59 protein-coding genes and 2 pseudogenes (1 of these 61 only partly in view) are annotated in these 53214 nt (G+C 72.6%); 29 read left to right on the top strand and 32 right to left on the bottom strand.

Translation table 11 applies throughout. The features are described from left to right. The 3 genes in view from ACGFMK_RS35495 to gntA are tightly spaced (each overlapping or abutting the next) and all read left to right on the top strand, a layout consistent with a single transcriptional unit that may run on beyond the window. A protein-coding gene (locus ACGFMK_RS35495) for a thioesterase II family protein (protein ID WP_392772814.1) crosses the window boundary here: on the top strand, positions 1 to 643 show its 3' portion. It extends 104 nt beyond the left edge of the window; 643 of the gene's 747 nt are visible here — the last part of the coding sequence; its start codon lies beyond the left edge, outside the window; it ends in the stop codon at positions 641 to 643. Continuing rightward, positions 640 to 1377 (top strand): 4'-phosphopantetheinyl transferase family protein, encoded by a 738-nt coding sequence (locus ACGFMK_RS35490; RefSeq protein WP_392772811.1) that lies wholly within the window; start codon positions 640 to 642, stop codon positions 1375 to 1377. Before ACGFMK_RS35495 ends, ACGFMK_RS35490 begins: the two co-directional genes overlap by 4 nt. Further along, positions 1374 to 2078 (top strand): guanitoxin biosynthesis heme-dependent pre-guanitoxin N-hydroxylase GntA, encoded by a 705-nt coding sequence (gene gntA / locus ACGFMK_RS35485; RefSeq protein WP_392772808.1) that lies wholly within the window; start codon positions 1374 to 1376, stop codon positions 2076 to 2078. The genes ACGFMK_RS35490 and gntA overlap by 4 nt, the downstream gene beginning before the upstream one ends. A gap of 336 nt (positions 2079 to 2414) precedes the next feature. Here gntA and ACGFMK_RS35480 read toward each other — a convergent pair whose 3' ends face one another. Further along, complete coding sequence (locus ACGFMK_RS35480) at positions 2415 to 4751, bottom strand: BTAD domain-containing putative transcriptional regulator (RefSeq protein WP_392772805.1); 2337 nt, start codon at positions 4749 to 4751, stop codon at positions 2415 to 2417. Positions 4752 to 4928: 177 nt separating this feature from the next. Beyond that, positions 4929 to 5603: a class I SAM-dependent methyltransferase gene (locus ACGFMK_RS35475; RefSeq protein ID WP_392772803.1), complete on the bottom strand. Its 675-nt coding sequence runs from the start codon at positions 5601 to 5603 to the stop codon at positions 4929 to 4931. A gap of 36 nt (positions 5604 to 5639) precedes the next feature. On the opposite strand from ACGFMK_RS35475, the gene ACGFMK_RS35470 reads away from it, so the two are divergent. Next, entirely contained in the window at positions 5640 to 6074 is a 435-nt protein-coding gene (locus ACGFMK_RS35470) for a MerR family transcriptional regulator (protein ID WP_392772800.1), read from the top strand. A gap of 418 nt (positions 6075 to 6492) precedes the next feature. Next, on the top strand, positions 6493 to 7464 hold the full coding sequence (locus ACGFMK_RS35465; RefSeq protein ID WP_392772798.1) for an anti-sigma factor RsbA family regulatory protein: 972 nt from the start codon (positions 6493 to 6495) through the stop codon (positions 7462 to 7464). A gap of 27 nt (positions 7465 to 7491) precedes the next feature. Here the strand turns inward: ACGFMK_RS35465 and ACGFMK_RS35460 are convergent, their stop codons facing one another. Further along, positions 7492 to 7794: a helix-turn-helix domain-containing protein gene (locus tag ACGFMK_RS35460; RefSeq protein ID WP_392772795.1), complete on the bottom strand. Its 303-nt coding sequence runs from the start codon at positions 7792 to 7794 to the stop codon at positions 7492 to 7494. 428 nt (positions 7795 to 8222) lie between these two features. On the opposite strand from ACGFMK_RS35460, the gene ACGFMK_RS35455 reads away from it, so the two are divergent. The 3 genes from ACGFMK_RS35455 to ACGFMK_RS35445 are packed head-to-tail and all read left to right on the top strand — an operon-like array spanning position 8223 to position 10419. Then, the gene (locus tag ACGFMK_RS35455; protein WP_392772792.1) at positions 8223 to 9281 is read left to right on the top strand and encodes a hydrogenase expression protein HypE; all 1059 of its coding nucleotides are present in this window, start codon (positions 8223 to 8225) and stop codon (positions 9279 to 9281) included. A gap of 5 nt (positions 9282 to 9286) precedes the next feature. Continuing rightward, positions 9287 to 9787, top strand: coding sequence for a NifU family protein (locus ACGFMK_RS35450; protein WP_392772789.1), 501 nt, complete (start codon positions 9287 to 9289; stop codon positions 9785 to 9787). Continuing rightward, positions 9784 to 10419, top strand: a complete 636-nt coding sequence (locus tag ACGFMK_RS35445) for a DUF5947 family protein (protein WP_392772786.1) — start codon at positions 9784 to 9786, stop codon at positions 10417 to 10419. Before ACGFMK_RS35450 ends, ACGFMK_RS35445 begins: the two co-directional genes overlap by 4 nt. On the opposite strand, the gene ACGFMK_RS35440 is transcribed toward ACGFMK_RS35445, so the two are convergent. From ACGFMK_RS35440 to ACGFMK_RS35425, 4 genes are read right to left on the bottom strand one after another with little or no spacing between them, the layout of a single operon-like run. Further along, positions 10406 to 11563: an NAD(P)/FAD-dependent oxidoreductase gene (locus tag ACGFMK_RS35440; RefSeq protein ID WP_392772783.1), complete on the bottom strand. Its 1158-nt coding sequence runs from the start codon at positions 11561 to 11563 to the stop codon at positions 10406 to 10408. The two genes, ACGFMK_RS35445 and ACGFMK_RS35440, sit on opposite strands and share 14 nt — an antisense overlap. A gap of 35 nt (positions 11564 to 11598) precedes the next feature. Then, positions 11599 to 12303 (bottom strand): glycosyltransferase, encoded by a 705-nt coding sequence (locus ACGFMK_RS35435; protein ID WP_392772780.1) that lies wholly within the window; start codon positions 12301 to 12303, stop codon positions 11599 to 11601. Then, positions 12300 to 13568 carry a bifunctional PIG-L family deacetylase/class I SAM-dependent methyltransferase gene (locus ACGFMK_RS35430; RefSeq protein WP_392772777.1) on the bottom strand — a complete coding sequence of 423 codons (1269 nt, stop codon included), beginning with the start codon at positions 13566 to 13568 and terminating at the stop codon, positions 12300 to 12302. The genes ACGFMK_RS35435 and ACGFMK_RS35430 overlap by 4 nt, the downstream gene beginning before the upstream one ends. Then, positions 13565 to 14566: an acyl-CoA dehydrogenase family protein gene (locus ACGFMK_RS35425; RefSeq protein ID WP_392772774.1), complete on the bottom strand. Its 1002-nt coding sequence runs from the start codon at positions 14564 to 14566 to the stop codon at positions 13565 to 13567. Before ACGFMK_RS35425 ends, ACGFMK_RS35430 begins: the two co-directional genes overlap by 4 nt. A 67-nt stretch (positions 14567 to 14633) precedes the next feature. Here ACGFMK_RS35425 and ACGFMK_RS35420 point away from each other — a divergent pair, with 67 nt between their 5' ends. Then, entirely contained in the window at positions 14634 to 15737 is a 1104-nt protein-coding gene (locus ACGFMK_RS35420) for an aromatic acid exporter family protein (protein ID WP_392772772.1), read from the top strand. A gap of 251 nt (positions 15738 to 15988) precedes the next feature. On the opposite strand, the gene ACGFMK_RS35415 is transcribed toward ACGFMK_RS35420, so the two are convergent. Then, a complete protein-coding gene (locus ACGFMK_RS35415; protein WP_392772770.1) occupies positions 15989 to 16918 on the bottom strand; it encodes a LysR family transcriptional regulator in 930 nt (309 codons plus the stop codon). A gap of 136 nt (positions 16919 to 17054) precedes the next feature. On the opposite strand from ACGFMK_RS35415, the gene ACGFMK_RS35410 reads away from it, so the two are divergent. Further along, positions 17055 to 17762: an SDR family NAD(P)-dependent oxidoreductase gene (locus tag ACGFMK_RS35410; protein WP_392772768.1), complete on the top strand. Its 708-nt coding sequence runs from the start codon at positions 17055 to 17057 to the stop codon at positions 17760 to 17762. A 27-nt stretch (positions 17763 to 17789) separates the two neighbouring features. After that, positions 17790 to 18149, top strand: coding sequence for a hypothetical protein (locus ACGFMK_RS35405; RefSeq protein ID WP_392772765.1), 360 nt, complete (start codon positions 17790 to 17792; stop codon positions 18147 to 18149). Between the two features lie 38 nt (positions 18150 to 18187). On the opposite strand, the gene ACGFMK_RS35400 is transcribed toward ACGFMK_RS35405, so the two are convergent. Next, on the bottom strand, positions 18188 to 18922 hold the full coding sequence (locus tag ACGFMK_RS35400; protein WP_392772763.1) for a hypothetical protein: 735 nt from the start codon (positions 18920 to 18922) through the stop codon (positions 18188 to 18190). Positions 18923 to 19156: 234 nt separating this feature from the next. On the opposite strand from ACGFMK_RS35400, the gene ACGFMK_RS35395 reads away from it, so the two are divergent. Together ACGFMK_RS35395 and ACGFMK_RS35390 are read left to right on the top strand one after the other, a co-directional pair. After that, the gene (locus ACGFMK_RS35395; RefSeq protein ID WP_392772761.1) at positions 19157 to 19540 is read left to right on the top strand and encodes a DoxX family protein; all 384 of its coding nucleotides are present in this window, start codon (positions 19157 to 19159) and stop codon (positions 19538 to 19540) included. Between the two features lie 63 nt (positions 19541 to 19603). Continuing rightward, positions 19604 to 20347 carry an IclR family transcriptional regulator gene (locus ACGFMK_RS35390; RefSeq protein ID WP_392772758.1) on the top strand — a complete coding sequence of 248 codons (744 nt, stop codon included), beginning with the start codon at positions 19604 to 19606 and terminating at the stop codon, positions 20345 to 20347. Positions 20348 to 20353: 6 nt separating this feature from the next. On the opposite strand, the gene ACGFMK_RS35385 is transcribed toward ACGFMK_RS35390, so the two are convergent. The 5 genes from ACGFMK_RS35385 to ACGFMK_RS35365 form a co-directional block, all read right to left on the bottom strand. Continuing rightward, positions 20354 to 20842: a beta-class carbonic anhydrase gene (locus tag ACGFMK_RS35385; RefSeq protein ID WP_392772755.1), complete on the bottom strand. Its 489-nt coding sequence runs from the start codon at positions 20840 to 20842 to the stop codon at positions 20354 to 20356. A 133-nt stretch (positions 20843 to 20975) separates the two neighbouring features. Continuing rightward, a complete protein-coding gene (locus ACGFMK_RS35380) occupies positions 20976 to 21935 on the bottom strand; it encodes a ferritin-like domain-containing protein (protein WP_392772752.1) in 960 nt (319 codons plus the stop codon). Between the two features lie 192 nt (positions 21936 to 22127). Next, positions 22128 to 22589: an SRPBCC family protein gene (locus ACGFMK_RS35375; protein ID WP_392772749.1), complete on the bottom strand. Its 462-nt coding sequence runs from the start codon at positions 22587 to 22589 to the stop codon at positions 22128 to 22130. 44 nt (positions 22590 to 22633) lie between these two features. Next, complete coding sequence (locus ACGFMK_RS35370; protein ID WP_392772746.1) at positions 22634 to 24337, bottom strand: MOSC domain-containing protein; 1704 nt, start codon at positions 24335 to 24337, stop codon at positions 22634 to 22636. 4 nt (positions 24338 to 24341) lie between these two features. Then, positions 24342 to 24845, bottom strand: coding sequence for a CGNR zinc finger domain-containing protein (locus ACGFMK_RS35365; protein ID WP_392772744.1), 504 nt, complete (start codon positions 24843 to 24845; stop codon positions 24342 to 24344). 102 nt (positions 24846 to 24947) lie between these two features. Between ACGFMK_RS35365 and ACGFMK_RS35360 the strand changes: the two genes are divergently transcribed. Beyond that, on the top strand, positions 24948 to 25835 hold the full coding sequence (locus tag ACGFMK_RS35360; protein ID WP_392772742.1) for a DUF427 domain-containing protein: 888 nt from the start codon (positions 24948 to 24950) through the stop codon (positions 25833 to 25835). A 2-nt stretch (positions 25836 to 25837) separates the two neighbouring features. Then, positions 25838 to 26554 (top strand): SDR family oxidoreductase, encoded by a 717-nt coding sequence (locus tag ACGFMK_RS35355; protein ID WP_392772739.1) that lies wholly within the window; start codon positions 25838 to 25840, stop codon positions 26552 to 26554. 22 nt (positions 26555 to 26576) lie between these two features. Here the strand turns inward: ACGFMK_RS35355 and ACGFMK_RS35350 are convergent, their stop codons facing one another. Then, on the bottom strand, positions 26577 to 26912 hold the full coding sequence (locus tag ACGFMK_RS35350; RefSeq protein ID WP_392772827.1) for a hypothetical protein: 336 nt from the start codon (positions 26910 to 26912) through the stop codon (positions 26577 to 26579). Positions 26913 to 27162: 250 nt separating this feature from the next. On the opposite strand from ACGFMK_RS35350, the gene ACGFMK_RS35345 reads away from it, so the two are divergent. Together ACGFMK_RS35345 and ACGFMK_RS35340 are read left to right on the top strand one after the other, a co-directional pair. Then, positions 27163 to 27303, top strand: a complete 141-nt coding sequence (locus ACGFMK_RS35345) for a hypothetical protein (protein ID WP_392772736.1) — start codon at positions 27163 to 27165, stop codon at positions 27301 to 27303. After that, a complete protein-coding gene (locus tag ACGFMK_RS35340; protein WP_392772733.1) occupies positions 27303 to 27719 on the top strand; it encodes a VOC family protein in 417 nt (138 codons plus the stop codon). Before ACGFMK_RS35345 ends, ACGFMK_RS35340 begins: the two co-directional genes overlap by 1 nt. Positions 27720 to 27818: 99 nt before the next feature. On the opposite strand, the pseudogene ACGFMK_RS35335 reads toward ACGFMK_RS35340, so the two are convergent. The 6 genes and pseudogenes from ACGFMK_RS35335 to ACGFMK_RS35310 all read right to left on the bottom strand — a co-directional run. After that, positions 27819 to 27920: pseudogene (locus ACGFMK_RS35335) on the bottom strand (siderophore-interacting protein); the annotation flags it as partial. A 71-nt stretch (positions 27921 to 27991) separates the two neighbouring features. Further along, positions 27992 to 28174: pseudogene (locus ACGFMK_RS35330) on the bottom strand (siderophore-interacting protein); the annotation flags it as partial. Positions 28175 to 28231: 57 nt separating this feature from the next. Beyond that, a complete protein-coding gene (locus ACGFMK_RS35325; protein ID WP_392772731.1) occupies positions 28232 to 29245 on the bottom strand; it encodes a pentapeptide repeat-containing protein in 1014 nt (337 codons plus the stop codon). A 41-nt stretch (positions 29246 to 29286) separates the two neighbouring features. Further along, positions 29287 to 30423, bottom strand: a complete 1137-nt coding sequence (locus ACGFMK_RS35320) for an iron-containing alcohol dehydrogenase family protein (RefSeq protein ID WP_392772728.1) — start codon at positions 30421 to 30423, stop codon at positions 29287 to 29289. Between the two features lie 2 nt (positions 30424 to 30425). Further along, on the bottom strand, positions 30426 to 31931 hold the full coding sequence (locus tag ACGFMK_RS35315) for an aldehyde dehydrogenase family protein (RefSeq protein WP_392772726.1): 1506 nt from the start codon (positions 31929 to 31931) through the stop codon (positions 30426 to 30428). Further along, the gene (locus ACGFMK_RS35310; RefSeq protein ID WP_392772724.1) at positions 31919 to 33028 is read right to left on the bottom strand and encodes a mandelate racemase/muconate lactonizing enzyme family protein; all 1110 of its coding nucleotides are present in this window, start codon (positions 33026 to 33028) and stop codon (positions 31919 to 31921) included. The genes ACGFMK_RS35315 and ACGFMK_RS35310 overlap by 13 nt, the downstream gene beginning before the upstream one ends. Positions 33029 to 33122: 94 nt before the next feature. On the opposite strand from ACGFMK_RS35310, the gene ACGFMK_RS35305 reads away from it, so the two are divergent. Further along, a complete protein-coding gene (locus ACGFMK_RS35305; protein WP_392772721.1) occupies positions 33123 to 33941 on the top strand; it encodes an IclR family transcriptional regulator in 819 nt (272 codons plus the stop codon). A gap of 93 nt (positions 33942 to 34034) precedes the next feature. After that, on the top strand, positions 34035 to 34256 hold the full coding sequence (locus ACGFMK_RS35300; protein ID WP_392772718.1) for a hypothetical protein: 222 nt from the start codon (positions 34035 to 34037) through the stop codon (positions 34254 to 34256). 63 nt (positions 34257 to 34319) lie between these two features. On the opposite strand, the gene ACGFMK_RS35295 is transcribed toward ACGFMK_RS35300, so the two are convergent. Then, entirely contained in the window at positions 34320 to 34454 is a 135-nt protein-coding gene (locus ACGFMK_RS35295) for a hypothetical protein (RefSeq protein WP_392772716.1), read from the bottom strand. After that, positions 34454 to 34756, bottom strand: coding sequence for a hypothetical protein (locus ACGFMK_RS35290; RefSeq protein WP_392772713.1), 303 nt, complete (start codon positions 34754 to 34756; stop codon positions 34454 to 34456). The genes ACGFMK_RS35295 and ACGFMK_RS35290 overlap by 1 nt, the downstream gene beginning before the upstream one ends. Before the next feature lie 129 nt (positions 34757 to 34885). Here ACGFMK_RS35290 and ACGFMK_RS35285 point away from each other — a divergent pair, with 129 nt between their 5' ends. From ACGFMK_RS35285 to katG, 3 genes are all read left to right on the top strand, one after another. Continuing rightward, positions 34886 to 35368 (top strand): pyridoxamine 5'-phosphate oxidase family protein, encoded by a 483-nt coding sequence (locus ACGFMK_RS35285; protein ID WP_392772710.1) that lies wholly within the window; start codon positions 34886 to 34888, stop codon positions 35366 to 35368. Between the two features lie 74 nt (positions 35369 to 35442). Then, positions 35443 to 35874: a Fur family transcriptional regulator gene (locus tag ACGFMK_RS35280; protein WP_392772709.1), complete on the top strand. Its 432-nt coding sequence runs from the start codon at positions 35443 to 35445 to the stop codon at positions 35872 to 35874. 28 nt (positions 35875 to 35902) lie between these two features. Beyond that, a complete protein-coding gene (gene katG, locus ACGFMK_RS35275; RefSeq protein WP_392772706.1) occupies positions 35903 to 38131 on the top strand; it encodes a catalase/peroxidase HPI in 2229 nt (742 codons plus the stop codon). A gap of 34 nt (positions 38132 to 38165) precedes the next feature. Here the strand turns inward: katG and ACGFMK_RS35270 are convergent, their stop codons facing one another. Then, a complete protein-coding gene (locus ACGFMK_RS35270; protein WP_392772704.1) occupies positions 38166 to 39065 on the bottom strand; it encodes a TIGR03620 family F420-dependent LLM class oxidoreductase in 900 nt (299 codons plus the stop codon). A gap of 102 nt (positions 39066 to 39167) precedes the next feature. Between ACGFMK_RS35270 and ACGFMK_RS35265 the strand changes: the two genes are divergently transcribed. Beyond that, on the top strand, positions 39168 to 40046 hold the full coding sequence (locus ACGFMK_RS35265; protein ID WP_392772701.1) for a LysR family transcriptional regulator: 879 nt from the start codon (positions 39168 to 39170) through the stop codon (positions 40044 to 40046). Here ACGFMK_RS35265 and ACGFMK_RS35260 read toward each other — a convergent pair. The 7 genes from ACGFMK_RS35260 to ACGFMK_RS35230 all read right to left on the bottom strand — a co-directional run bounded on the left by ACGFMK_RS35260 (position 40036) and on the right by ACGFMK_RS35230 (position 46584). After that, the gene (locus ACGFMK_RS35260; RefSeq protein WP_392772698.1) at positions 40036 to 40680 is read right to left on the bottom strand and encodes a TetR/AcrR family transcriptional regulator; all 645 of its coding nucleotides are present in this window, start codon (positions 40678 to 40680) and stop codon (positions 40036 to 40038) included. The two genes, ACGFMK_RS35265 and ACGFMK_RS35260, sit on opposite strands and share 11 nt — an antisense overlap. 64 nt (positions 40681 to 40744) lie before the next feature. Beyond that, the gene (locus tag ACGFMK_RS35255; RefSeq protein ID WP_392772697.1) at positions 40745 to 42052 is read right to left on the bottom strand and encodes a lipase family protein; all 1308 of its coding nucleotides are present in this window, start codon (positions 42050 to 42052) and stop codon (positions 40745 to 40747) included. A gap of 194 nt (positions 42053 to 42246) precedes the next feature. Then, positions 42247 to 42915, bottom strand: a complete 669-nt coding sequence (locus ACGFMK_RS35250; protein WP_392772694.1) for a hypothetical protein — start codon at positions 42913 to 42915, stop codon at positions 42247 to 42249. Between the two features lie 115 nt (positions 42916 to 43030). Next, positions 43031 to 43474: a hypothetical protein gene (locus ACGFMK_RS35245; RefSeq protein WP_392772692.1), complete on the bottom strand. Its 444-nt coding sequence runs from the start codon at positions 43472 to 43474 to the stop codon at positions 43031 to 43033. 143 nt (positions 43475 to 43617) lie between these two features. Beyond that, on the bottom strand, positions 43618 to 44937 hold the full coding sequence (locus ACGFMK_RS35240; RefSeq protein ID WP_392772690.1) for an FAD-dependent monooxygenase: 1320 nt from the start codon (positions 44935 to 44937) through the stop codon (positions 43618 to 43620). Then, positions 44934 to 45491: a PadR family transcriptional regulator gene (locus ACGFMK_RS35235; RefSeq protein WP_392772687.1), complete on the bottom strand. Its 558-nt coding sequence runs from the start codon at positions 45489 to 45491 to the stop codon at positions 44934 to 44936. Before ACGFMK_RS35235 ends, ACGFMK_RS35240 begins: the two co-directional genes overlap by 4 nt. Positions 45492 to 45552: 61 nt before the next feature. Further along, complete coding sequence (locus ACGFMK_RS35230; RefSeq protein ID WP_392772685.1) at positions 45553 to 46584, bottom strand: alcohol dehydrogenase catalytic domain-containing protein; 1032 nt, start codon at positions 46582 to 46584, stop codon at positions 45553 to 45555. 123 nt (positions 46585 to 46707) lie between these two features. Here ACGFMK_RS35230 and ACGFMK_RS35225 point away from each other — a divergent pair, with 123 nt between their 5' ends. Then, complete coding sequence (locus ACGFMK_RS35225; protein WP_392772683.1) at positions 46708 to 47502, top strand: helix-turn-helix transcriptional regulator; 795 nt, start codon at positions 46708 to 46710, stop codon at positions 47500 to 47502. Here the strand turns inward: ACGFMK_RS35225 and ACGFMK_RS35220 are convergent. After that, positions 47463 to 48059: a TetR/AcrR family transcriptional regulator gene (locus ACGFMK_RS35220; protein WP_392772680.1), complete on the bottom strand. Its 597-nt coding sequence runs from the start codon at positions 48057 to 48059 to the stop codon at positions 47463 to 47465. The genes ACGFMK_RS35225 and ACGFMK_RS35220 overlap by 40 nt on opposite strands. A 70-nt stretch (positions 48060 to 48129) precedes the next feature. Between ACGFMK_RS35220 and ACGFMK_RS35215 the strand changes: the two genes are divergently transcribed. From ACGFMK_RS35215 to ACGFMK_RS35195, 5 genes are all read left to right on the top strand, one after another. Further along, positions 48130 to 49137, top strand: a complete 1008-nt coding sequence (locus ACGFMK_RS35215; protein ID WP_392772677.1) for a hypothetical protein — start codon at positions 48130 to 48132, stop codon at positions 49135 to 49137. 45 nt (positions 49138 to 49182) lie between these two features. Beyond that, positions 49183 to 50493: an alpha/beta hydrolase fold domain-containing protein gene (locus ACGFMK_RS35210; protein WP_392772674.1), complete on the top strand. Its 1311-nt coding sequence runs from the start codon at positions 49183 to 49185 to the stop codon at positions 50491 to 50493. An 18-nt stretch (positions 50494 to 50511) separates the two neighbouring features. Further along, positions 50512 to 50871, top strand: coding sequence for an immunity 8 family protein (locus tag ACGFMK_RS35205; RefSeq protein WP_392772671.1), 360 nt, complete (start codon positions 50512 to 50514; stop codon positions 50869 to 50871). A 147-nt stretch (positions 50872 to 51018) separates the two neighbouring features. Further along, positions 51019 to 52152, top strand: a complete 1134-nt coding sequence (locus ACGFMK_RS35200; RefSeq protein WP_392772668.1) for an adenosylhomocysteinase — start codon at positions 51019 to 51021, stop codon at positions 52150 to 52152. A gap of 77 nt (positions 52153 to 52229) precedes the next feature. Then, on the top strand, positions 52230 to 53102 hold the full coding sequence (locus ACGFMK_RS35195; RefSeq protein WP_392772665.1) for an LLM class F420-dependent oxidoreductase: 873 nt from the start codon (positions 52230 to 52232) through the stop codon (positions 53100 to 53102). Positions 53103 to 53214 lie beyond the last annotated feature (112 nt).

The following is a 53214-nucleotide window of genomic DNA, read 5'->3' as shown; positions in this document are numbered from 1 at the left end:
CTACCGCGACTGGCCGGCGGCGGCGGGGGCCGGCCTCGCCGTGCTACCGGTGCAGCTGCCGGGCCGGGCCGAACGGGGCCGCGAGACGCCGTACGACGACGTCGAATCGCTCGTCGACGCGGCCCTCGACGGCCTGGGTGACGCCCTGACCGGGGACTACGCGTTCTTCGGCCACAGCGTCGGCGCCCTGACGGCGTACCTGCTCACCCGGCGGCTGGTCGAGCGCGGGGCGACCCCGCCCCGGCACCTGTTCGTCTCCGGGCGGGCCGCGCCGCAGCTGCCCGACACCCGGCCGCCGCTGCGGGCCCTGCCCGACCAGCGGCTCGCGGCCGAGCTGCACGCACTGGGCGGGCTGCCGGACGTGCTCCGGCGCGAGCCGACGTTGCTCGCGATGTTCCTGCCGCTGCTGCGCGCCGACCTGGCCGTCAACGAGACCTACCGGCACGTGCCGGGGGAGCCGTTGCCGGTGCCGCTCACCGTGTTCGGCGGTGACCGCGACCCGCGGGCCGACGAGGACGAGCTGGCCGCGTGGCTCGAGCTCGGCACCGACGCGACGCTGTTCACCTATCCGGGTGGGCACTTCTACCTCGAACAGCGCGTGCCGGAGCTGCTGCGCGTGATCCACCGGAGGTTGAGCCGATGACGCAGTGGTCCCTGGCCTGGCAGCAGCCGTCCGGCGCGCTGGGCGAACGTCTCCGCCCGCTCCTGGACGCGCACGTGTGGCGGATCCCGCTGTCCCGCGTGCTCGCCCCGGGCTCGGCCGACGTCTACGGCCTGCTCGGCGAGCTGTCCGACGAGGAGCTGCGCCGCGCGGCGCGGATCACGGTGGACGAGGAGCGGGCCCGGTTCCTGGCCTCGCACGTCGCCCTGCGCGACGTCCTGTCCGGGTACACCCCGGAGGCTCTGCGCTTCACCCGCGACGGCGACCGTCCGGTGCTCGCGGGGGCGTCCGGGATCGAGTTCAGCCTGTCGCGCTCCGGCGGGCTGGCGCTGATCGCCGTGACGTCCGGGGTCCGGGTCGGGGTGGACGTCGAGGAGATCCGCGAAGTCGACCACGACGGCCTGGCCGCGCGGACCCTGCGTCCCGAAGAGGCCGCGGCCGTGCGCGAGCCGGTGACGTTCTTCCGGTACTGGACGTGCAAGGAGGCCTACCTCAAGGTCGACGGCCGTGGCCTGGCCGGCCTGCCGGGGCCGTCGTTCACCCTGACCGGCGGGGAAGTGTCCTTCGAGGACAGTCCCGAGTGGACGATCACGGAACTGGACGCCGGCAGCGGTCACGCGGCCGCGCTGGCCGTCCCGGCGCGCCCGGTGACGGTGCGCGCCTTCGACTGGCTGCCGCGCCCGGCCCGCGCGCACCGGAAAGGCGGAGTGTCATGAGCGATCCCCGTACGGAACTCGAAGAGTTCGTCCAGACCAAGGAGTTCAGCTGCCTGGGCGCCCGCGCGGCGCTGAAGAAGGGCTCGATCGTCCACGGTCACTACCCGGCGCTGGGCGACCCGGCGTCGGCGCGGGCCCACTACCGCGACCTGCTCGGCTACGCCCGCGGCATCCGGCCCACGTTGTCGGACAAGAGCTTCCGCACGTTCGTCTCGACGTTCGAGGAGCCGGGCGGGATCCTGGACGAGGAGGAGCACGAACGCCTGCTGTGGCGTCACCTCCAGCTGATCCACGACATCGACAGCCGCACCTACGGCCTCGACGAAGGCGCGACGTCCGACCCGGCCGAGCCGAACTTCGGCTTCCACGTGGCCGGCCACTCGTTCTTCGTGGTGGGCATGCACCCGGGCGCCTCCCGCGCGAGCCGCCGGTTCGTCCGCCCGGCGATCGCGTTCAACTCCCTGATGCAGTTCATGCTGCTGGGCGACAAGTTCTTCTCGATGCAGGACGCGATCCGCAAACGCGAGACGACCAACAACGGCTCGGTCAACCCGAGCTTCACGACGTACGAGTACCAGATGCCGTCCCGCCACTTCGCCGGCCGCATGACGGAGGAGAACTGGAAGTGCCCGTTCACCTCACGGCACGAGGCGTCGTCGGTGAAGTACACCTCGGACGTGATGCAGCGCCCGGCAAGCTGAGTCTTCGCCCAGCGGAAGCCCCGGTCACCTCGGTGACCGGGGCTTCCGTCTCTGCCGCGGCTGGTCGTGAGTGTTGAGCAGTGTTCTAACCCTTCTCAACACTCACGACCGCGGCTGGCGGTGTCAGGCGAGGGCTTCGACGCGGGTCGGCCGGGCAGCGGGGCGTCGCAGCGGTGCGGGGTCGCGCGCGGGATGCGCTGGAAACCCAGCTTGCGCGGCGACGCGCCGGAAGGTGCGGCGCGCGGCAAGGTGAGGTCCTACGATCAGCCGCGGCTGGTCGTGAGTGTTGAGCAGTGTTCTAACCCTTCTCAACACTCACGACCCCGGCTGGCCACGTCAGGCGAGGGCTTCGACGCGGGTCGGCCGGGCAGCCGGGCGGCGCAGCAGCGCGGTGCGAGTCGCACGCGGGATGCGCTGGTAAGCCAGCTCTCGCAAAGAAGCCCGGCGGAACGCGAAGGCGTCGTCCTCCCGGTCCAGCACCTCGAGCCGTGCCAGCCGCGAGAGGGCCGTCTCGACCTCCGAGAGCGGCAGAGCGCAGACCGCCGCCACCTCTTCGGCCGTGAACGTGTCGCCCGTCAGGCTCGCCGCCTTCAGGACCGACTTCTCGGCCGGCGGCAGGCTGTCGAGGTGGGCGGCCAGGGTCCGGCGGACCAGCGGGGGCGTCGGGTGCTGGGTCGTCGCCTGGCCCAGGGCCGGGAACGGCGTCGTGCGGCCGTGGACGCCCTCGGCGTACGCGTGGGCGAACCGCGGGTTGCCGCCGATCCGGGCGACCAGCTCCCGCCGGCCGCGGGCGAGGCGGGTCGTGCCGGGCAGCAGGGTGTCGAGCAGCGCTCCGACGGCGTCGTCGGCCAGCGGGGCGAGGGTCAGCGTCGTGCCGCCCGTGGCCCAGCCGTCCGGCAGCTCGGCGCGGGCGGCCGCGACGACCAGCACCGGCAGCCCGGCGCAGACGTCGTCGAGGCCGCCGATCGTGTCGCGCTCGTCCGGGCCCGCGCGGTGCAGGTCGTCGGCCAGCACGACCAGCGGGCCGTGCGCGGTCAGCTCGGCGGCCGCGGGCCGGAGTCCTCCTTCGCTCCGCAAGCGCGCGGCGGTGCGGGGGAGCAGCCCGGGGGCGGACGCGAACGCCTCGACGACGTCGGCACCGGCCTCGAGCACCCGGATCTCCGTGCGCTTGGCCAGCACCTCCGCGAACTCGGCGAGCAGCCGCGTCTTGCCGATGCCGGGCTCACCGAGCACCGTCACCCGGTGCGGACGGCCGCTGCGCTCGACGAACCCGAGGAAGTGGCCCAGCAGGTCCAGGTCGTGGTCGCGGCCGGCGAAACTGCCCGGGTCGGCGGGCTCGGCCACCGCGCGCGGGCGTACCGAAACGGCGTGCCACCAGCTGGGGGAGTCCCCGGCCGCCTCGTGCACCACCACCGGCTCGGCGGCTTCGCGCACCGCGTCCGACACCCGCACCCGGCCCTCCGGCGCACACAGCGCCGACCGCACGCAGCGGTCCAGCACCGGCCCGGCCGGCTCGGCACCGTACTCGACGAGGACGTCACCGCTGTCGACGCCGATCTGCGTCGTGATCCCCTCCGCGGCCAGCCGGTCGCGGATCCGCAGCGCCGTCCGGACCGCCTGGACGGCGTCGTCGTCCCCGGTGCGCGGGAGGCCGAACACGACCAGCTGCACCGGGCCGCCGGGCAGGCAGGTGCCCGCTTCCTCCTCGGCGACGGCTCGCAGCCGCGCCTGGACTTCGGCGGCGTCCTCGGGATCGTCGTCCAACGTGACGGCGACGCCGACCGCGACGACCGGCTTCCGTTCGCTCTCCACGGGTTCCGCGCGGGCGACGACGGTCACCGGCGCCGGGGTGAACGGCAGCGGCGGCGAGACCTCGGGCGCAGGCTCCGGTTCGGGCTCGGGCACCGGGTCCGGCCGCCGCGTCAGCAGGGTTTCGTCGTGCTGGAGGATCGCGCGTTCCAGCTCGCGCAGCTCCTTGCCCGGCTCCAGGCCGAGGCCCTCGGCGAGGCTGGCCCGCGTCGCGCGGTAGACCTCGAGCGCGTCGACGTGCCGGCCGCAGCGGTAGAGCGCGGTCATCAGCTGGGCGTTGAGCCGTTCCCGGTTCGGGTGGGCCTCGGCCAGCCCGCGCAGGTCCGGCAGCACTTCGTGGTGACGCCCGCGGTCCAGCTCCAGGCCAAACAGGTCCTCGTGCACGGCCAGCCGCTGGTCCTCGAGCGCGACCAGCTCGGGCCACTCCACGCCGGTCTCGGCGAGGTCGGCGAGCACCCGGCCCCGCCACAGGGCGAGGGCCTCCCGGTAGGCCGTGACGGCCCGGTCCGGGTCGCCGTCGGCCTGGGCGGCCCGCCCGTCGGCGGCGAGCCGCCGGAACCGGGCGACGTCGACCTGGTCGCTGTCGAGGCGCAGCAGGTAGCCCGGCGCGTGGGTCAGCAGCATCGCCTGCCCACCCCCGGTGGCGAGGGTCGTGCGCAGCCCGGAAACGGCGTTCTGAACCATCTTCCGCGCGGTCGCCGGGATCTCGTCCGGCCAGAGCGCCGACAGCAGCGCGCTCGTGGCGACGACCTCGTTGTGGTGCAGCAGCAGGTAGGCCAGCACGGCTCGCTGGGTCGCCCCGCGCAGCACGACCGGACGTCCGTCGTGGACGACGTCGAGGGGGCCGAGAAGATCGAAACGCACGGGTCACCGCCTTGCTCAGGTTTCCGAAGTCGATCTCCACGGTGGCCCGTGCACCGGTGTTCCGACAACGTCCTGGGCCCGATACTGGCTCGGCGCCAATGACACCAGGGAAAGACGCCAGTTACCGCCCGATGTGTTGACGGTGGAGCTTTCCGCTGCTACGCGCGGGGTGGGCGTTCACGACGGTGCGGGTGCGGCTCTGCCGCTGACGTACCCGATCACGCACACGACCGGCGGGTCGAGATCGAGGGTCTCGGTCCGGAGGCCGACGAACCCGGCCTCGGCAAGCAGGGATGCCAGCTCTTCGGCGGCCGCTACCGACGTCGCCGCGGTGGCGCCGGTACAGCGGGGCTGGGACACCAGCGCGATGCGGCCGCCGGGCCGCAGCAGCCGGGCGAGTTCGCGCAGCCGGGCGGCCGGTTCGGGCCACATGCCGAGGGTGTTGACGGCCAGCGCGGCGTCGAACGGCTCGCCAGGAAGGGACAGGCGCTCGACCGGCGTGGGGACCAGGCGCACCCGCCCGGCCTGCACCGCGGCCCGGTTGCGGCGGCGGGCCTGGCGGATCATGACCGGCGAATGGTCGACGCCGACCACGAGCCCGCGGGTCGCCCGGCCGGCGAGCGCGGCGACGGCCACGCCCGGACCGCAGCCGAGCTCGAGGACGCGCTCGGCCGGCCCGACGTCGAGAAGCTTTGCCGCCCAACGGTTTCGTGTCACGTTCGACGAGCGCCGTCCCATGATCCAGCCCGCGACGTGCCCGGCGGCACCGGCCGGCCGGTGGAACTGCGCGATCCCGCCGTGCCGGGCCCACCAGCGCAAACCGTGGCCCAGCACCCGTTCCCCGATGTCCATGGGCCGAGAAAACCACTTCGAGTAGGCTCGAAGTCAATGACCGAGCGCACGTTGCCCATCGGCGAACTGGCCGCACGCACCGGCGTGCCGGCGACCACGCTGCGGTACTACGACGAGCTCGGCCTGGTCCGGCCGGCGACCCGGGACGGCGGCCGCCGCCGGTACACCGAGGCGGCGGTCAAGGACGTCGGCGTGATCCTCTTCTTCCGCGAGATCGGCTTCACGCTGGCCGAGATCGCGAGTTTCCTCTCGGGCGAGGGTGACGGCCGCCAGGAGCTGATCGAGCAGAAGCTCGCCGAACTCGCCGAGCGGCAGCGCCGCATCGACGTGGCCCGCACCGCCCTCGAACACGGGCAGCGGTGCCCGGCGGGCGAGCCGCTGAACTGCCCCCGGTTCTGGACGATCGTCGACGGCCGGCAGCACGGCCTGTCCCTGGAGCAGAGCCACGCGCGAGCGCACCCCGCTCACTAGCGTGCCGTGAGCGAGGACCGGGTGCCGCCGGGCCTTCCCGCCGAATACCGGAAATTCGTGTTTTGCGAACAACGGCGGCACCTCGTTATGCCGTCGCGCCGCTTTTCCGGGACCCGCCGGGACAGTAGTGTTCGCGCCTCCGCGATCTTCGGACATAAATGTTCGGAGTGTTCAGGGACGCGCCGCCACCAGGCCGCTGACCTGCGGCGACGGTGATCATGGCGCGAGACATAAATGGCACGGTACCCAGACGTTCCAAAAGCACGGCCGGCTGCTGGTCCGAAAGGTGGAATGCATTCGAGCGGCGATACCGGAAAGGTGCCACCCCGGGTACTCTCCCCACGTTCCCGTTCGAGTTCTGGGGAACGACACCATCTTGCGGTCGACTTCGAAGACCGGTCCCGGAGGTTAAACGCGCATGGCGACCCCGACGTCCTCCGCCGCAGAGGCGGACTTTCGGCACCAGAGCTGTGTCTACGGCAGCGACGCGGAATTCCTCGCGATGGCCCTGCCGTTCGCGCGGGACGGGCTGCGGCGGGGAGAGCCGGTGCTGGTCAGCACGACCGAGGCCAATCAGGAGCTGCTCGACGACGTGCTGGGCGCCGACGCCGGCAAGATCATCCAGGTCGAGCCGGCCTGCTTCGACCGCCGTCCGCCCCAGCTGGCCGCCGCCCTGCACCGGTACTGGACGCGCTACCGGTCGACCGCGCCGGGCAGCACGGTGCGGGTGCTCGCCGAGCCGGCCCGCGTCGCGCGCGGCGCCGCCGAGTGGAAGCTCGCCGAGGCCGGGTTCAACGTGTCCCTCGCCGGCACCGGGATCTGGATGATCTGCCCGTACGACACGAGGGTCTTCGAGGCCGGCGCGATCGAGGACGCCCGCCGCGCGCACCCGGAGTTCCTGGTCGACGGCAAGGCCGAGCCGTCCGAGCAGTTCACCGTGCCCGAGCGGATCGACGGCGTCCCGGCGTCACCGCCGCCGCTCGGTGAAGCCGTCGACATCTTCCGCTTCGAGGGTGACCTGGTCGCCGTGCGGCGCTACGTGCTCGAGAAGGCCGGCCCGCTGTTGCGGCCCGAGAACGCCGTGGCGATGTTCGGCATCGCCGTCGGCGAGGCGATCGCCTACCTGATCGACCACGGCATCGACCACGCGGCCGTGTGGGTCCGGCCGGCGGCCGGCCGGGTCGTGTGCACGCTGCACAGCGACGAGCCGCTCGACCTGCCGCCGTTCTTCGGGTCCCGGCCGCCGGATCTGTGCCGATCCGCCACCGGCCTGTGGATGACCGACCAGATCTGCGAATGGCTTGACATCAGCTCCGACTCCGCCGGCTGCACCATCGAGCTGGCGACGTCGGGATCGTGGGCGGGGAAGGGCACGGGGACGCTCGGCTGAGGCCCGGACACAAGTGTCCACCGGGTATCAGCGCAGGGGCACGTCGCCGAACTGGTCCTGGATCCGGCGCAGCTCACGCAACCGCGGCTCGGTCTGGCCGCCGATCCAGCGGTTCACCGTCTTCACCGACACGCCCAGCCGCTGCGCCGCGGCTTCCCGGGTGGTGCCGGTCCGGCGCAGGGCCTCCGTCATCCACTCGGCGAAGCTTTCGCCCGCGTCGGGTTCCTCCGGTTCGGGTTCCGGCGCCGCCGGGTCGAGGTGCGCGGTGGCCGAGGGCAGCACGTCGAACTCGACCCTTCCGGGGTATTTCCGGCACGAGATTTCGATCATTCCCGCCGGTCCCGCCGCCGCCAGCAGCGTGCTGAGGATCGTGTTTCCGAGCTCCCGATCTTCGGACTCGGGCAGCGGTGAGTCCGCGAGGCAGCCGCGGAGGAATTCGCGGATTTCCGGAACCGCGGACGGCCGGGCCGGAAAGACTTTCGTGCTGACCTCGACCGACACCACCTCGATCGATCCCCCGCGCGACCGACCAGCCGACTCAACCACTCGAAGCGCCCCTTCCGGTGGCCTCCGAGTGTAGCCGTCGCACGGATTTTCCCCGACCCCGGAACGGAGCAGGGACGGTGTCGTCCGTGCGGGGGACACTCTTGCCGCGAATGCCGGACAGGTCTACGGTGGGCGTCCGTCGGGCCGTCCCGGGGCGGGATTCCTGAAGGACTCGAGCCTGAACTTCCCGAGCCTGCAAGAGGTGCGCATCGATGGACAGGGCCACGCAGAACGGCAACGGCCCTTCGGCCGATCCGGTCAATGAGCCACCGACCGTTCATATCCTGTGGATGAATGGCGGCCTGAGCTGCGACGGAGAATCGGTCGCGTTGACCGCGGCGAGCCAGCCGAGCATCGAAGAGATCGTTCTCGGCGGCCTTCCCGGGTTGCCGAAGATCGAAATGCACTGGCCGTTTCTCGATTTCCAGTGCGGTCCCGAACAGAGCCGCGACAGTTTCATCGAGTGGTGGCACAAAGCCGATCGGGGTGAACTCGACCCGTTCATCCTGGTGATCGAAGGCTCGATAGCCGACGAGTCGAACAAGACCGAGGGTTTCTGGTCCGGGTTCGGCAACGACCCGGTCACCGGCCAGCCCGTGACCGCCAGCGAGTGGCTCGACCGGCTGGCTCCCAAGGCGATGGCGATCATGGCCGTCGGCACCTGCGCGGCCTACGGCGGCATCCACGCGATGGCGGGCAACCCGACCGGCGCGATGGGGGTGCCCGACTACCTCGGCTGGGACTGGCGGTCCAAGGCCGGCCTGCCGATCGTGTGCGTCCCCGGCTGCCCCGCCCAGCCCGACAACCTCTCGGAGACCATCCTGCACCTGCTCTTCCAGGCGTCCGGCCGGGCGCCGGTGATCGACGTGGACGAGGCGCTGCGCCCCAAGTGGCTGTTCCAGAACACCGTGCACGAGGGCTGCGACCGGGCCGGGTACTACGAGCAGGACGAGTTCGCCGAACAGCACGGCTCGCCGAAGTGCCTGGTCAAACTCGGCTGCTGGGGCCAGGTCGTGAAGTGCAACGTGCCCAAGCGCGGCTGGATCAACGGCATCGGCGGCTGCCCGAACGTCGGCGGCATCTGCATCGGCTGCACCATGCCCGGCTTCCCCGACAAGTTCATGCCCTTCATGGAGGACCCGGCGGGCGCCGGCGCCCCGGCCGCGGCGAGCACGGTGTCGGGCTCGGCGATCCGCATCCTGCGGGAGATCCGCACCAAGGCGGGTGCCGACGAACCGCAGGTCACGCCGTCCCGGGCCACCCGCTGGTGACGGCGATGACCACCGTCCGCGCCGTCGGCGACCGGGTCGAAGAACTGCTGGGCGTCCTGCTCGGCGGACCCGGTCGCGAGCCGGCCGAGGAGCTGGTCCGGCAGCTGATGGACCTCTACGGCGAAGGCCTCGCCCGGGTCGTCGGCGTGCTGCGCGAGCGGGACCCGGCCCTGGTCGACGCGCTCGCCGAAGACGGCCTGCTGTCGGGGCTCCTGGTGCTGCACGACCTGCACCCGCACGGCGCGGACGTCCGGATCCGCCGCGCGCTGGACCGGCTGGGCAGCGACGTCGAGTTCCTCGGCGTCGCCGACGGCGTGGCCCGGCTGCGGCGCGCGGGCAGTCGTGGTTGCGGCTCTACGGCGTCCGACGCGCTCCTCGAAAAGGCGCTCCTCGACGCCGCCCCGGAGCTGACCGGTGTCGAGATCGCCGAGCCCGCGGCGCTCTTCCAGATCGGCATGGGCCCGCCGCCCGGCTGGGGGCCGGGCGCGGAGGGACGGGCGTCATGAGCTCCCACACCGGTTTCCCGCACCGCGGGGACCGGCCCGCCCCGGTGCCGGGGCGGCGTTCGGCGTGGCTGGAGAAGTGCGAGCTGTGCGGGACGCCGGTCGCGTCGCGGCACGGCCACGTCGTCGACACCGGCCGCCGCGGCCTGCTGTGCGCGTGCCGCGCGTGTTTCCTGCTCTTCACCGAAAGCCGCTGCGGCGACCCCCGCTACCGCGCGGTGCCCGAGCGCTACCTGTGGGACCCGGACCGCCCGGTCGCCGGCATCGACTGGGCCGGGCTGGGCATCCCGGCGAGCTTCGCGTTCTTCCTGCGCCGCGGGGCGGGCGTCGCGGCGTTCCACCCGGGGCCGGCCGGTCCCACCGAAAGCCTGCTGACGCTCGACCTCTGGACCGAACTGTCCGACGGCCACCCGCTGCTCGCGGCGGCCGAGCCGGAGGTCGAGGCGATCCTGTTCCACGAGGCCGAGTGCGGCACGGACTGCTTCCTGGTCCCGATCGACGTCTGCTACCGCCTGGTGGGCGCGGTCCGCCGCTACTGGACCGGCCGCGACGGCGGCCCGCGGGTCCGCGAGTGCGTCCGCGAGCTGTTCGACGAGATCCGGGGCCGGGCGGAGCCGCTGGTCACCGGGACGTGATCGGCTCGCCCTTCCGGATCAGGTCCTGGCCGCGCTCGTAGTCGTCGTCGGCGTCGTGGGTGAGGACGCCGACCGCCGCGCCGTCGCGTTCGTACCAGACCGTGAAGCCGCCGCCGTCGTGCTCGACCAGGTGGGCGTGGTCGAAGCCGTCACCCCAGGCGGCGTACTTCAGCACCCGCTCGCCGATCTCGGACCAGAAGCCCGGGACGTCGGCCCAGGTCCCGGACTCGCCCGCGGCGTTGCGCCCGGCGATCGCACCCATCGCGAGACCCTCACCCCAGTGCTCCACGGCCAGCGCACGGCCCGCGGCGGCGTTGTCCGCGAACACGACGTCACCGGCCGCGAAGACGTCGTCGGCGCTGGTGCGCAGCTGAGCGTCGGTGCGGATCCGGCCCTGGTCGATCTTCAGGCCGGCCTTCTCGGCGAGCTGCACCCGGGGCCGGATGCCGGTGGCGAGCAGCACGAGGCCGGCGTCGAGCACCGGCACGAGATCGGAGCGGATCCGGTGGCCGGCCTCGATCGACTCGAGCGTCGTGCCGCGCAGCACGCTGACGCCTTCGGCCTTGAGCCACCGCAGGATCCGGATCCCGGCGTCGCGGCCGAGGCGGGATTCCTGCGGGACGTCCTCCTGGCAGACGACGGTCACCTGCACCCCGAGGCGCGCGAGCGAAACGGCGGCCTCGCAGCCGATGAACCCGGCGCCGACGACGATGGCGCTCCGGGCGTCCGCCGCGGCTTTCTTCAGCTCACGCGACGACTTCGCCGACCGCAGCACGAGCACGTCGACGTGGTCCGCGCCCGGGATGGCGGGCCGGGCGGGTTCCGCGCCGGTCGCGAGCACGCAGTGGGTGAAGGCGTGCTCCAGACCGGCGGCGGTGCGCACGCGGTGGTCGCCGAGCTCGACGACCGGATCACCAAGGGACACGGCGATGTCCTGCGCGGTGAAGAACTCCTCGCTCTCCATGCCGATGTCGTCGGTCTCGCCGCGCAGGAAGTCCTTGGACAACGGCGGCCGCTCGTAGGGCGGATCCGTGTCGGCGGTGAGCACCCGGACGTCGCCGCGCCCGCCGGCCTCGCGATACGCACGGGCGGCCGACACCCCGGCCGCGCCACTTCCGATCACTACCAGGCTTTCGGAGGTCATGCTCTACGCGTACCCGCACTGAGCCCGGGTAATCGTCAAGCCACCGGTTCCTCACGCAACGTACGCAGCAGCGCCGCCAGCCCGTCCGGAGCGCGGCCCTCCAGGCGGGCGCTGGTCCGCACCACCGCCGCCGGCTCCACCCGGCAGCGGAACCCGGCTTCGCCGAGGCGCCGCCACAGGTCGTGGTCCTCGCCGGTCCGGCGGACACCGAAGCCGCCGACCGTGTCGAACGCGTCCGCGCGGACGCCGAGGTTGGCGCCGTAGACGTTCACCCCGCCCGAGACCACCGCGTGGTAGCGGCGGGCCGCGTGCGGCGAACCGGGGAACGGCTCCGCCAGCTCGGCCGGGCCGGTGACCGCGTGCGCACCCCGCTCGACCCGGCGCAGGTGCTCGCGCGCCCAGCCCGAGCCGACCCGCGTGTCGGCGTCGGTGTTGAGCAGCAGCACCTCCGACGCCGCGTGCCCGGCCAGCTCGGTCCGCACCGCGTGGACGCCGAGGTCGCGGACCTCGCCGATCGTGCGGGGCCGGCCGGTGACCACGACCCGGCCGGTCGCCCAGCCACCGAACACGGACCGGGCGCGGGCGGCGGTGTCGTCCGCGCACCGGTCGGCGACCACGCACACCGCCCGTTCGACCCGCGCGGGCAGCCGCCACAGCGCCTGCCGGAGCGCGCGCAGGCACGGCTCGATCAGGTCCTGCTCGTCCCGGGCCGGGACCACCACGCCGACCGCCGTGATCACCGGCGCCTCAGCACGTGCAGCAGGAACGCTTCGTCCGTGTGGGCCACCACCTGTTCGAACGCCGGGTGCGCGAGAAGCCGTTCGTGCGTCTCGGCGGCGTCGCGGGGCGCCTCCGGGGCCCACGGCCGCCAGTGGAGGGCGACCAGGTCCCCGCCCGGCGCCAACGCCGCGGCCGACGCCTCGATGGTCGCCGTGAGATCGGCGTCGTCCAGGTAGTACAGGAGTTCGCTGTACACCAGCAGATCCACCGGCCCCGCCGGGATCCCGGACGGGACGGATCCACTGTGGACGTCCACATGCGACAAGTCGGCGACCGCTGCCGCGGCCCGCGAGACGGCGGAAGGAACCGGGTCGAAGGCGTGCAGCCGGTCGCAGCGCGCCGCCAGTTCGCGGGTGAGCAGGCCGAGGCCGCAGCCCGGCTCGACGATGGTGCCGTAGTGCTCCCGCGGCAGGGAAGCGAGCAGCACCGCGCGTTTGCGCCGCTCGTACCAGCCGTCGGCGACGTGCCACGGGTCGTCGTCGGCGGCGTACAGCTGCGCGAACCGGCTCACCGGCGCCGAACGCGCGGGCGGCTCGCGGAAGAACGTCTCGGCCGGCCGGTCGAAGTGCGCGAGGACCTCCGGTGGCAGGATCGGGTCCTCACCCCGTGGCCCGGGCTTGAGCTGGGAGGGGAACGCCGCGACGGCGGCGGCCTTCGCGGCGCGCTCGGCGCCGGTCAGCCGGTAGGACCGCGCGTGCGGCCAAGGGATCCCAGTGTCCGAGGGGGAGTGCCAGTGCCACAGCCAGATCGGGTACGACCAGCGGTGCGCGGACACCGGCGCGGCGGCGAGCGCGGCCCGCCCGGCCGCGCGGTGGTCCGGGTGGGGGTCCTCCGGCCACGGCATCAGCACGAGGTCGCGCCCTTCGGCGTGCTCGCGCAGCGCGTCGGTCAGCGCGTCCTCGTGCTCGGCGAGCCCCGAGTCCGGCAGGCCGAGCCAGACCGGTTCCACGTCGGAAAGTCCTTGCTCCCGCAGGGAATCCCGCAGTTCCCGGCGCCGGGTGCGGCCCAGCTCCCGGCGTTCGTCCGGGCCGGCGTCCGGGAACGCGGCCTCGCCGTCGGTGGCCACCACGAGCGTCACGGCGGTGCCCACGGCGTGCAGGTGCTGCAGCAGGCCGCTCGCACCGAGGGTTTCGTCGTCCGGGTGGGCGGCGACGACCAGCGCGCGGGTGAACGGGTCGTCCGTCCACTCGGGAAATTCGCGGGTCCACGCCGATGCGGGCGTCACACGCCCTCCCCGGCGTCCAGCACCTGACGGCCCAGCGCGGCCAGGTCGCGTTCGGCGTGGTGCTGGCGGACGTAGACCCCGAGGTCGGCCAGCCGCTGCGCGAACCGGCGGTCGCGGCCCAGCGGGCTCGCGCCGGTCAGCCGGGGCGCGTGGTCGAGGATCTCGCGGACGGCGTGCTCCACGCCGGCGCGGCAGGTGCTGGCGACGTGCCACGGGTCCGCGGCCTGCTCGATGGTGCCGGCCGCGTGCAGCAGCAGCGTCTCGGCCGAGCGCAGCGCGGCGTGCATCGCGCCCAGGTGGGCCAGCTGGTGGTCGTCGGCGCGGCCGGTTTCCCGCAGGTACGCCAGGACCCCGTCGACGACCCCGGCCGCCCCGCCGAGCCAGACGGCGGCCACTCCGCCACCGCCCAGGGCGAAACCGGGCCGCCCGATGTACCAGTCCGGCGGGCCGATGAGGGAGTCGGCGGACACCAGGATGCCGTCGAAGACGACGTCGCCGCTGTCGGAGGCGTCCATCCCGACCGCCTGCCAGGTGTCCGGGTGCCGCTGCACGCCGGGGTCGGTGAGGTCGACGTCGACCAGCCGGTCGCCCGCCGCGACCAGCGCCCGGTCCAGGAGGGACAGCCCGGAGCAGAACCGCACGGTGCCGCCGAGCCTGCCGTCCTCGAGGACCGCGCCGGTGCCGCCGGACTTCGCCGCCCAGACGCCGTAGAGCGCGCCGGGCACGGGGGTCAGGCCGGCTTCGCCGAGGATCGCGACGGCGTCGGTGTGCCCCTCGGCCAGCCGCGCGAGGGTCAGGTCGATCCGGCCGATGGCGGCCAGGGCGGCCCAGCGGCCGACGAGCCCGCCGGTGCCGGGCTGCGGCAGGTCGAGCGCGCCCGCCGCGTACAGCGTGCGCAGGTCACCGCCGATCGAAGCGGTGGACCGGGGCAGCGGCAGCGGCTTCGGCGGAGCGGTTTCCAGCAGACCGTGCGCCGGTCTGGCCTCCCACGTGATCATGGGGCTCGGGTACCCGGATTCCGGGCGATCATGCGTGGTCCTGCGCCGACGCGGGTAGTCGCGGCGGGTGGAGCAGACGACGACGGCGGCCGGCGACGACATCCTCGGCCAGGGCGTCCGGACGCCGCTGGGCTGGCTGACGCGCGCCGTCCGCGTCCCCGGCCGGGAACGCTACGTACTCGTGCAGGCGGCGAAGGCGACCCTCGCGGCGACCGGGGCGTGGCTGCTGGCGACCGCGGTGCTGCACCTGCCGCAGCCGTTCCTGGCGCCCTACGCCGCGGTGTTCCTCGTGGAGGCGACGGTCTACCGGTCGGTGCGCGGCTGGGCGCAGCAGGTCGGTGCGGTCGCCGCCGGTGTCGTCCTGGCGGGCGTCGCCGGGCAGCTGATCCCGTGGCCCGCGGTGGCGCTGGGGCTGGTGGTGTTCCTCGGCCTGCTGGCCGGGTCGTGGCGGCGGTTCGGCGAATCCGGGGTCTGGGTCGGCGTCACGGGCATGCTGCTGATCGCCTACGGGACGCCGGCGGTGCTGCTCGGCGACCGGCTCGTCGAGACGGCGCTGGGCGCGGCGATCGGCGCCGCGGTCAACGCGCTGGTGTACCCGCCGCTGTTCGGCCAGCGGATCGCGGCGGCCGCGGGCCGGCTGGCCACCGCGATGGCCGCGTTCCTCGACACCACGGCCGGGCTGATCCGCGCGGACGAGCCGCCCGACGACGTCGAGGACTGGCTCGGCGAGGCCCGCGAGCTGCGCAGCCTGGTCACGGCCGCCGCCGACGCCGTCCGGCAGACGCAGGAGGAGCGCATCCTCAACCTGCGTCGCCGCCACCCCCGCTCAGGTCACGACCACGACCGCCGGACCGAGACGCTGATCGGCCTGTGGCCGCCGATCGAGCAGCTGGTCGGCGCGATCCGCACGGCCTCGCAGCACGAAGAGACGTTCGTCCTCCCGTGGCCGGACGCGCGGGCCGCGCTGGCCGACCTCATCGAGACCCTCGGTGACGTCGTCCGCGCCGTCGGCACCACCGGGCACCCGGTGGACCTGGACCACGGCCGGGAGCTGCTGGCCCGCCTCGAGCGGCGGCTGGCCGCGCCGGACGACGGCGTCACCGCGGCGCTCGGGCTGGGCGCGATGACCCTGCCGGTCCGGCACCTGCTGGAGCGGCTGGGACGGTGGTGAACCGGCGCGTGCCGCACGTCACCCCGGGGCGCGGGAACACCACGTTTCCCGTTGCGTTGTAACGGGTGTCGGTACGGGTGGGTCCCCGGGCCTCACCCCTTGCCTTCACGGAATTCCGGTCCGCCGGAGCCGTGTCGCGCCACTCGCCGCGAGGCGACCCCCGTACCGGCCTCGAACTCCCGCTTCCGCTCGCAGGCAACCCCCCTCAGCCTTCGCCGGACGGAAGCGGGACCTGATCGTCCGGCACGTCGTCAAACCTTCGGAGCAGCCGGGGTGTGGGGGTCGTCCGCGGGCAGCCACGGTGTGCCCGTGTCCAGGCCGAGCGTCCCCACTTTGGCGGTGAGCGCGGCGATCGTGGCCAGGACCGCCGCGCGGGTCTCGTCCTGGCGGGACACCAGGGACCACGTCCAGAACGGCGACGGCGCCACCACCTCCCGCCGGGCCAGGTCCGGCGGGAGCGGGACGGTCTGGCCCTTCGGCGAGTTGAGCACCGGGCGCCGCAGCTTGCGGACGTGGTCGAAGAACCCCGGGCCGGTGATGCCGCCGTCCCGCGTGCGGACGATCCGCGCACCGGTGGCGTGCGCGAACTCCTCGGCGTAAACGTTCCAGGACGCCCAGCTCGCGGTGTCGCCGTCGACGAGCACCAGCGTGTCCGATGCGCGGACATCACCAGGGCCGGCGCCGGTGCCGACCGCGTAGAGCCGGTCCGCGCCGATCAGGTCGGCGCGCAGGCCGTGCTCGGCGAGATCACCGGCGGTCACCCAGCAGATCGCCAGGTCGATGCTCTCGTCGGCGACCCGGCGCACCTGGGCGTGCGAAGGCAGCACCCACGTGTCGACGTGCAGCTGCGCCACGCCCGCGACCCGGTCGAGCAGGTCGTCGGGCCGCCAGTTGACGTACCCCAGCCGCACTGGCTCGCGCGCGCCCATCCCCGCGGCCGTCCGGCGCAGCTCGTCCGCCTGCGCGAGCAGCAGCTGCGCCTTCGGCAGCAGGGTCTCGCCGCACTCGGTGAGCGTGACGGAGCGGCGGTCGCGGTCGAACAGCCGGCAGGCCAGGTCCCGTTCGAGGGCCTTGATCTGCTGGGACAGCGACGGCCCGGCGATGTGCAGCCGCTCCGCGGCGCGCCCGAAGTTCAGTTCGGTGGCGACGGTCACGAAGTAGCGAAGCTGGCGTAGCTCCATGTGCCGAGCTTAATGCGGTGGGAGCGCGGGCCTCCCAGGTGCGAGGAAACCGGTCGTGGCGAGGGCTCTCGCGCCGGGCTCACGATCGCTTCAGGACGAGCACGGCGCCCGTCCGCCACGAGGAGGTCCCACACTCATGAACACCCAGAAGGTCGCGGTCGTCACCGGTGCGTCGCAGGGCATCGGCGCGGCCTCGGTCGAGGCGTACCGCAAGCTCGGGTACGCCGTGGTCGCGAACTCGCGATCCATCACCCCGTCGGGGGACGCCGGGATCCTGACCGTGCCCGGCGACATCGCCGATCCCGCCGTCGGCGCCCGCGTCATCGAGCAGGCGCTGGCCCGGTTCGGCCGGGTGGACGCCCTGGTCAACAACGCCGGCGTCTTCGTCGCGAAGCCGTTCACCGACTACACCGAAGCCGACTTCGAGCAGGTCACCGGTGTGAACCTGCGTGGCTTCTTCGAGGTCACCCAGCGCGCCATCGCCGCGATGCTCGGCAACGGCGGCGGGCACATCGTCACCGTGACGACCAGCCTGACCGACCACGCGAACAGCGCCGTCCCCTCGGCGCTGGCGTCGCTGACCAAGGGCGGCCTGAACTCCGTCACGAAGTCGCTGGCGATCGAGTACGCCGGGCGCGGCATCCGCGTCAACGCGGTGTCGCCCGGCATCATCCGCACCCCGATGCACCCGGCCGAAACGCACGACGCGCTCGCGGGCCTGCACCCCGTCGGGCGGATGGGCGACGTCGCGGACATCGTCGACGCGATCGTGTACCTGGAGGGCGCGCCGTTCGTCACCGGTGAGATCCTGCACGTCGACGGCGGCCAGAGCGCCGGTCACTGAAGTCCTTCGGCAGCAAGGGAAACCGGGATGAGTACCGAGACGGACATTCTCACCGCCGTGCTGGACGACTGGCGGTCGGCCGTCGGCGCCCACGAGCCGCAGCGCGTCGCGACGTACTTCACCGAGGACGCGATCTTCCAGGGCCTGCACCCCTACAGCGTCGGCCGGGAGGGCGTCGCGGAGTACTACGGCTCGCAGCCCCTCGGCCTGACGGCGGACTACGAGATCCTGCAGACCCGGCGCCTCGCGGACGACCTGGTCCTGGGCTACCTGAGCGTCGGCTTCGGCTTCACGGACCGGCCGGCGTTGACGGTGAACCTGAGTGTCGTCGTGCGCCGCGTCGGCGAGAGCTGGCTGATCGCGCACTACCAGGTCTCACGGCTCTGAAAACGGACCGCGCCCGGCCGGGCGCGGTCCGTGCCCCATCAGGCGCCGGGGCCGGAGTAGATCTCCGAGGCCTTCGGCTCGGTGACCGTCGTCGGCTTGTCCCAGTCGGCGAACTCCATCGTGCCGCTCTTCGGGTCGGCCATGCGCAGCAGGTAGTGCGGCTCGGCGGCCGCCACCGTCGCGGTGCCGTCGGAGCTGGTGAAGGTCAGCGCCGGGACGCCGGCCACGGTCGTCTGCTCGCCGCCGGAGAAGCTCGCCGAGTCCACCTCGCCGATGGTGTTGTCGGTGAAGGTCTTGTAGTCGAGGAACTGCTTGAACGCCTCGCCGACGCCGGCGCCGATCTGGGACGTCGAGGGGACCCACTTGTCCTTGAGCAGCTTGCCCACCGAGGCCGGGATCCCGGCCTCCTTGATCAGCGAGTCGCTGAACCGGAAGAAGTACTTGTCGCCGACGCGCAGGACCGGCACCTCGGTGCCGTCCTTCACGATGGTGCCGCTCGCGCTGTCCGGGTTGAGCTGCAGGTCGAGGTTGATGTTCCCGCCCTGGGAGATGGTGCCCCGGACGTGCACGGCCTTGGCCTGCTTCGCGGCTTCGACCACGGCGGCGCCGGCCATCTTGGCGTCGAGCGCGGGCGCGGCGGAGGTGGAGGCGGCCGCGGGCGCGGCGGACTCGGTGGCCGGGGCGGCACTGCCGGCGGTGCCCGAGCACCCCGTGCAGATCAGGGCGGCGACGGCCCCGGTGGCGATGAGTGCTCCCAGGTGGAGTCGAGACATGAGCGATGGGTCCCCTCGTGAAGGTCCGGGCCTCCCGGACACGAACGGAGTATCGACCAAGCGGGTGATCCGTTACGCCCTGTTGGTGCAGTTCACCCTCGTCGCCCGAAAGCCGCACTTCGGGCGCCTCGGCCGGGGTCGTAACCGACCGAGCGGTGGCGGCGGGTAGGGGTTGTCACAAACTCCGGTCCGGCGGCGTCTTGAGGCCGATCACCAAGACCTCAAGGAGAACCCGTGAACCTCGCACTGTGGATCGCCGCCGGGCTGCTGGCCGTCGTCGCGCTGACCGGCGGCATCAGCAAGACATTCGTGGCCAAGGAGAAACTCGCCGCGATCCCCGGCGGGCAGTGGACCGGCGACTTCGGTGCCGGCTTCGTCAAGACCCTCGGAATCGTCGAGCTGCTGGCCGCGATCGGGCTGGTCCTGCCCGCCCTCGCCGGCGTCGCGCCGGTCCTCGTGCCGGTGACGGCGGCCTGCTGGGTGCTGCTGATGATCGGCGCGATGATCACCCACCTCCGCCACGACGGAGCCGGCAGGTTCGTCGCCCTGAACCTGACCTACCTCGCGCTCGCCGCGTTCCTCGCGTGGGGCCGCTTCGGTCCCGCGTCTTTCGCCTGAACGGCCGCACCGGCGAGTAAGATCGCGATCCACATGGTGGAACCAGGTGGGGACAGGGACGACGTGTCGAACCACACGGAAGGCGCGGAGACGGCCCGGCGGGCGCTGCGGCTCGTCGAAGCCGTCGTGGCGGCCCGGGAACCGGTCGGCCTGCCGGACCTCGTCGCGCAGGTCGGCCTGTCGAAGAGCACCTGCTACCGCCTGCTGCGGGTGCTGCAGGAAGAACGCTACGTCGACCGGATCGACTCCGGTGGCTACTTCGCCGGCAGCCGCCTGGTCGGCGTCGCCGCGGCGGTGCTCCCGCAGGCCGCGCTCCACCAGGCGGCGGCTCCGGCCCTGCGCGCGCTCGCCGAAACGACGGGCGAGACGGCGACCCTGCACGTCCGCAGCGGCGGCCGGGCGGTCCTGGTGCTCGGCGCCGAAAGCACCGCCGAGGTCCTCCGCCGCGCGGCGACGATCGGCGAGACGACCCGGCTCGGCCGCGGGGCGAGCGGCCGGGCCATCCTCGCCGCGTTGCCCGTCCGGGAAGCGGACCGCCTGGCCGACCAGGCCGACGACGCCGAGGAGCTGCGCGCGGCCCTGGCCAGGGCCCGCGCCGACGGGTACGTCCTGTCGTTCGGCGAGGACCACCCCGGCGTGCACGGCATCGCCGCGCCCGTTCCGTCCACCTTCGACCGTGACGGCGGCATGTCGGTGGCGGTGTCCGGTCCGGCGGAGCGCTGGACGGAGGACCGGATGCGGGCCGCCGCGCCGTGGCTGCTGGAGACGTGCGCGGAGCTGGGGATCCTGTTCGCGAAAGAGGCCTGAGCGCCGTCAGGCGACCTCGTTCAGCTTCCCGGTCGCGACGTCGAAGACGAACCCGCGCACCGAGTCCTTCTTGGGGATGTACGGGCTGTTCCTGATCCGCGCGATCGACTGGCGCACGTCGGTGTCGAGGTCGGTGAAGGCCTCGGTGGCCCAGGCGGGCTTGACGCCGACGTCCTCCTGGATCGACTTCTTGAAGCCGTCGTCGGTGAAGGTCAGCATGCCGCAGTCGGTGTGGTGGATGAGGATGATCTCCTCGGTGCCGAGCAGCCGCTGGCTGATGGCGAGCGACCGGATCTCGTCCTCGGTGACGACCCCGCCGGCGTTGCGGATGACGTGCGCCTCGCCTTCGTTGAGGCCGAGCACACCGTAGACGTTGATGCGCGCGTCCATGCAGGCCAGGACGGCGACGTGCTTGGCGGGCGGCAGTGGCAGCGGCCCGGAGAACCGGGCGGCGTACTCGGCGTTGTTGGCCAGGAGATCGTCGGTGACCGACATGGTGGTCCTTCCGCGGTAGGGATGGCTCGGCCGAGCAGACCTCCCGGATGCACCCGTGCGCAACCGTGCCCATGTCCTGGGACCGGTGACCGGCCGTCCGGCCGGGCCGCCGGGCCCGGCCGGACGGCGACGGTCAGTTGGCGGCGCTGGTGTTCACTTCGCCGTTGACGCCCTTGGGGAAGAACCCGCCGGAGGTGGCGGCCTTGTTGGTCAGGTAGACGATGTTGAGGACCTGGCCGGGGGATCGGCTGTAGGCGATGCCGTTGGCGTCGGTGGGGACGATGTTGGCGTTGCCGTGGCTGTCGACGACACCTTGGTCGTCGTCGGTGGGCCCGTCGAGGCTGTCGCGGGCGGCGGACAGCTTGAGCGTGGCCTTGCCCTCGCCGCGCTGGTAGAGCGCGCTGCGGATGTTCGCCGCGTGGTAGGCCTCGACGGCGAGGATGCCGGCCGCGGCTTCGAGGTAGGTCTTGTTGGTGATCAGCGGCGCCGCGCCCTTGTAGGCCGTGACGCCGACGTCCTCGAACAGGAACGCGGCGAGCAGGAAGTTCTCTTCGCAGGAGAAGGCGTCGAAGGTCTGGCCGGGTTTGACGAGCCCGGCGGCCTGAGCGGCGGCGGTGAAGCTGGACTGCAGGTCGATCGCGGGACGGCTGACCGCGGCCGAGCCCAGCGCCGAGCGCAGGAACTGGACGTGGGCCTTCTCGTCCGAGGCGATCTCCTGGGCGTACTGCTTGGCGGCCTTGGTCTGGAACCGGACGGCGCGTCCGCCGGTGACGCCGCCGCGGGTGCCGGTGCCGGTGGTCATCGAGTCCGCCAGGCCCTTGCCGGTGACGGCGTGCAGGTAGAACTCGGCTTCGAGGTACTCGAGGTTGAGGGCGAAGTTCAGGACCGCGCCGTCACTGACGCCGCCCGGCGCGGCCGCGGCGGCGGGTCGTGCGGTGGCCGCGGCCGCCGGTCCGGCGGTGAGCCCGCCGAGGGCACCGGCGCCGACGACGCCGAGCCCGGTCATCCCGGCCGCCCGCAGGAAACGGCGGCGGTCCTGTTCGTTCTCGGCACTGCGGTTGATCATCGACGCGGCGAAATTCTTGCCAAACACGGGTGATCTCCTTCCCGCCCGCGCGCGGCGCTGCGCGCCCACGGGCGTACCCGGCGGCCGGGCGGCGCCCGGAACCGGGGGTGGATCCTTCGTGGACCTCTCCCTTTCGGCGCCGCGACGGCCGCGGATTGGTCCTCTTCCCGTCCGTTTCGTCCACAAAGGACACGTTCCCCCCTGAACGGGTGAATGGTGTCACTCCACGGTGCGGGCCAGGATGCCTAGGGTCGCGCGCAGGGCCGCTTCCGGGATGATCGGGAAGCTGATCTTGTCCCGGTAGCGGTCCTCGATCCGGCTCCAGTCGTAGTACGACGTGACCAGGGTGCCGTCGCCGTCCGGTGCCAGCCGGTAGCCGTACAGGTGCCGGATCGGCGGCTGGATCGTGCCGGAGATGGTCCATTCCAGCAGTGCGTCCTGCTCGTACTCAGTGATGATCACCGTGACGTCGTACTTGCCCAGCGGCACGTCGTTGAGGGCTTCGCGGTCCATGTGGACGACGAACTCGTCACCCACCCCGCGGACCGGTTCGCCGTCCGCCGACTGCAGCATCCCCGAGCTGTCGATGGCGACGTGCCCCTGGGGATCGCTCAACAGGGCGAACACCTTCGCCGGCGGTGCCTCGACCTTGCGGGTCACTTCGAACCGTTCTGCCGTCATGACACCGAGACTGCCACGGCCGCTCCGGGCACGCCGTCCGGCGCTCAGAGATCCAGGACCAGATCACTCCCCGGCCGGGCGCAGCACACCAGCGCCGTGCCCGGTGGCGGATCCTCCAGGGGTGCGGGCTCGTACCCGACGGTGCCGGACAGGACCGGCGTCACGCACGTCTGGCAGACGCCGGTCCGGCACGACCAGCGGGTCGGCACGTCGCACGCCTCGGCGAACTCCAGGACGTTCGGGTACCGCTCGCTCCACGGCACCGTCAGGCCGCTGCGGGCGAACGTGACCCGGGGGCCGGTGCCCGGCGGGGTCGCCGGCGCGTGGGGTGGCGGGTGGGTGGCGCCGACGATCCCGGGGTTGATCGCCGGCCGGGCGCCGAACAGTTCACTGTGGACACGACCGGGCGCCAGGCCGAGTTCGACGAGCGCGTCCCGCGTCGCGGTCATGAAGCCTTCGGGGCCGCAAACGTATGCGGTCGCGTCGACCGGAAGGTCCAAAGTGGACAAAGCGGCTCGGTCGAGCCGCCCCCGGCGCGCGCCGGGGGTGCCGGGCGGCGGGGTCTCCGTCGTGTAGAAGACGTCTTCGCGGGCTCTGGGGAGACTCGCCAGCAGCTCGTGCGCTTCGGTGGCGAACGCGTGCTCGGCGGCCGAGCGGGTGGTGTGCAGCCAGCGGACGTCCCGGGTGCTGCCGGCCGCGGTCAGCGCGTGCAGCATCGCCAGCACCGGCGTGACGCCGATGCCGGCGGAGATCAGCAGCACCGGGGAGTCGCCGTCGGCCAGCACGAAGTCGCCGCGCGGCGCGGCGACCGGCAGCAGCGCGCCGGGCGCCAGGTGGGTGTGGAGGTAACCGCTCACGGCGCCGTCGCGCTTGACGCTGATCCGGTACTCCGCATCCGACGCACCCGCCGACAGCGAGTAGCTGCGGACCGGTGCTGGATCGCCGGCACCGGGGACCCGCAGGGTGAGGAACTGGCCGGGCTCGGGCCGGGGGAGCGGCGCGCCGTCGGCGGTGGTCAGGTGGATCGACGTGACGGTCGTGCTCTCGGGCTCGAGCCGGGTGACGCGCAGCTCGCGGAACCCGGTCCAGGCCCGGGTTTCGGGCGCCCGCTCCTCGAGCAGTGCACGGAACGACCCCTGCCAGCCGGGGCTGAGCGCCGGGATGTCGACGGCCCTGCGGAGGTCGGCGGCGTCCCGGCCGGGCAGGTAGAGGAGCGCGTCGATCGCCGCGACGCTCATCTCGTGACGCCCCGTCCGGGTGCGGACGATCTCGTCGCCCGCCTGGACCCGGCCTTCGCGGATCACCCGCAGGTAGAAGCCGGGCCGGTGGTGCGCCACCAGCAGCGCCGGGATCCGCGGCTCGCCGAGGCGCATCCCCACCCGGAAGCAGGTGACGCGTGGCTGGGTGACCTCGAACTCGGCCTCCCCGATCCGGTAGCGGTCGCCGATGTGCACCTCGTCGTCGGCCAGCCCGTCGACGGTGAAGTTCTCACCGAACTGGCCGTATTCGAGGTCGTCGCGGCCCAGTTCTTCACGCCAGAACTCGTAGGACCGGCGCTGGTAGACGAGCACCGCGCGGTTCTCGCCGCCGTGGCCGCCCAGGTCGCCCTGTCCGTCGCCGTCGATGTTGAGCCGGCGGGCCAGCACCGGGCCGTCGACGGGGTACTTGAAGATGCCGGTGTGGACGGTCCGGCCCTGCCAGGGCACGTCCTTCGGTTTCCCGACGTTCAGGGACAGCAGTGTCGGCACGGCTTCACTCCGTGGATTCGGCGCGGGTGCGCTGGTAGTGGCGGCGTGCCTTCATGCGGTTTCCGCAGACCGCCATCGAGCACCAGCGCGCGCTGTTGGGTTTGCTGTGGTCGATCAGGAACAGCCGGCAGTCCGGGTTCGCGCACGGGCGCAGCCGGTTCCCGCCCGCCTTCGTGAGTTCGGCCCACGCGAGGACGACCCGGGACGCGGCGGTGTGGCCCGGCGCGGGATCGAGCTCCCACTGGATCTCGTCGTCCGCGAAGTGCGCCTTGTAGCTCAGGCCTTCGACGAACGGCGCGGCCGCCGCCGGGGCGTCCTGGCCGCGCACGATCCGCTGCAGCACGGCCCGCGCCTCGCGCACCGCGTGCCACTCCTCCTCGGAGTCCGGCTGGTCGTGGGCGGCGAGCCAGCCACGGCCCAGCGCCGCGTCGGCCAGGTCGTCCTCGGGTGCGCCGTTGCGCACGGGGGTGCTGTTCAGCAGGTCGAGCAGCAGCTTCTCGTAGCTCATCGGTCTAACCTCCCAACTCGTGCTTGACAGGTTACACCCTGCCGTGGTTCTGTGTCTAACCAGTAAGGCAATTCAGAACGGTTAGCCGGAAAGGGGCAGGTCATGGGACTGGCATGGCAGCAAGGACCGCTCTCGGAGCGTTCGGTCGGGCACTTCCTGGTGCCGCGGCCACTACCCGAGCGGCTGCTGTTCGCCGAGCCGCTCCGCCGCCGGATGCGCGTGCGCTTCGGCGGGCAGTGGGTCGCCGACAGTGAAGACGTCGTGCTCCTGCACGAGCCGAACCGCTACCCGGTGGCCTACTTCCCGCGCGCCGACGTGACCGAGGGCGTGCTCGATGCCGAGCCGCGCACGACGCCCCACCGCGACCTCGGCCCGGCCGCCTGGTTCACCGTGCGGGCGGGCGAACGGGAGGCGCCGCGGGCGGCCTGGCAGTACACCGGGCTGCCGGACCACGCCGGCGTCCTGCGCGACCGTGTCGCCTTCGCCTGGCGGGCGATGGACGCCTTCTACGAAGAAGACGAGCGGATCCTCGGGCACGCGGCCGACCCGTACCACCGCGTCGACATCCGGCAGACGTCCCGGCACCTCGTGGTGCGCGACGGCGACCGCGTCGTCGCCGACACCCGGCGCCCCGTGGTGCTCTACGAGTCCGGCTTCGCCCCGCGCTGGTACGTGCCACGCGAAGACATCGACCAGTCGGCCCTGGCCCCGGTCGAGGGCCAGACCTTCTGCCCCTACAAGGGATTGGCCGGCTACTTCGACATCGGCTCGCGCAAACGTGCCGCCTGGTCCTACCCCGAGGCCTGGCCCGAGGTGGCCCGGGTGTCCGGGTTCGTCTCGTTCGAGCCGGACGTCGTCGACGTGTGGCTCGACGACCGGAAGCAGGCCCTCGAACCGGGCCAGGCCGTGACCCCGCACGGCGTCGACCGGGGCCTCGATCCCGGCGAACTGCGGTCGCGCGCCGCGGGCGTCCTCACCGGAACGGAGTGATCATGTCCACCCCCTTGAAAGACCGTCGCGTGCTCGTCGTCGGCCGCGGCAGCGGGATCGCCCGCGCCGTCACCCTGGCCCTGCGCGAGGCCGGCGCCACCGTCGTCGTCGCCGGCCGCGACCAGGACGCCCTCGCCGCGGCCTACGACGACCCGGGCGTCACGGCCGAGCAGGTCGACCTCACCGAAGAAGCCGGCGTCGCCGCGCTGGCCGAGCGGCTGGGCCGGGTCGACCACGTGGTGTCGACGGCGTCGGCCCGGGCCCGCGGCGCGCTCGGCGACCTCGGCCACGACACCGTGCTGAAGTCGTTCGAGGTCAAGGTGCTCGGCCCGATCCTGCTGGCCAAGTACCTCGCGCCCCGCATGCCCGAGGACGGCGCGTTCGTCTTCTTCTCGGGTTCCTCCGCCCGCAAACCCGCACCGGGCATGCTCGCCGTGGCCGCGACCAACGCGGCGGTCGACGTGGTGACCCGCGGCCTCGCGGTCGAGCTGGCGCCGATCCGCGTCACCGCGGTCTCGCCGGGCACGGTCGACACCGGCGCCTACGACGGCCTCGGCGCGGAGAAGAAGGCCGCGCTGTTCGCGGCGCGCACCGCCGGCAACCCGGCGCGCCGGATCGGCCGGCCCGAAGACGTCGCCGACGCGGTCGTCTTCGCACTCACCGCCGGCTTCCTGACGGGCGTGACACTCGGCGTCGACGGAGGTGAGCCGCTCGTCTGAACCCCGCCCGGGAGAAGCGCGCTCAGTAGTCCATGTCCGGCCCGGCGAGCTCCGGCACCGCGTGGTCGACACCCGTGGCCTTGCTGCCCAGGGCGGGCACGGGGTGGCCGGGGAGTGCGGCCAGGTACGCGGAATGGGCCTCGAGCGAGGCGACACCGCGGCGCAGCGGCTCGCCGGTGACGTCCACCCCGCGGGTGACGTTCGGGTAGCCGGGGAGACCGGGGAAGGCGTTCCAGCGCACGTCGCGCGGTTCGAGCTCGCCGATCTGCTCCGGGAAGACCCACCGGTTGGCCGCGTCCCGCAGGGCGTCGAGGGTCGCGAGGGCCACCACCCGGCGGTCGGCGTGGGTGAAGCCCATCGGCGTCTGATGTCGCGGCGCAGATCCAGGCCGTAGACGCCGCCTGCTGCTCGGCCAGGCGCAGGCGGGCCGTCTCCTCGAGCGGGTTGGGCATGCCTGCCTCGCCCCGGACAGGCCGTACTCCATGTCGTCGAGGTGCGCGACGACGCAGAGCACACGCTGGAAGGCGTCCTCGGCCAGGCCCGGCATCCTCCCGCGCGGCGATCTCCGAGACCACCGAAACGACCTCGAACCGCAAGGAGGAGTACTCATGTCCCCGTTGACACCGGCCGGCGCCGTCACACCGGAAGCCGCCTTCGTCCCGGCCGTGTACGTGCCGCGGCGGCGGCCCACGCGGAAACCCGCGCTGCTCGCGCGCGTGCGTCGCCGCCTGGCCAAGGGCGGTGCCTGATGGACTACCGCATCGAAGTCGTCACCCTGCCCGTCGCCGACGTCGACCGGGCGGCCCGCTTCTACACCGAGCGGGCCGGCTTCACCCCGGACGTCGACTACCGGCCGAACGACGAGTTCCGCGTCGTGCAGCTGACCCCGCCCGGATCGGCGTGCTCGATCCAGTTCGGCACCGGCCTCACCGACGCGGCCCCCGGTTCGGCCCGCGCGAACTACCTGGTGGTGGCCGACATCGAAGCCGCGCACCGCGAGCTGGCCGGCCGCGGCGTCCCCGTCAGCGCAATCCGGCACAAGAAGTCCGCGGACTGGCAAGGGGACTTCGCGCCGGGACCGGATCCGCGGCGGCGGGACTACGCCAGCTTCCTGGACTTCGCCGACCCGGACGGCAACACGTGGATCGTCCAGGAACGCCGGTGACTCAGTGCCGTGCCTTCCCGTAACCGCAGGACATGATGTCGTTCGCCGGGCGGGGCATCGAGAGCCTGCCGGGTCTTCGGCGTCGGGCAGCTCGATCAGGGCGTGCCCGGTGGCGTCGCGGGGGAGGGAGGCCGGTACGCCCGCGATCGCCGGCAGGCCGGTTTCGTCCGCGACGAGGAGCGACTTCTCGCGGCCGGGCACCGGGATCGCGAAGGCGTCACCCCGCGCGCCCAGCCGCGCCCAGGTCGCTGCGGAGCCGTGGAGGACAAGCCGACGTCGAGCCCGGGGCCGTCGGGCAGGTGGGCGCGGACCGAACAGGTGCGCAGCATCGGCCGGCTCGTCTTGGCGATGGTCGGGTACTTCGCGTACGCCAGCGCGCTGAGCTTGTGCGGCAGCCGGTCGAGGGACCCCTCGGCCACCGGGATGAACAGCCGGAACCACTGGTCGAACCCCATCGGCGTGAAAGGAACCGAGGTCGTCCTGCCCGATCGTCACCCGCGTGAAGCGGCCGATCACCACCAAGCCGCGATCGTGCTCGCGTCGTGGGTGGCCCTTTCGACATTCGTCGCGGCGTCGTGCCGGGCGCCGGTGAGGTCGACCCCGACGAGGGTGGTGCCGCTGAGGTCGGCGGCCGAAAGGTCGGTGTCCGTCAGCTTGACGTGGTCGATCGTGCCCAGCAGCCTCGCCTCCCGGAGGTTCGCTCCGGACAGGTCGGCTCGGTCGTAGAAGAAGAGCCCGGACAGTTCGGCGCCGGCCAAGTCGGCGTGGGCGAGCCGGGCGTCGTCCAGGTTGGCCAGGTTTCCGTGCACCCCGGCGAGGTTGGCGCCCGACAGGTCCGCTCGCATCAGGAGCAGGCGGGTGAGGTCGGCGTACGGCGCTCTGATCCCGGTGAGACACGTCTGCTGCAGGTCGGCGGCGAAGGCCTTGCCGCCTTCGCGGGAAACGTCGCGGCGGGTCAGCACGAGGAACGCCGCTTCGACGTCCGCGGGCGTCTTCGGGCACGGCTGGGCGAGGTCCGCGCGCGGACTGGACGTGCGGATGAACGCCGCGAGCACCTCGACGATGGTCTGCTGGTCCCTCGGTGAGTCGACGGCGAGCCGCTCCAGCGCGAAGATGCCGCCCATGCGGATCTGGAGGTGGTCCGCGCCGGGCGAGCCGAGCTGGTCGACCGCCTTGGTGTAGCGGTCGGTGATCTGGCCCTGTTCGGCGATCCCGATCTGGTCTCGCGTCGCGCCCAGCGAAAGGGCGGTGAAGATCAGCGCGCCCAGCGCGGTGAACGCCGTGATCAGGCCGGCGATGTGCGTCCAGCGACCGCCGCGGTCGTCCGGTGCGGGGTGCGGGGCGCGCCCGCGCAGCCCGATCACCGCGGCGGCGACGGCGAGCACCCCGGCGACGAGGACGAGCCACCAGGCGCCCAGCCAGGCCATGACGGCGCTCCAGGAGAAGCCGTCGCGCAGAAGAACGGCGGCGAGCAGAGCCGCGACGGCGGCCGCGGCCAGTAGCGCGCTGAGACGACGTCGGTCCACGCCGGATTAGTCGCCGACGGCACCAGTGGTGCTACACCGCGTCAGAACACCGAACGCAGCAGGTCCACCGCCTCCGCCTCGGACGGCTGCCGCGGGGCGTTCTTCGTCACCGCGTCGGCCAGCGCGCCCGCCGCGATCGCGGGGACCAGGTCCGTCGTGACACCCAGTTCGCGCAACGGGCGCTTGATCCCGAGCGCGCCCGAGACCTCGCGGACCGCCGCGATCGACGCCTCCGCCCAGCCCGGCTCCGGCGTCACGTGGAGCGCGCGGCCCACCGCCTCGAACGCGGCTTCGGCCGCCGGCGCGCTGAAGGCCAGCACCTCCTCGAGCACCGCCGCCAGCGCGACACCGTGGGGGGTGCCCGTGTGCGCCGTCAGCGCGTGCCCGAGGCCGTGGACCAGGCCGAGACCGGACAGCGTCAGCGCGTGCCCCGCCAGGTGGGCCCCGAGCATCAGCTGCGACCGCGCCTCCAGGTCGCCGCCGTCGCGGTGGGCGACCGGCAGCCAGCGGCCGATCAGCGTGACCGCCTGGGCCGCGTAGGCCGCCGACACCGGGCTCGACCCGCGCGAGGCGAGCGATTCGATGCCGTGCACGAGCGCGTCCAGGCCGGTGGCCGCGGTCACCGCCGGCGGCAGGCTGATGGTGAGTTCCGGGTCCAGCACCGCGATCCGCGGTTTCACCGACGGGTGGCCGATGTAGACCTTCCGGCGCGCGCACGGGTCCTCGGTGACACCGAAGCCGTTGGTCTCGGCGCCGGTGCCCGACGTCGTCGGCACGGCGATCAGGGGCAGCCCGGCCCGGGCTTCCCACAGCCGGTCCGCGTCGGCGGCGGCCGCGCCGGGGTTGCCGGCCAGCAGCGAGATGCCCTTGGCCGCGTCCAGTGCCGAGCCGCCACCGAGGGCGATCACGGCGGCGTCGCCGAACTCGCGCAGCCGCGCGGCGCCGCGGTCGAGCTCGGCCGTCGACGGGTTCGGGCCGACGTCCTCGTGGACGGCGTGCTCGAGCCCGGCCGAGGCCAGGATCTTCTCGACGCGCCCGACGATCCCGGTGGCCCGCAGGCCGCGGTCGGTGACCACGAACGCGCGGGTGCGGGTCAGGGTGTCGACGTAGGCGGGCAGGTCGGTGACGACCCCCGGGCCGAACTCGGTCCGGGCGGTCGGTTCGATGCTGAGTCGCACGGCTAGTCCTCCGGGAGCGCGAGCCAGGTGGTCTTGAGAGCGGTGTAGGCGTCCAAGGCGTGCAACGACTTGTCGCGCCCGGCGCCGGTCGCCTTGAAGCCGCCGAACGGGGTGATCACGTCGCTGGCGTCGAAGGTGTTGATCCACACCGTCCCGGCGCGCAGCCGCCGCGCGACGCGGTGGGCGGTGGTGACGTCCCGCGTCCAGACCGACGCGACCAGCCCGAAGTCGCTGTCGTTGACCAGCCGGACGCCCTCGCCGACGTCCCCGTCGTAGGTGAGCACCGACAGGACCGGCCCGAACACCTCCTCGCGGGCGATGGTCATGTCCGGCCGCACCCCGTCCACAATGGTCGGTTCGAGGTACGTGCCGCCGGTCTCGGCGAGCACGCGGCCGCCGCCGTGGGCGATCGTCGCGCCGTCGGCCCGCGCGCCGTCCAGGTAGCCCAGGACGCGGTCCAGCTGGACGTCGTCGACGAGCGGGCCGAGCACGGTCGCCGGGTCCAGCGGGTCGCCGAGCCGGAACGTCGCATCGGTGATCGAGACGACTTCGGCGAGCAGTTCGTCCTTCAGCGCGGCCGGCACGACCAGGCGCGAACCCGCGTTGCAGGTCTGCCCGGCGTTGTAGAAGATGCCCCACGCGACCGCCTGCGCCGCCGCCGCGAGATCGGCGCCGGGCAGCACCAGCTGCGGCGACTTGCCGCCCGCCTCGACGGCGACCTGCTTGCCGTTGGACTCCCCGGCGTAGACCTGGAACAGCCGCGCGACCTCGGCCGAGCCGGTGAACGCGATCTTGTCGACGTCCGGGTGCCGCCCCAGGGCCTGGCCGACGACCTCGCCGCGGCCCGGGACGACGTTGAGCACGCCGTCGGGCAGCCCGGCCTCGCTCGCCAGCCGGGCCAGCAGCAGCGTGGCCAGCGACGTCTGCTCGGCGGGCTTGACGACGACGGAATTACCGGTGGCCAGCGCCGGGCCCAGCTTCCAGGACGTGATCAGCAGCGCGTAGTTCCACGGGACGACGACGCCGATCACGCCGAGCGGCTCCCGGGTGATCCACGCCAGCGCGTCGCCGGGGGTGGGCGCGACCTCGTCGTAGGTCTTGTCGATCGTCTCGGCGTACCAGGCGATCGTCTCGGCCGCCTTGGTGACGTCGACCCGCCGCGCCTCGCCGACCGGCTTGCCCATCTCGAGGGAGTCGAGCAGCGCCAGCTCGTTCGCGTTGTCCATGATGGACTCGGCCCAGCGCAGGAGCACACGTTTGCGCTCGCGGGGTGCGAGGCCGCGCCACCGGCCGTCCTCGAACGACTCCCGTGCCGCGCGGACCGCCCGGTCGACGTCTTCGGTGCTGCCGCAAGGGATCCGCGTCAGCTCGCGGCCGTCACGCGGGGACGTGCTGGCGAGCGTCGTGTCCGAAGTGGACTCGACTGCCCGGCCGCCGACGAACGGGCGGGTCTCGAAGGTGAGCTTGTCCGCCAGCGCCTGCCAGTCCTGGTGCGTCAGATCCGCCACCGGGCCACCGCCTCCTCGTCCAGTTCGATGCCGAGGCCCGGTCGCGGCGGGACCTCGAGGGTGCCTTCGGGGGTGATCATGAGCGGCTCCGCCAGCATGAAGTCACGCCGCTGCGGCGTCCAGCCGGGTGGGTCCCACGGGAACTCGAAGAACGGCCGGCCGCCGACCCCGGCGGCCACGTGCAGGTTGGCCAGCACGCCGATGCCGTTGGTCCAGCTGTGCGGCGTGAAGGCCCGGTGCTTGAGCTGCGCCACCTCCGCCAGGGTCCGCGCCCGGTGCATGCCGACCGCGAGCACGACGTCCATCTGGTAGACGTCGAGGACGTCGTTCTCCAGGTACCGCAGCAGTTCCGGCACCGAGTGGTGCATCTCGCCGGCCGCGATCCGGACGCCCGGGTTCTCCGCGCGCAGCGTCCGGAAGCCGTCGAGGTCCTCGTAGGGGAGCGGTTCCTCGACCCAGAAGACGTCCAGCTCGGCCAGCCGCCGCACGATCCCGCGGGTCTTGGCGAGATCCGACGCCGGGGCCGTGTCCCCGGCCATCCGCCAGGACTGGTTGAGGTCGACCATGATCGCGAAGTCCGGCCCGAGCGCGTCGCGCACCGCGGTGACGGCGGCGATCCCGTCGGCGACGTGGTCGCGGTCGATGCGGATCTTCATCGCGCGGAACCCGGCTTCCCGCGCCCGCAGCGCGGTCTCGACGCGTTCGGCGGGCGGCTTCAGCTCGGCCGAGGACGCGTACGCCGGGACCGCCTTCGCCGTGTTGCCGAACAGGGTCGCGACCGGCAGGCCGGCGACCTGGCCGATGACGTCCCAGAGCGCGGCCTCCAGCGGCCAGAACCGGCCGCCGTGGAAGTTGGCCGTCTCGATGGCCTTCACGTGCCGCACGATGTCGAGCGGGTCTTCGCCGAGGAAGAGGTCCTTGACGGCGTCGAACCCGGCCATGGTGTCGCCGGACCCGATGCCGGTGACCCCCTCGTCGGTGTGGACGCGCACGATCGTCGCGTCGAAGTGGCGCCGTGGCCGCGGGTCCCACGCCGCGCGCAGCGGCGGGTCGAGGTCGAGCCGCAGCCGGTCCAGGACGATGTCGGTGATCTTCATCGGCCTCGACGTTATGAGCCGCCGCGGGTCGCGGCAAGCGACGGCGGCACATCGCAACGCGCGTTGCGCTGAGGCCAACTGTTAACGTCCGGAGATGACGCTCCCGGACGACGCGGCCCGGCCTCCGGGCCACGGCCTGCGCCGTGACCTGGACCTGCTGGAGGCGCTGGCCTCACCCGAGGCGCAGCGGGCCGGCGGGCTCGGTGTCGTCCGGCTGGCGCAGCTGACCGGCCGCGAGAAGAGCCAGGTCTCGCGGGCGCTCAAGGCCCTCGCCGAGGAGGGCATCGTCGAGCGCGACCCGGACACCCTCGGCTACCGGCTGGGCTGGCGGCTGTTCTCGCTGGTCGCGCGCACGACCGACGATCGGCTGGTGCGCGCCGCCGAGCCGGTGATGCACGCGCTGTCGGCGGACCTGGAGGAGACCAGTCATCTGTGCGTGCTGCGGGAGCAGGAGGTGCTGACGCTGCTCTCGGTGTCCGGGCATTCGTTCCGCGCGCACGACTGGGAGGGCCGCGGCGTCCCCGCGTACTGCACGTCGGCGGGGCGCGTCCTGCTGCTCGACGCGAGCCCGGACGAGCTGTACGTCCGCTTCCCGGACTTCGACGCCGGCGACCCGCGCTCGGAGGTCCGCACGCTGCCGCAGCTGTGGGCGAAGATCCAGGAGTGCCGCCGCGACGGCTTCGCCGGCGTCCACGAGGAGTTCGAGGAGGGCCTGGCCGGGGTGTCGGCCCCGGTCCGCGACTTCCGCGGCCGCGTGGTGGCGGCGCTGAACGTCTCGGCCCCCGCCGCCCGGCTGGCGGACCGGCTCGAGGCCGCGGGCCGCAGCACCGCGGAGGCGGCCGCGCAGGTGTCGGAACACCTGGGCTTCTCGGCCACGCACAAACCCCTGCCACCCCGGACCCGGCTCACCTGAGCGCTGTCCCTTGTGGACCCGAGTTGACGTGGTGACAGGGCTTGTCGCCGGATCGACCTTGGGTGCCGAGCACGCACACCTGAGGCGGCAGCCATGGACCGAACCATCCCGGGCCACCGGCGACGAACGCCGCGAAAGAAGGAAGCGCAGACGTGGGCCTCGGATTCGAGCACCGAACCGACCTCGGCGCAGCAGGAGAACGCGCGGCTCAAGGCCACCGTCGCGGACCTGCAGAAGCAGCTCGGCGAACGGCAGGCGCCGGCAACGACCGGGACAGCGGTGCGGCAAGCGGGCACCATCTCTTCGCCGCGATGAAGGTCACCCGGGTCGAAGAGGCCGCCGCGACCCTGGAAGTCACGACCTTCGAAACCTGAGCTCTCAGCCCTTCGCGGGCGGTGCCAGCTGCGCCAGGTGCTCGGTGATCTCCGCCAGCAGGCCGGTCGCGGCTTCGCCCAGGGCCGCCAGCTCGGCGAGTGTCTGGCGAGCGGCCGGGGTGTCGGTCGTCGGGGGCATCAGATCTCCTGGAGGGCGTCGGCGAAGGCGGTGTGCACCCGGAGGTACTCGTCGAGGGGGACCGTCGTGACCGCCCATTCGTGCCAGCGGATGTGGGCCTGGCCGACGCCGAGCTTCGCGGCCGTGGCCACGCTCACCGGGTCGGCGCCGGCGAGGATCGCGCGGTGCAGCAGCGGCGGCGTCGAACGCCGGGCGAGGTCGGCCGCGGCCGAGTAGCGCGCGAGGTCGGCGAGGGGATCGCCGCCGTCCGGACGTCGCTGCTGCGGGGGTACCCGGCGGGCGCCGGACAGCACGCTGGTCATCAGGCAACTCCTGGGAGGGCGGTAAAACCAACTCGAACGGTAACCGGTTACCCGGCCCCTTCCGGGGTAAACGCCGCCGCTGGTGATCTCCGTCTCACCGGATCGGGGGTGGTGCGGCAGGATGGCCCGATGACCGACGACCTCCGGGCCCACGCGCGGGCGCTCATCGACGCGAACCTCTACCTGACGCTGGGCACGACGGACCCGGATGGCCGCCCGTGGCTGGCCCCGGTCTACTTCGCGCCGTCCGGTGACCGGACGTTCCTCTGGGTCTCCGACGTCGGGGCGCGCCACTCCCGCAACCTCGCCGAGCGCCCGGCGGTGAGCCTGGTCGTCTTCGACTCGACGGTCGCGCCCTACCACGGCCGCGCGGTCTACGCGTCCGGTGAGGCCCGGGCGCTGGCGGGCGACGACCTCGACCGCGCTCTCGGGAGCTACCCCCGGCGCGACGGCCGGGGCGCGTCGCCGATCGGCCTCGACGACGTGATCGAACCGTCGTCGTACCGGCTCTACGAAGTGGCGGTGACGGAGATGTGGGTGCTCTGCCCGCGCGAGCCCGGCGAGCTGTGCGCACTGCACGGCCGGGGTGACGATCACCGGGCCGAGCTGTAGCGGTCAAGACCCGGATGGGTGGCTTCGGCGAACTCAATCTTGATTCATTCAAGATTATCGGGCAGACTCGCCGCGTGCCCACCACTTCGGAGTTCGAGCGGATGCTGCGCGGGGCCTCCCTGCGCGTCACGCGTCCACGGCTGGCGGTGCTGACCGCGGTACACGTCCACCCGCACGCCGACACCGACTCGATCATCGGGGTCGTGCGGGACGATCTCGGTGAAGTGTCCCACCAGGCGGTCTACGACGTCCTGCGGGCACTCACCGGCGCCGGGCTGCTCCGGCGCATCCAGCCACCGGGCTCCGTGGCGCGCTACGAAGCCCGGGTCGGCGACAACCACCACCACGTCGTCTGCCGGTCCTGCGGGGCCATCGCCGACGTCGACTGCGCCGTCGGCAGTGCGCCCTGCCTGACCGCGTCCGAAGCCCACGGCTTCGTCATCGACGAGGCCGAGGTCGTCTACCGGGGCCTGTGCCCCGACTGCTCCACCGCGCCCAGTTCCTGAACACCGTTTGATTCCCGGAAGGATCCCTGTGTCTGACAGCCCTGACGCCGTTGTTGGCGAGATGAACGAGGAGACCGCGGGCGGCTGCCCGGTCTCGGCCGGGCGTCGCAACCACCCGACCGAGGGCGCGGGAAACCGCGACTGGTGGCCGAACCAGCTCAACCTGAAGATCCTGCGCAAGCACCCCGCCGTGGCGAACCCCATGGGCGAGGACTTCGACTACGCCGCCGAGTTCAAGACGCTCGACCTCGACGCGCTCGCCGCGGACGTCGACGCCGTGCTGACCACGTCGAAGGAGTGGTGGCCCGCCGACTTCGGGCACTACGGGCCGTTCATGATCCGCATGGCGTGGCACAGCGCCGGTACCTACCGCATCGACGACGGCCGCGGGGGAGCGGGCGCCGGCATGCAGCGCTTCGCGCCGCTGAACAGCTGGCCGGACAACGGGAACCTCGACAAGGCGCGCCGGCTCCTGTGGCCGGTCAAGAAGAAGTACGGCAAGAAGATCTCGTGGGCCGACCTGATGATCTTCACGGGCAACCGCGCCCTGGAGACCATGGGCTTCAAGACCTTCGGCTTCGCCGGCGGCCGCGCCGACGTGTGGGAGCCGGACGAGGACGTGTACTGGGGCCCGGAGCGCACCTGGCTGGGCGACGAGCGCTACACCGGTGACCGCGACCTCGAAAACCCGCTCGCCGCGGTTCAGATGGGCCTCATCTACGTCAACCCCGAAGGCCCGAACGGCAACCCGGACCCGCTGGCCTCGGCCCGCGACATCCGCGAGACGTTCGGCCGGATGGCGATGAACGACGAGGAGACCGTCGCCCTCATCGCCGGTGGCCACACCTTCGGCAAGACCCACGGCGCGGCCGACCCCGACGAGCACGTCGGCCCGGAGCCCGAGGGCTCGGCCCTCGAGGAGCAGGGTCTCGGCTGGAAGAACACCTTCGGTTCCGGCAAGGGCCGCGACGCCATCACCAGTGGTCTCGAGGTCACCTGGACCTCGACGCCGACGCAGTGGAGCAACCAGTTCTTCGACAACCTGTTCGGCTACGAGTGGGAGCTGTCGAAGAGCCCGGCCGGCGCCCACCAGTGGGTGGCCAAGGACGCCGAGGACACCATCCCCGGCCCGGAGGCCGGTGACCCGGCGCGCAAGCCGACGATGCTGACGACCGACCTGGCGCTGCGCTTCGACCCGGTCTACGAGCAGATCTCCAAGCGCTTCCACGAGAACCCGGACCAGTTCGCGGACGCCTTCGCCCGCGCCTGGTACAAGCTCACCCACCGCGACATGGGCCCGATCCAGCGCTACCTCGGCCCGCTGGTGCCGCAGGAAGAGCTGATCTGGCAGGACCGCGTCCCCGCCGTCGACCACGAGCTGGTCTCCGACGCCGACGTGGCCGACCTCAAGGCCAAGCTGCTCGACTCGGGCCTGACCGTCGCCCAGCTCGTCTCGACCGCGTGGGCGTCGGCCTCGACGTTCCGCGCCAGCGACAAGCGCGGTGGCGCGAACGGCGCCCGCATCCGCCTCGAGCCGCAGCGCGGCTGGGAGGTCAACGAGCCCGACCAGCTCGCGCAGGTGCTGCGCACGCTGGAGGGCGTCCAGGAGTCCTTCTCCGCCGGTGGCAAGAAGATCTCGCTGGCCGACCTGATCGTGCTCGGTGGCGCGGCCGCCGTGGAGAAGGCCGCCAAGGACGCGGGTGTCGACATCACGGTGCCGTTCACCCCGGGCCGCACCGACGCGACGCAGGAGCAGACCGACGCGGAGTCCTTCGCGCCGCTCGAGCCGACGATCGACGGGTTCCGCAACTACCGCGGCAAGGGCCACCGCCTGCCGTCGGAGTTCCTGCTGATCGACCGCGCGAACCTGCTCAACCTGAGCGCGCCGGAGCTGACCGTCCTCATCGGCGGCCTGCGCGTCCTGGGTGCGAACCACAAGCAGACGTCGCTGGGTGTGCTGACCTCGACGCCGGGTGTGCTGACCAACGACTTCTTCGCGAACCTCCTCGACATGGAGACCGAGTGGAAGTCGACAGCGCCCGACTCGGAGGACCAGGAGACCTTCGAGGGCCGCGACCGCGCGACCGGCGAGGTCAAGTGGACCGGCTCCCGCGCCGACCTGGTGTTCGGCTCCAACTCGGAGCTGCGCGCGCTGGCCGAGGTCTACGCGAGCGACGACGCCAAGGAGAAGTTCGTCCAGGACTTCGTCGCCGCGTGGCACAAGGTCATGAACGCCGACCGCTACGACCTGGTCTGAGCTGACTGATCCACCGCGCCCGCGTCCGGTGCCCTCACCCGAGGGTGCCGAACGCGGGCGCGAGTCGTTCCAGCTCCGCGACGTCGGCGAGGAAGTCGTCGGTGGTCGGGGGCATCAGCAAGACGTGGTCCGCGCCCGCCGCCAGGTGCTCCTGGGCCTTCGCCGCGATCGCGTCCGGGCCGCCGTGGGCGACGACCGCGTCGGCCAGGGCGTCCTGGTCCGCGACGTCGAAACCCAGGCGCTCCATGGCTTTTCCGTACCACGGCAGGCCGAGGCCGGCGGCCACCTTCTCCCGCGCCGCCGCGCGGGCCGCCGCCGGGTCGGTCTCGGTGACCACCGTCAGGCCGACGACCAGCAGCTTGTCCGCGCCCAGCGTCTTGCGCGCTTCGGTCGTGTACGCCGGGGGCAGGTTCGCGGGGTAGGCGCCGTCGGCGGCTTCGCCGGCCAGTGCCAGCATCTTCGGGCCGTTCGCGCCGAGGATCCGCGGGTAGGTCACCGGCGGCGCGGGCGGCCAGGTCTCCGCCGTCATCCGCCCGAGGTAGTCGCGCAGCGTCTTGACCGGACTGCCGTACTCCCGGCCGACCCCGGCGGCCTGCGGCGGGTGGCCGACGCCGATCCCCAGCACCAGCCGGCCCGGGTACGCGTCGGCCAGCTGGGCCGCGCCCGCGTGCAGCGTCTGCGGCTCGCGGGCCCAGATGTTCGCGATGCCCGTGCCGAACGTGAGGCGCTCGGTCGCGGCGAGCAGCACCGCGAGCTGCACCAGGGCGTCCTTGCCGCCGACGACCTCGTTGGTCCAGGCGGCCCGGTAGCCGGCGCGCTCCAGCCGCCGCGCGCCTTCGCGCTGGTCGTCGGCGGAGGGGGAGCGGGTGAACGAGATCGGCAGGTAGACGCCGAGCGGGCCGAGCGCCGCGCGAGCCGTCGTGATGTGGTCCATGCCTCCACGGTGGGGCCGCGGGACCGGGTGCGTCCAATGACTGTTTCGCGTCGCGTGTTGCGATCTGTGCATCACCCCAGTTCACGGCGCTAGACTGAAGGCGTGGACGACCTCGATCTCCGGCTGGTGCGCAGCTTCACCGTCGTCGCCGAGCACCGGCACTTCGGCCGCGCCGCCGCCGAGCTGCACCTGACGCAGTCGTCGCTGAGCCGGCAGATCACCCGGCTGGAACAGCAGGTCGGCGCCAGGCTGCTCGACCGCACCCCGCAGGGCACCCGCCTCACCGAGGCCGGCGAAGCCTTCCTGCCGCTCGCCGCCGACGTTCTGCGCTCGGCCGCCGCGGCGGTGGCCCGGACCCGGTCGATCGCGCGGCCGAGCCGGATCACCGTCGGCTACACCGGAAACCTGATCGTCACCCCGGCGGTCCGCGCCCTGCGCCACCGCCATCCCGAGGCCGACGTGCGGGCGCTGCACCTGCACTGGGAGGAAGCGCGGGCGGCGTTGCTCGACCACCGGGTCGACGCGGCCGTGGTGCGGCTGCCGCTGCCGAGCACCGGGCTGCACGTGACCGTCCTGTACGACGAGCCGCGTGTCCTCCTGATCCCGAGCGACCACCGCCTGGCGGGCAAGGAATCCGTGACGCTGGACGACATCGCCGACGAGCCGCTGCCCCGCGCGTCCGACACCGAGTGGGACGCGTTCTGGCGCGTCGACCCGCGCCCGGACGGCCGCCCGGCGCCCGACGGTCCGCTCATCACCGCCATCGAGGACAAGATCGAGCTGGTGGCGAGCGGTCAGGCGGTGGCGATCATCCCGGCCGGTCCCGCCGTCTTCGGCGGCACCGGCCTGCGCCCGGACCTGACCATCGTCCCGCTGGAGGACGTCGAGCCGGGGCACGTGGCCGTGGCGACCCGCGCGGGCGACCGCAACCGGCTGGTGGCGGCCTTCCGCAAGTGCGCCGAGGCGTGTCTCACCGGGTGAGGCTCTGGTGGCCGAACATCCCGAGCAGCCAGACGTGGCGGACGGCTTCCCGGGCCTGGTCGTAGGCGTCTTCGGTGGCCTGCCAGATGGCCTGGGTGATCAGTTCGATCGTGGCGGCGACCACGGCGCGCGCGGTGAACGGCGGCGGCGCCGGCAGCGCGGGATCGGTGCTGCGCAACCAAAGAACGGTCCGGTCGAACACGGCTTCCCCCGCGCGCAGGACCTCTTCGCGGGCCTGGAGCCCGGCGTCGCCGAGGGCGAAGATCTCGAGCAGCACGGCCCGGACGGCCGTGGGGCGGCGGTGCACGTAGTCGACGAGGAAGTCCCCGCACGCCGCGACCGCCGCGAGCGGGTCCGGGGCCGCGGCGGCCACCGCGACACCCTGGTCGATGAAGTCGTTGCTGAGCACGCGGTACGCCGCGAGGAAGGCGTCCTGCTTGTCGGTGAACTGCTGGTAGAACGAGGTGCGTGAGACGCCCGCGGTCGCCGTGATGTGCCCGACGGTGGTGCCGAGGTACCCCCGGGCGCCGACGTTCTCCAGCACGGCGTCGACCAGCCGGGCGCGCTGCGTGCCGGCGACCTCGTCACGGCTGAGGCTGTGCGGGCCCTTCGGCAGCTTCCGGTGCGCTGTCACGTGCAGACCGTACTGTGCCCGGCCGGAAGACCCGGCCGGAAGACCCGGCCGGGCACAGGAACTGTCAGCTTGTCGGGACTTCCGGCGCGAGCGAGTTGCCCGCCGCGATGTGCCCGCAGCTGGACGGCGCGGCCTTCCCGGCGAACCGGTCGTTCAGCCAGCCGATCGCGCCGGGCGCCCAGCGCACCGCCCCGCCGACGTGGCTGAGCAGGTCGTACTGCTCGTACTTGATGGCGCGGTTGCCGTCGGCGCAGTACTGCCGGGCCAGCGCCCGGACGTCCCCGGCGACCATCACGCCGTCACCGGTCCCGATCCCCGGCGGGTTGCCGAAGGTGCCCTCCAGCAGCCCGTTGTTGCCCTGGGCGATGAACCCGGGGACCGACGGCGTCGGCGCCGAACCGATGTTGACCTTGTTGACGGCGTCGACGAACGGCAGCACCGAGTTCGGGTTGGCGTACTGCGGTTTGACGAGCTTCTCCCAGGTGAGTCCCGGGTAGCGGCCCAGCGCGTTGATGATCGACGCGTCTTCGACCTCGGCGAGCACCTTCAGGCCGTAATCGCTCGCGTAGGGCTTGAGGTCGATGCCGTAGGCCCGGGCGACCCCGACGAGCGCCATCGGGATGACACCGGACCACACCGGGCTGCCGGCGACGTACTTCAGGTTGTGCGACGGCGCGACGAGCACACCGCCTTCGGTGAAGCCCACCAGGTTCTTGTTGACGTCCGGCGCGTAGCTCGGCGCGAGCGCGGCCGCCCACCCGGTCGCGATGGCGCCGCCCGAGTAGCCGATGAGCCCGAACTTGGTGCTGTCGGTCAACCCCGTCTCGGCCGCCTTCGTCGCGGCGCGGATCGAGTCGAGGGTGTTGGTGCCGTATTCCGGCCCGGCCGCGAAGTTCGCGTCCTGCCCCTCGGTGTCGGGGACGAGGATGTTGTAGCCCAGCAGCAACGCCGGCGTGACGAGCAGGGACTCCCCGTTGGGCAGCAGCCCGCCGAGGGTGACGTCACCGGCGATCGCCCGCGACGGGCTGTCCGCCGGGTTGAGCGAGTCGTAGGCCGACTGGTAGGAAATCGCCTTCTTGTTGTCCCCGTTGGGACTGCGCACCACCGACGTGACGTTGGCGGCGGGGTTCCCCTGCGCGTCGGTGGTCCGGTAGAGCAGCTGGATCGCGGTCAGCGGCGTGGGGATGCCGACGATGTGGTAGCTCAGCGTCCGGGTCTTGAGCACGGCACCCGGCGCGTAGGACGACAGCGGTTCGCTGCCGCTGTAGGTGTAGAACGAATCGGCCGCCGGGGCCGCGGACACCGCCGGCGCGGCGGCGACGGTCAGCGTGAGAGCCGCGGCGACGGCCAGCAAGCGGGCAGGCTTGATCATGACTCCCCTTTGAATCATGAAGTGGATCACAATGGTGAATCGGTAACCTACCAGCCAGTAGCAATGAAGTACAGGGGCGTACACCATTCGGGTCCAGGCCGGGTGACCTGCGGCTACGGGAAGTTCAGACCGGCGCGCCGCTTGCGGCCGTGGTGATCAAGGGGTCGCTGGCAACGGTGGACGCCCCGCGTGCTTCATCGGGTCCGGGTCACCGTGTTGCCCTTCGAGCCGGCGTCATGGGTCAACCGGGCGGCGAGGCAGTCACCGGGACCGATGTTCCGGCTGTCGCACCAGGCGTTGGCGTCCGCGGCACGCGGGAAGGGCATGGCCACCACCGTGATCCAGTAGTCCGGAAGCCCGAAAGTGGCGTAGTTCTCGGACTTCAGCAACAGAGCTCGGGGATACGTGCCGCTCAGCCGCTGGTAGTCGGCCCAGATGTCCGGGTAGTCGTAGACGATCCCCCCTGCGACGAGCCCGAGCTTTTTGGCCGACACCTCGGGAACCCAGGATCCGACCAGCGCTTCGACGGCACTTCGATCGGCGCCGACCTGCCCTTGCAAATACTCCTGCGCGGACAGCCTGGTCGCGTGTTCGGTCGGCGGGGCGGTGCTGGGTACAGCGACGGCCTGCGAAGTGGTCGACTCCGGGGCGAGAGAGCCACTCGACGTCGTGGGTGGCCGGTGCAGGGCAACGGCCCCGAACACGCTCACGAGCGCGGCGGCGACGACAGCGATCGTCAGCGCTGGGGACAGTCCAAATCGGCGGACCGGCCTTTCGCGCGCCGGCCGCTTGGGCGCGAGCTCGTGGGGCATCGCGGAGGTGGCGGGTTCAGCTGGCAGGCGAGCCGGCAGTTCGACGCCCACCACAATGGCCGCGACGCGCCGGGAGAGCGGATGCCGGGCGCGGATCGTCGATGCCGTCGCGACAGCGGGACGGTCGGCGCCGAGCAGGATCGCCAGGGACCGTTTCCACAGAGGCCTAACCGCCATGGGGTGCTCTTTCGGATTCCGCCTCGGCGACGGTCGTCGGGACGGAATCCTTTTCCGGCCCGGCTTTCAGGATCACAGGGGCAACTTCGTGGCCTGACGTTTCGGTGACCAGTTGGTGCGTCCACTTGAGCTCGCCCAATTGCGCGAGGATCGCCGGTGCGGAGACTCCGGCCAGAACGGCGCCGGAAACACCGGTCACGGTTCCCGCGTTCGTGAGGAAGAAACCGACCAGGCTGCCGACGGCGATCTGCGCGGCCATGCCGATGAGTTCGGCGGTCCAGTCGGCCGCTTCGGCGAATCGTGGCCGGTCGAGATGGTGTCCGTGCACGTTTCGTCGTTGCTGCAACCACGTGGCTATCCCTCGGTAGAGGGCAAGGACACCACGGATCGAACCACCCAACCCTCCGCAGAGGGTGGCGACCCAGATCGTCATGTCTGTACCTTCACTGGGTTGATCCTTGTCGAGTTCCGGCTCCCCCCAATGTCGCTGCACGCGGAAGTTTGTTACGTCGGCGGCTTGGCCCGCGACGAGTGTCAAATGGTCGGCGTCTGCGTGAATTGCTTGCTCTCGTCCGATCAGACCGGCGCGCCACTCGCGACGGGAAGGTCGTCGGTCCACTCGTCGGTGAAGCTGCTCCGTTTCACCGACGGCACGGCCGAGCACACCCGGAGCCAGGTCTTCATCCCCTGGCGGGCGAGCACGTTGCCCGAGGTGAAGCGGTCGGCGAAGGAGCGTGAAGTGTGCACGGCTTCGAAGCCGTAGGCCAGCATCCGGCGCTCGTACTCGCCGATCGCGTCGGTCTGCTCGGCTTCGCCGTGGTGGACGGCCTTGATCTGGTGGGCCAGCAGCGCCGCGTCCCGCAACGCCGTGTTGGCGCCCAGGCCCATCACCGGCGTCATGTTGTGCACGGCGTCGCCGAGGACGGTGACCGGGCCGGTCGGCCAGGGCTCGACCGGGGTGGCGGACTTGAACGCCATCGCGTGCACGCCTTCGGGATCGGACTCGGCGACCAGCCGGCGCAGGTCCGGGTGCCAGCCGCGGATCTGCTCACCCACGACGTCCTTCAGCGCGGACCCGCCCAGATCCTCCACATCGGACGGATAACCGGCGCGTTTCGCCGCGAACGCCCAGAGCACGTAGTCCTGGACGTCGTCGAGGAGGTCGCGGCCGCTCAGGCCGAACGCCGTCGGGTCGATGCCGTCGCCGAGCGCTTCGGTGGTGCGCGTCCGGCCGTCGAACACCGCGGTGAACAGGAAACCGCCGGCCGGTGGCAGCACGATGTTCAGCCCGCCGCGGATCCGCGGCGGCAGCCAGGCGCGGGTCTCGCCGGTCAGCGCCAGCCGTCCGGCCACGCCCACCGCGCCCGTCGGCACCCGGTGCGCGTGCGGCAGGAGCTGCGCGCGGACCCGGGAGTTGGCGCCGTCCGCGCCGATCAGCAGGTCGCCGGTCGCGGTGGCGCCGCCGGCGAAGTGGGCGGTCACCGTGCCGTCCGGGTTCACCTCGTACCGCTCGAAGGTGTGTCCGAAGTGGACGTTCGCGCCGAGGCCGGCCAGGAGCAGCCGCCGCAGCGCGATCCGGCTGACCGCGCGGTGGTCGCCGGTCCCGCCGGTCATCAGCTCTTCCTCGACGAAGAGCAGCTCGCGCAGGTGGTGGGTCTGGAAGCTCAGGCCCGCGCCCGGATCGCCGGCGGTGGCGGCGAAGGCGTCCCAGAGCGGGGCCGGCAGGCAGCGGCGCAGCGCCCGGCAGCCGAACCGGTTGAGGTGGATGCGGTAGCCCTGCAGCCAGTCGGCCGCCTCGTCGTGGCGCTCGTGGACCTGGACGTCCACGCCGGCCGCGGTGAGGGCCTGTGCGGTCGCGAGCCCGCCGATCCCGCCGCCGATGATCTGTACTCTCATGTCCGTTCTCCCCGGTTGGCCAGCAGATCCGTCAGCTTGTCCAGCACCCGGTCGTGCCAGGTCACCTCGGCTTCGAGGCGGATGAGCACGTGGTCGAACCCCAGCGGCTCCAGGCCGTCGAGGTACGGCGCGGCGTGTTCCTGCAGGTGTTTCCAGGACGCCAGTTCCGCGACGAGCGCGGCCCGGCGGTCCTCGATCAGGGCCCGCAGGGTCGGCTCGTCGAGGTCCTCGGTGTAGGCCAGCGCGAGGTCGACCGGGTCCGGGCGCAGCTTGGTGGTGACGAGGATGGTGTGGCGCAGCACGGAAAGCTCGCGCCGGCCCTCCTCGGTGATCGTGTAGACGGTGCGTTCGGGCATGTTCCCGACGCGTTCGGTGCGCAGCGCCTCGATGACACCCTCGTCCGCCATCCGCCGCAGCGCGCCGTAGAGCGAGCCGGGCTTGACGTCCGCCCAGAGCTCGGTGCGGTCGACCTGCGCCGCCCGCCGGATCTGGTGCCCGTGCATCGGGCCGCCCCGCGCCAGCGCGCCGAGGATGAACAACCGAACTGCTCCCATGTGACTACTCAAACGCGAGTACCGGGGACTAGTCAAACGCGAGTAGTCGGTTCGACGGTGCTCACGGCCGGACGACGGTGAGCGCGAACCGCGCCTGCTCCTTCTCCGCGTGACCGATGGCGGCGGTGATCTCGTCGAGGCCGAACTCCGTGACGGCGAACCCGCCCAGGTCGAGCAGCCCGGCGCGGGCCAGCGCGATCAGGCTGCCGTTCGCCTCGCGCGGGGCCAACCACTGCCCGCGGACGGTGATGTTGTTGCGCATCAGCCACGGGTAGGGCAGCGCGAGGTCGTCGCCGCCGAGCATGCCGACGCCGCCCATCAGCACGACCCGGCCGTACTCGCGCACCGTCATCGCCGCGGTCCGCGTGACACTCGCCCCCGCCGACGGCGGCAGCAGGTCGAGGACCACGTCGATCGGGCCGGGTGCCGCGCTGCGCATGCGCGCGGTGTCGTCGTCCCCGGTGAGCCGGACCGTCCGGACGCGCGGGCCGAACCGGCGTTCCAGGTCGGCCAGGGCGTCGGTGTTGCGACCGGGCGCGATCACGCAGGCCGCGCCCATCGCGAGGGCGACCGCCACGCCCGCGCTGCCGAAGTTGCCGGTCGCGCCGCTGACCAGCACCGTTTCGCCCGGCTGCAGCTGCGCGGCGAGCAGCCCGCCGTAGGGCACGAGGCAGAGGGAAAGCGCGGCCCATCGCCCGGCGTCGGCGGCGTCGATCGGGCCGAGCGGGACGGCGTTCTCGGTCGGGAGCAGCAGCTGCTCGGCGTAGGCGCCGTGGCCGAAACGGCGTTGCAGGAACAGGCCGCCCTCGCCACGCGCGCTCAGCCCCTGAAGCGTGATGTCCGGCGTGCGCGCGTCGTCGCGGGCGCGGATGGCCGGGTCGCACAGCACCCAGTCGCCGGGCTTGAGCCGGGTCGCGTCCGGGCCGGTCGCGCGCACCCGGCCGACCGCGCCGGCGCCGGGCACGACCGGCAGCGTGAGCAGGTAGTTCCGCTCGCCGCGGAAGACCTCCCCGGCGTAGGGCAGCACGGGTGCCGCGACGACGTCGACGACCACCTCGCCGGTGCCCAGCACCGGGTCGGGCCACTCGCGCACGGACGGCAACGTACCGAATTCTTCGAGAACGGCAGCTTTCATGAGACCAGCCTTCGCGTTCCCGGACGCTGTATCCAGGCCTGGTATCATCCTGGGACTGTTGCATGCCACCCGGAGGTCGTCATGGCGGACGTGGCCCGCGCCGGGCTGGGGGAGTTCCTGCGGTCCCGGCGGGAACGGCTGAGCCCGGTGGCGCTCGGGCTGCCGGACCGGCGCCGCCGCCGGACGCCGGGGTTGCGCCGCGAGGAAGTCGCCGAACTCGCCGGCATCGGCGTCGACTGGTACATCCGGCTCGAGCAGGGCCGCACGGTCAGCCCGTCGACCGAGACGATCGAAGCGCTGGCCGGTGCCTTGCGGCTGGACGACGAGGAGCGCGCCCACCTGCGCGAACTGGCCCGCAACCCGGCGCGGACCGCGTTCACCCGCGAGTCCGTCCCCGACGCGACGCGGGGGCTGATCGAGAGCCTGTCGCAGCCCGCGTACGTCACCGGCCGCCGCTGGGACGTGCTGGCCTGGAACCGCGCGGCCGCCTCGCTGTTCACCGACTTCGGCAAGCTGCCGGAAGAGGACCGGAACGTGCTGGTGTTCCTGCTGCTCGACGACCGGGGGCGCCGGCTGTTCGGGCCCGGCTGGGCGGCGCAGGCCGAGCACACGGTGGCGCAGTTCCACGCCGCGTACGACCTGTGGGCGCCGGACCCGGCGTTCACCGCGCTGGCCGATCGTCTGCGCGCGGGCTGCCGCGAGTTCGCGGGCTGGTGGGAGCGCCACGACGTCGTCCACAGTGGACCCGGCCGGAAGACCTTGTACCGCCCGGAGCCGGCGGTGTACGAGTACGCGACGTTCCAGGCCAACGAGGACCCGGCGCTGCGGTTGACGCTCTACGCGCCGATGCGGCGGCCGCGGATCAGCGGCAGGTAGACCTCGTCGACGATCTCCACGAGCACGTCGTCGTCCACTGTGGTCAGACCGCGCGTGAGGTATTCGTTGCGCAACAAGGTGAGTGCGGCGGTCGCAACGCGCGGGTGGCGAGCCTCCGGTGGTGCCTCGCCGCGGGCGACCGCGCGTTCGAGGAGCGTGAGCCACGCGGCGGTGCCGCCGTCGCCGGCCTGCTCGTGCAGCTGGGCCAGCAGGTCCGGGTCGTCGCTCACGCCGGCCAGCAGGCCGCGCAGGATCCGCGCGGCGGGGGAGGAGCTGTCGCAGTTGATGGCGCGCAGCAACCCGAGCGCGTCCCCGCGCAGGGTGCCGGTGTCGGGCGGCCGCCGGGTGTCCTCGGCGAGGTGCCGGTAGGCGGCGACCCCGAGCGCGGCGCGGTTCGGCCAGCGGCGGTAGATCGTGTTCTTGTTCGTGCCGGCCCGCTGGGCGACGCGCTCCATGGTCAGGCCCGGGTAGCCGGCCTCGGCCAGCTCGTCCGCGGCGGCCAGCAGGATCGCCCGTTCCAGTTCGGCGCCGCGCCGCCGGGTCTTCGCTTCGGTCATCGGTACTCACCGTACCTTGCCGCTAGGGTACGGTACGTACCGTACGCTATTTCTCCTGGAGGGCATCCCTATGCGAGCCAAAGGCATCGGTTACGACACCGGCATGGCGGTCGGCGGCACCATCCGCCGCCCGTTCGAACCCGGGCTGGTCCGGCGTGAGCTGGCGATCATCCGCGACGACCTGCACTGCACGGCGGTCCGCCTGTTCGGCACCGACCTGGACCGGATCGAGTTCGCCGCCCGCGAGGCGGCCGCGCTCGGCCTGGAGGTGTGGTTCTCGCCGTTCCCGTGGGACGCACACCCGGAGCAGATCCTCGAGCAGCTCGCGGACGGCGCCGAGCGGGCCGAGCGCCTCCGCGTCGCGGGCGCCGAGGTCGTCTTCGTCACCGGCGCGGAGCTGAGCCTGTTCAACCACGGCTTCCTGCCGGGTGCCACCCTCCCCGAGCGCGTGGCGGGTCTGGTCTCGCGGTCCCCGGAGTCGCAGCAGGCGCTGGCCGGGCTTCCCCGGCGCGTCAACGATTTCCTCGCTCGCGCGGTCGAGGCGGTCCGGGCGCGGTTCGGCGGCAAGGTCACCTACGCGGCGGTGCCGCTGGAGCGCGTCGACTGGACGCCGTTCGACATCGTCTCGGTCGACGCCCACCGCTCGAAGGAGGTCGAGCACATCTACCGGGAGGGCATCTGCACACTGGTCGCGGCGGGCAAGCCGGTCGCGATCACGGAGTTCGGCTGCACGACCTTCCGCGGTGCGGCCGACCTCGGGGCGCGCAGCGGCGAGATCCTCGAATACGACGGCGACGTCCCGGTCCGGCTGAACGACGACTACGTCCGCGACGAGGAAGAGCAGGCCGGCTACCTGCGCGAGCTGCTGGAGGTGTTCACGGCGGAGGGCGTCGACGCGGCGTTCGCCTGCACCTTCGTCTGCTACGGCCTGGTGTACCGCGCTTCGCCCCGCGAGGATCTCGACATGGCGAGCTGGGGCGTGGTGAAGGTCCTGGAGGAAGGTTCGGGGGAGGCGTATCCCGGGTTGCCCTGGGAACCGAAGGCCGCGTTCGGAGCACTCGCCGCCTGCTACGCCTGAGCCGCGCGGTGGCCGTCGCACGGCGTCCGGGGTGACACTGGGCTCATGAAGGTCGTCGACGGGCAGCGGACACGCCCCCTGTCGGCGACCTCCCGCTACGACGCCGCACCACCCCTGAGACGCGGTGCGCTGCTGGTCACGGCGTCGCTGGCCGCGCTCGGCGGCGCGGTCATCCCGGCCGCCGCGGTGCCCGCGCTCTGGCGGCTCTGGCAGCTCTACGCCATGTTGTTCGGCGCACTGGCGGCGGTCGAACTCGTCGCCGTGGTCGCGGTGCTCGGCTGGCCCACCCGCACAACCGCCCGGTTCGCCGCGCTGACGGCGGCCGCGTCGCTCGCGCTGTGGGTGGTCAGCCGGCCGCTCGGGCTGCTGACGCGGTTCGACCCGTGGCAGCCGGCGGACACGGTGGTCGGCTTCACCGACTACGTCGCCGCCGCGCTGCAGGTCATCGCCCTGTTCGGGTTCCTGGCCGTCTCCCGGCGGCGGGCGCACCCGCGGCCGTCCACCGTCCGGCGCGTTTCGGCGTGGATCGTGCTGTTCCCCGTGCTCCTGCTGGTCCTGGCCACCGGCACGGCCGGGGCGGTCGCGGCGGGCGACGGCGTCACCGGCACCAACGCCTCGACGCTGCTCGACGGCGCCTCGAGCACGGTCGAGTACTGCCGCCCGTCCGGGATCCCCCTGGCCATGGACGTCTACCAGCCCCGGACGTCCGCGACGCCCGCGCCGGTGGTGCTCTACCTGCACGGCGGCGGGCTCGTCCTCGGCAACCGCAGGCCCACGGGCCCGGGTGCGCTGCTCGACGGCCCGAAGTTCGCGGCGGTGCGGGACGCGCTGACGGCCGGCGGGGTGGCGGTCGCGTCGATCGACTACCGCCTCGCTCCGGCGGCGCCGTGGCCCGCCCCGCTCGCCGACGCCCAGTGCGCGGTCCGGTTCCTGACGGCCAACGCGACGGCCCTGCACCTCGACCCGGCCCGCATCGGGGCCTGGGGCATCGGTACGGGCGGCACGCTGGCGGAGCTGCTCGGCACCGCGCCGGCCTTCGCCACCGGCCAGTACAGCGGCGTCCCGGGCAAGGTCCGCGCGGTCGCGGCGGTGTCGGCCCCGGCGGACTTCACGGACTTCACCGGCCTCGACGCGGTCACCCGCGCCTCGATCCTGCTCGCACTGGGCCGGGCACCGGCCACCCTGCGCGCGGCGAGCCCCCTGACGTACGCGGGGCCGGGCGCCCCGCCGGTCCTGATCGCCGACGGCGGCCGCAAGTCGGAGGATTACGCGAACCGCCTGCGCGCGGCGGGAGCCGCGGTCACCACCGGTGGCTCTGCCGCGGTGACCGGCTTCCTGACCTCGGCGTTGCGCTGACCGAGGAGACTGACGACCATGCGCGCCGAAATCAGGTTTCTGCTGACGCCGGACATCGAGCCGGAGTCGTACGTGCCCGAAGACCCGGAGCGGTTCATGTTCCTCGTCCAAATGATCGCCGGGCCGGCCGGCGAGCCGGGGGAGGAGTCGTTCTGCTTCGAGGTGTGCACCCCGGGCTGGTTGCGCGACGAGGCGCTGCGCGACGGGCCGATCTCGGGCCGTCACCACGTGATCGTCGACCGGTTCGACTGGCCGAGTCTGCTGAAGTACTTCGACGGCCTGGTGGCGAGCTGCGAGGGCGCGGACTGGACCGAGGTCACCGGGAAACTGAGCCGGTACGGGCTCTGGGAGTTCGAGGACTACCGGCCGTCCAGCTGATAGCTTGACGGTGTGAGCAGCGGACGGGGACTCGTGGCGCCGATCTTCGGCGACCACTCCTACCGCTGCGACTTCTACGGTTGACCGATCCCGCTCCGGGTCCTTTCACCGCCTCGCGCGGTTTCTTCGTCAACCGTAAGGAAACTCATGACTCTGCCTGCCCTCGGCTGGGCGCTCAAGCACATGCCGCTGACCGCCGCCGCCGCCGAGGAACACCAGGCGTTGCTCGCCGGGCGCCGGCTCGCGATGTGCCTGCACGTCGAACCCAAGACCGGCGCGCTCGTCAGCCTGCTGGCGCGCGCCGGGGTCGACGTCACCCTCACCGGCTCGCCCGGCACGACCCACGACGACGTCGCCGGCGCCCTGCGCGAACTCGGCGTCACGGTGCACACCCGCCGTGCCGACGACGACGCCGACCACGCGCGCAACGTCGCGAAGGTCCTCGAGAACGAGCCGGACCTCACGCTCGACAACGGCGCCGACCTCACCCTGTCGCTGCTCGGTTCCGGGACACCCGCGGGGTACCTCGGCGGCACCGAGGAGACGACGACCGGCGGCCTCCGGCTGCGAGAGCACTCCGGCGGCGTCACCCACCCCGTCGTCGTGATCAACGACTCGCGGCTGAAGCTGCTGGTGGAGAACGAGTTCGGCGTCGGCCAGAGCGTCGTGCAGGGCTTTCTCAACGCCACCAACCTGATGCTGCCGGGGATGCGCGCCGCCGTGCTCGGTTACGGGCCGTGCGGCAAGGGCGTCGCGGACACCCTCGCGCGGCTCGGCGCCCGGGTCGCGGTGTGCGACTTCGACCCGATGCGGGCGCTGCAGGCCATTTTGGACGGTCACCGCGTCGGCCCCGCCGAGGAGGTCCTCGAAGACGCCCAGGCGGTCTTCACCGCCACCGGCGCCCCGGGCGTCGTCGGTGCGGCCGAGCTGGCCGCCCTGCCCGACGGCGCGGTCCTCGCCGGCGTCGGCCACTTCGCGTGGGAGATCGACGCCGGCGCGCTGCGGGCGGCGGCCGTGCGCACGATCGAGTACGGCGAACCCGGCCGCCGCACCGGGCACGTGCTGACGGACGGCCGTGAGATCGTCGTCCTCGACCGCGGCCGGATGCTCAACCTCACCGCCGCCAACGGAAACTCCGTCCAGGCCATGGATCTCGGCCTGACGCTGCAGGTCCGCAGCCTCGCGGCGGTGTGCGCGGGTGGCCTCGCGCCGGAGGTCCAGCCGGTCCCGGCGACCGTGGAGCGGCGGATCGCCACGGATCTGGTGGCGCGGCTGCGCTGAAACCCGGGACTTGCCCTGGAGCGCACTCCAGGTCCTAACGTGACGGGTACGCCGACCGCACGTCAGGAGAACGCTTCATGGAGCTCGGTTTTCACCTTCCCGTCTTCGACATCGAGGGCGGCACGACCGCCATCGCCGGTGAGCTCGCCCGCGTGGGCGCCGTGGCGGAGGAGGCCGGTGCGACCTGGTTGTCCTTCATGGACCACTACTTCCAGATCGAGCCGACCGGCCTCCCCGCCGAGTCCAACATGCTCGAGGGCTACACGACCCTCGGCTTCCTCGCCGCGCACACGTCCCGGATCGAGCTCGGCCTGCTCGTCACCGGCGTGACCTACCGCCACCCCGGCCTGCTCGCGAAGATCGTCACCACCCTCGACGTCCTCTCGGGCGGCCGCGCCGCGCTCGGGATCGGCGCCGCCTGGTTCGAGCGTGAGCACCGCGGCATGGGGGTGCCGTTCCCGCCGGTGGCCGAGCGGTTCGAGCGGCTGGAGGAGACGCTGCGCATCGCCGGGCAGATGTGGGACCCGGAGAACAACGGGCCGTTCGAGGGCAAGCACTACCAGCTGGCCGAGACCCTCTGCTCGCCGCAGCCGATCCACCGGCCGAACGTGCTGATCGGCGGCAGCGGGGAGCGCAAGACCCTGCGGCTGGTCGCGCAGTACGGCGACGCCTGCAACCTGTTCGGCTCCTCGCCCGAGGACGTCGCGCACAAGCTGGACGTGCTGCGCCGCCACTGCGACGACGTCGGCCGCGATTACGACGAGATCCGCAAGACCATCCTGGCCAACAACCCGCGCCCGACGCCGGACACGCGCGACGACTTCGTCCGCAGCATGGCGGACTACGCGAAGCTGGGCATCCAGACGGCGATCATCACCCCGACCACGGGTGCGCCGGCGTCCTGGATCGAGGGTATGGCGCCGGCCGTGCCGCAGCTGGCGGACCTCTGACCCGCTGACGAGGGCGCGGCGGGGGGGGCGCCCCCCCCCCCCCCCCGCCCGCCCCCAACCGCAAACCCCCCCGCACCCCCAGCGCCGGTGGGCTGGCGCCCCGGTGGCTGGG

It is taken from the genome of Amycolatopsis sp. NPDC049252, from assembly GCF_043197175.1.
GTDB lineage: Bacteria > Actinomycetota > Actinomycetes > Mycobacteriales > Pseudonocardiaceae > Amycolatopsis.
This window is presented reverse-complemented; position numbering and strand designations above follow the sequence as displayed.

What these genes read in the sequence shown, in the direction of transcription:
- ACGFMK_RS35195 (WP_392772665.1), top strand. Translation starts at nt 52,230, where the DNA reads ATGGAGCTCGGTTTTCACCTTCCCGTCTTCGACATCGAGGGCGGCACG.
- ACGFMK_RS35245 (WP_392772692.1), bottom strand. Translation starts at nt 43,474, where the DNA reads ATGACGATCTGGGTCGCCACCCTCTGCGGAGGGTTGGGTGGTTCGATC.
- ACGFMK_RS35285 (WP_392772710.1), top strand. Translation starts at nt 34,886, where the DNA reads ATGACCGACGACCTCCGGGCCCACGCGCGGGCGCTCATCGACGCGAAC.
- ACGFMK_RS35415 (WP_392772770.1), bottom strand. Translation starts at nt 16,918, where the DNA reads ATGGAGCTACGCCAGCTTCGCTACTTCGTGACCGTCGCCACCGAACTG.
- ACGFMK_RS35290 (WP_392772713.1), bottom strand. Translation starts at nt 34,756, where the DNA reads ATGACCAGCGTGCTGTCCGGCGCCCGCCGGGTACCCCCGCAGCAGCGA.
- ACGFMK_RS35385 (WP_392772755.1), bottom strand. Translation starts at nt 20,842, where the DNA reads ATGTCGGTCACCGACGATCTCCTGGCCAACAACGCCGAGTACGCCGCC.
- ACGFMK_RS35305 (WP_392772721.1), top strand. Translation starts at nt 33,123, where the DNA reads ATGACGCTCCCGGACGACGCGGCCCGGCCTCCGGGCCACGGCCTGCGC.
- ACGFMK_RS35215 (WP_392772677.1), top strand. Translation starts at nt 48,130, where the DNA reads ATGCGAGCCAAAGGCATCGGTTACGACACCGGCATGGCGGTCGGCGGC.
- ACGFMK_RS35460 (WP_392772795.1), bottom strand. Translation starts at nt 7,794, where the DNA reads ATGATCGAAATCTCGTGCCGGAAATACCCCGGAAGGGTCGAGTTCGAC.
- ACGFMK_RS35205 (WP_392772671.1), top strand. Translation starts at nt 50,512, where the DNA reads ATGCGCGCCGAAATCAGGTTTCTGCTGACGCCGGACATCGAGCCGGAG.
- ACGFMK_RS35310 (WP_392772724.1), bottom strand. Translation starts at nt 33,028, where the DNA reads ATGAAGATCACCGACATCGTCCTGGACCGGCTGCGGCTCGACCTCGAC.
- ACGFMK_RS35425 (WP_392772774.1), bottom strand. Translation starts at nt 14,566, where the DNA reads ATGATCACGTGGGAGGCCAGACCGGCGCACGGTCTGCTGGAAACCGCT.
- ACGFMK_RS35300 (WP_392772718.1), top strand. Translation starts at nt 34,035, where the DNA reads ATGGACCGAACCATCCCGGGCCACCGGCGACGAACGCCGCGAAAGAAG.
- ACGFMK_RS35345 (WP_392772736.1), top strand. Translation starts at nt 27,163, where the DNA reads ATGTCCCCGTTGACACCGGCCGGCGCCGTCACACCGGAAGCCGCCTTC.
- ACGFMK_RS35400 (WP_392772763.1), bottom strand. Translation starts at nt 18,922, where the DNA reads ATGTCTCGACTCCACCTGGGAGCACTCATCGCCACCGGGGCCGTCGCC.
- ACGFMK_RS35240 (WP_392772690.1), bottom strand. Translation starts at nt 44,937, where the DNA reads ATGAGAGTACAGATCATCGGCGGCGGGATCGGCGGGCTCGCGACCGCA.
- ACGFMK_RS35470 (WP_392772800.1), top strand. Translation starts at nt 5,640, where the DNA reads ATGACCGAGCGCACGTTGCCCATCGGCGAACTGGCCGCACGCACCGGC.
- ACGFMK_RS35270 (WP_392772704.1), bottom strand. Translation starts at nt 39,065, where the DNA reads ATGGACCACATCACGACGGCTCGCGCGGCGCTCGGCCCGCTCGGCGTC.
- ACGFMK_RS35210 (WP_392772674.1), top strand. Translation starts at nt 49,183, where the DNA reads ATGAAGGTCGTCGACGGGCAGCGGACACGCCCCCTGTCGGCGACCTCC.
- ACGFMK_RS35490 (WP_392772811.1), top strand. Translation starts at nt 640, where the DNA reads ATGACGCAGTGGTCCCTGGCCTGGCAGCAGCCGTCCGGCGCGCTGGGC.
- ACGFMK_RS35475 (WP_392772803.1), bottom strand. Translation starts at nt 5,603, where the DNA reads ATGGACATCGGGGAACGGGTGCTGGGCCACGGTTTGCGCTGGTGGGCC.
- ACGFMK_RS35295 (WP_392772716.1), bottom strand. Translation starts at nt 34,454, where the DNA reads ATGCCCCCGACGACCGACACCCCGGCCGCTCGCCAGACACTCGCCGAG.
- ACGFMK_RS35375 (WP_392772749.1), bottom strand. Translation starts at nt 22,589, where the DNA reads ATGACGGCAGAACGGTTCGAAGTGACCCGCAAGGTCGAGGCACCGCCG.
- gntA (WP_392772808.1), top strand. Translation starts at nt 1,374, where the DNA reads ATGAGCGATCCCCGTACGGAACTCGAAGAGTTCGTCCAGACCAAGGAG.
- ACGFMK_RS35360 (WP_392772742.1), top strand. Translation starts at nt 24,948, where the DNA reads ATGGGACTGGCATGGCAGCAAGGACCGCTCTCGGAGCGTTCGGTCGGG.
- ACGFMK_RS35225 (WP_392772683.1), top strand. Translation starts at nt 46,708, where the DNA reads ATGGCGGACGTGGCCCGCGCCGGGCTGGGGGAGTTCCTGCGGTCCCGG.
- ACGFMK_RS35405 (WP_392772765.1), top strand. Translation starts at nt 17,790, where the DNA reads ATGAGTACCGAGACGGACATTCTCACCGCCGTGCTGGACGACTGGCGG.
- ACGFMK_RS35445 (WP_392772786.1), top strand. Translation starts at nt 9,784, where the DNA reads ATGAGCTCCCACACCGGTTTCCCGCACCGCGGGGACCGGCCCGCCCCG.
- ACGFMK_RS35220 (WP_392772680.1), bottom strand. Translation starts at nt 48,059, where the DNA reads ATGACCGAAGCGAAGACCCGGCGGCGCGGCGCCGAACTGGAACGGGCG.
- ACGFMK_RS35235 (WP_392772687.1), bottom strand. Translation starts at nt 45,491, where the DNA reads ATGGGAGCAGTTCGGTTGTTCATCCTCGGCGCGCTGGCGCGGGGCGGC.
- ACGFMK_RS35200 (WP_392772668.1), top strand. Translation starts at nt 51,019, where the DNA reads ATGACTCTGCCTGCCCTCGGCTGGGCGCTCAAGCACATGCCGCTGACC.
- ACGFMK_RS35410 (WP_392772768.1), top strand. Translation starts at nt 17,055, where the DNA reads ATGAACACCCAGAAGGTCGCGGTCGTCACCGGTGCGTCGCAGGGCATC.
- ACGFMK_RS35455 (WP_392772792.1), top strand. Translation starts at nt 8,223, where the DNA reads ATGGACAGGGCCACGCAGAACGGCAACGGCCCTTCGGCCGATCCGGTC.
- ACGFMK_RS35340 (WP_392772733.1), top strand. Translation starts at nt 27,303, where the DNA reads ATGGACTACCGCATCGAAGTCGTCACCCTGCCCGTCGCCGACGTCGAC.
- ACGFMK_RS35365 (WP_392772744.1), bottom strand. Translation starts at nt 24,845, where the DNA reads ATGAGCTACGAGAAGCTGCTGCTCGACCTGCTGAACAGCACCCCCGTG.
- ACGFMK_RS35450 (WP_392772789.1), top strand. Translation starts at nt 9,287, where the DNA reads ATGACCACCGTCCGCGCCGTCGGCGACCGGGTCGAAGAACTGCTGGGC.
- ACGFMK_RS35255 (WP_392772697.1), bottom strand. Translation starts at nt 42,052, where the DNA reads ATGATCAAGCCTGCCCGCTTGCTGGCCGTCGCCGCGGCTCTCACGCTG.
- ACGFMK_RS35355 (WP_392772739.1), top strand. Translation starts at nt 25,838, where the DNA reads ATGTCCACCCCCTTGAAAGACCGTCGCGTGCTCGTCGTCGGCCGCGGC.
- ACGFMK_RS35440 (WP_392772783.1), bottom strand. Translation starts at nt 11,563, where the DNA reads ATGACCTCCGAAAGCCTGGTAGTGATCGGAAGTGGCGCGGCCGGGGTG.
- ACGFMK_RS35350 (WP_392772827.1), bottom strand. Translation starts at nt 26,912, where the DNA reads ATGGGCTTCACCCACGCCGACCGCCGGGTGGTGGCCCTCGCGACCCTC.
- ACGFMK_RS35465 (WP_392772798.1), top strand. Translation starts at nt 6,493, where the DNA reads ATGGCGACCCCGACGTCCTCCGCCGCAGAGGCGGACTTTCGGCACCAG.